This is a genomic window from Paenibacillus sp. FSL F4-0122 (assembly GCF_038002845.1).
Lineage (GTDB): Bacteria > Bacillota > Bacilli > Paenibacillales > Paenibacillaceae > Paenibacillus_AQ > Paenibacillus_AQ odorifer.
In genome coordinates this window covers 6,285,710-6,343,380 of sequence record NZ_JBBODI010000001.1, presented here as the reverse complement: position 1 = coordinate 6,343,380, position 57,671 = coordinate 6,285,710, and the positions used below count along the sequence as shown (strand labels likewise).

Annotated in this window: 59 protein-coding genes (1 of these 59 cut by a window edge); 41 read left to right on the top strand and 18 right to left on the bottom strand. The window is 45.0% G+C overall.

Annotated features, from left to right (window positions below; translation table 11 throughout):
* From MHH49_RS27835 to MHH49_RS27825, 3 genes are all read right to left on the bottom strand, one after another.
* Window positions 1–1,215, bottom strand: partial view of a sensor histidine kinase gene (locus tag MHH49_RS27835; protein ID WP_341138697.1) — the 5' portion only. 144 nt of this gene lie to the left of the window's left edge; only the first 1,215 of its 1,359 coding nucleotides appear in the window; it begins with the start codon at window positions 1,213–1,215; its stop codon lies beyond the left edge, outside the window.
* Between the two features lies 1 nt (window position 1,216).
* Complete coding sequence (locus MHH49_RS27830; RefSeq protein ID WP_341138696.1) at window positions 1,217–1,876, bottom strand: response regulator transcription factor; 660 nt, start codon at window positions 1,874–1,876, stop codon at window positions 1,217–1,219.
* A gap of 212 nt (window positions 1,877–2,088) precedes the next feature.
* On the bottom strand, window positions 2,089–3,579 hold the full coding sequence (locus MHH49_RS27825; RefSeq protein WP_076104282.1) for a 4-hydroxyphenylacetate 3-hydroxylase family protein: 1,491 nt from the start codon (window positions 3,577–3,579) through the stop codon (window positions 2,089–2,091).
* 202 nt (window positions 3,580–3,781) lie between these two features.
* On the opposite strand from MHH49_RS27825, the gene MHH49_RS27820 reads away from it, so the two are divergent.
* Together MHH49_RS27820 and MHH49_RS27815 are read left to right on the top strand one after the other, a co-directional pair.
* Complete coding sequence (locus tag MHH49_RS27820) at window positions 3,782–4,159, top strand: BlaI/MecI/CopY family transcriptional regulator (RefSeq protein ID WP_076213085.1); 378 nt, start codon at window positions 3,782–3,784, stop codon at window positions 4,157–4,159.
* Window positions 4,160–4,164: 5 nt separating this feature from the next.
* Window positions 4,165–6,405, top strand: a complete 2,241-nt coding sequence (locus tag MHH49_RS27815; protein ID WP_341138695.1) for a M56 family metallopeptidase — start codon at window positions 4,165–4,167, stop codon at window positions 6,403–6,405.
* A gap of 166 nt (window positions 6,406–6,571) precedes the next feature.
* Here the strand turns inward: MHH49_RS27815 and MHH49_RS27810 are convergent, their stop codons facing one another.
* Complete coding sequence (locus MHH49_RS27810; protein ID WP_036686418.1) at window positions 6,572–8,635, bottom strand: methyl-accepting chemotaxis protein; 2,064 nt, start codon at window positions 8,633–8,635, stop codon at window positions 6,572–6,574.
* Between the two features lie 375 nt (window positions 8,636–9,010).
* On the opposite strand from MHH49_RS27810, the gene MHH49_RS27805 reads away from it, so the two are divergent.
* From MHH49_RS27805 to MHH49_RS27795, 3 genes are all read left to right on the top strand, one after another.
* On the top strand, window positions 9,011–10,966 hold the full coding sequence (locus MHH49_RS27805; protein WP_341138694.1) for an AraC family transcriptional regulator: 1,956 nt from the start codon (window positions 9,011–9,013) through the stop codon (window positions 10,964–10,966).
* Between the two features lie 252 nt (window positions 10,967–11,218).
* Window positions 11,219–11,404 carry a hypothetical protein gene (locus tag MHH49_RS27800; RefSeq protein WP_339211838.1) on the top strand — a complete coding sequence of 62 codons (186 nt, stop codon included), beginning with the start codon at window positions 11,219–11,221 and terminating at the stop codon, window positions 11,402–11,404.
* 208 nt (window positions 11,405–11,612) lie between these two features.
* Complete coding sequence (locus MHH49_RS27795) at window positions 11,613–12,071, top strand: hypothetical protein (protein WP_076101754.1); 459 nt, start codon at window positions 11,613–11,615, stop codon at window positions 12,069–12,071.
* Here MHH49_RS27795 and MHH49_RS27790 read toward each other — a convergent pair whose 3' ends face one another.
* On the bottom strand, window positions 12,072–12,452 hold the full coding sequence (locus MHH49_RS27790) for a hypothetical protein (RefSeq protein ID WP_036686425.1): 381 nt from the start codon (window positions 12,450–12,452) through the stop codon (window positions 12,072–12,074).
* 84 nt (window positions 12,453–12,536) lie between these two features.
* Between MHH49_RS27790 and MHH49_RS27785 the strand changes: the two genes are divergently transcribed.
* Entirely contained in the window at window positions 12,537–13,004 is a 468-nt protein-coding gene (locus MHH49_RS27785; protein WP_341138693.1) for a hypothetical protein, read from the top strand.
* Window positions 13,005–13,379: 375 nt separating this feature from the next.
* Here the strand turns inward: MHH49_RS27785 and MHH49_RS27780 are convergent, their stop codons facing one another.
* The 3 genes from MHH49_RS27780 to MHH49_RS27770 are packed head-to-tail and all read right to left on the bottom strand — an operon-like array spanning window position 13,380 to window position 14,851.
* Entirely contained in the window at window positions 13,380–14,135 is a 756-nt protein-coding gene (locus MHH49_RS27780; RefSeq protein WP_036686429.1) for a class I SAM-dependent methyltransferase, read from the bottom strand.
* A gap of 13 nt (window positions 14,136–14,148) precedes the next feature.
* On the bottom strand, window positions 14,149–14,496 hold the full coding sequence (locus MHH49_RS27775) for a cupin domain-containing protein (RefSeq protein ID WP_036686430.1): 348 nt from the start codon (window positions 14,494–14,496) through the stop codon (window positions 14,149–14,151).
* Window positions 14,497–14,512: 16 nt separating this feature from the next.
* A complete protein-coding gene (locus MHH49_RS27770; RefSeq protein WP_076104275.1) occupies window positions 14,513–14,851 on the bottom strand; it encodes a cupin domain-containing protein in 339 nt (112 codons plus the stop codon).
* 172 nt (window positions 14,852–15,023) lie between these two features.
* On the opposite strand from MHH49_RS27770, the gene MHH49_RS27765 reads away from it, so the two are divergent.
* Window positions 15,024–15,719 (top strand): Crp/Fnr family transcriptional regulator, encoded by a 696-nt coding sequence (locus tag MHH49_RS27765; protein WP_341138692.1) that lies wholly within the window; start codon window positions 15,024–15,026, stop codon window positions 15,717–15,719.
* A 266-nt stretch (window positions 15,720–15,985) separates the two neighbouring features.
* Here MHH49_RS27765 and MHH49_RS27760 read toward each other — a convergent pair whose 3' ends face one another.
* The 3 genes from MHH49_RS27760 to MHH49_RS27750 all read right to left on the bottom strand — a co-directional run bounded on the left by MHH49_RS27760 (window position 15,986) and on the right by MHH49_RS27750 (window position 17,787).
* Window positions 15,986–16,312 carry a DoxX family protein gene (locus MHH49_RS27760; RefSeq protein ID WP_341138810.1) on the bottom strand — a complete coding sequence of 109 codons (327 nt, stop codon included), beginning with the start codon at window positions 16,310–16,312 and terminating at the stop codon, window positions 15,986–15,988.
* A 165-nt stretch (window positions 16,313–16,477) separates the two neighbouring features.
* The gene (locus MHH49_RS27755) at window positions 16,478–17,314 is read right to left on the bottom strand and encodes a sulfurtransferase (protein ID WP_341138691.1); all 837 of its coding nucleotides are present in this window, start codon (window positions 17,312–17,314) and stop codon (window positions 16,478–16,480) included.
* Window positions 17,315–17,415: 101 nt separating this feature from the next.
* Window positions 17,416–17,787, bottom strand: coding sequence for a hypothetical protein (locus MHH49_RS27750; protein ID WP_036686439.1), 372 nt, complete (start codon window positions 17,785–17,787; stop codon window positions 17,416–17,418).
* Between the two features lie 195 nt (window positions 17,788–17,982).
* On the opposite strand from MHH49_RS27750, the gene MHH49_RS27745 reads away from it, so the two are divergent.
* From MHH49_RS27745 to MHH49_RS27725, 5 genes are read left to right on the top strand one after another with little or no spacing between them, the layout of a single operon-like run.
* Window positions 17,983–18,939 (top strand): ABC transporter ATP-binding protein, encoded by a 957-nt coding sequence (locus MHH49_RS27745; protein WP_256717295.1) that lies wholly within the window; start codon window positions 17,983–17,985, stop codon window positions 18,937–18,939.
* Entirely contained in the window at window positions 18,932–19,678 is a 747-nt protein-coding gene (locus MHH49_RS27740) for an ABC transporter permease (RefSeq protein ID WP_341138690.1), read from the top strand. Before MHH49_RS27745 ends, MHH49_RS27740 begins: the two co-directional genes overlap by 8 nt.
* A gap of 2 nt (window positions 19,679–19,680) precedes the next feature.
* Window positions 19,681–20,055: a GntR family transcriptional regulator gene (locus MHH49_RS27735; protein ID WP_036686443.1), complete on the top strand. Its 375-nt coding sequence runs from the start codon at window positions 19,681–19,683 to the stop codon at window positions 20,053–20,055.
* 13 nt (window positions 20,056–20,068) lie between these two features.
* Entirely contained in the window at window positions 20,069–20,770 is a 702-nt protein-coding gene (locus MHH49_RS27730; RefSeq protein WP_170914223.1) for an ABC transporter ATP-binding protein, read from the top strand.
* On the top strand, window positions 20,764–21,492 hold the full coding sequence (locus MHH49_RS27725; RefSeq protein ID WP_339825956.1) for a hypothetical protein: 729 nt from the start codon (window positions 20,764–20,766) through the stop codon (window positions 21,490–21,492). Before MHH49_RS27730 ends, MHH49_RS27725 begins: the two co-directional genes overlap by 7 nt.
* 111 nt (window positions 21,493–21,603) lie before the next feature.
* Here MHH49_RS27725 and MHH49_RS27720 read toward each other — a convergent pair whose 3' ends face one another.
* Window positions 21,604–21,984 (bottom strand): PilZ domain-containing protein, encoded by a 381-nt coding sequence (locus MHH49_RS27720; RefSeq protein WP_036686449.1) that lies wholly within the window; start codon window positions 21,982–21,984, stop codon window positions 21,604–21,606.
* A 123-nt stretch (window positions 21,985–22,107) separates the two neighbouring features.
* Here MHH49_RS27720 and MHH49_RS27715 point away from each other — a divergent pair, with 123 nt between their 5' ends.
* Window positions 22,108–22,716, top strand: coding sequence for a pentapeptide repeat-containing protein (locus MHH49_RS27715; RefSeq protein ID WP_036686451.1), 609 nt, complete (start codon window positions 22,108–22,110; stop codon window positions 22,714–22,716).
* Between the two features lie 441 nt (window positions 22,717–23,157).
* Here MHH49_RS27715 and MHH49_RS27710 read toward each other — a convergent pair whose 3' ends face one another.
* Window positions 23,158–24,213, bottom strand: a complete 1,056-nt coding sequence (locus MHH49_RS27710) for an anthranilate phosphoribosyltransferase (protein ID WP_341138809.1) — start codon at window positions 24,211–24,213, stop codon at window positions 23,158–23,160.
* A 9-nt stretch (window positions 24,214–24,222) separates the two neighbouring features.
* On the bottom strand, window positions 24,223–24,819 hold the full coding sequence (locus tag MHH49_RS27705) for an ANTAR domain-containing response regulator (RefSeq protein ID WP_036686455.1): 597 nt from the start codon (window positions 24,817–24,819) through the stop codon (window positions 24,223–24,225).
* A 280-nt stretch (window positions 24,820–25,099) separates the two neighbouring features.
* Between MHH49_RS27705 and nirB the strand changes: the two genes are divergently transcribed.
* The 11 genes from nirB to coaD all read left to right on the top strand — a co-directional run bounded on the left by nirB (window position 25,100) and on the right by coaD (window position 34,493).
* Window positions 25,100–27,529, top strand: coding sequence for a nitrite reductase large subunit NirB (gene nirB / locus MHH49_RS27700; protein WP_036686458.1), 2,430 nt, complete (start codon window positions 25,100–25,102; stop codon window positions 27,527–27,529).
* A gap of 10 nt (window positions 27,530–27,539) precedes the next feature.
* Complete coding sequence (nirD, locus tag MHH49_RS27695) at window positions 27,540–27,860, top strand: nitrite reductase small subunit NirD (protein ID WP_036686460.1); 321 nt, start codon at window positions 27,540–27,542, stop codon at window positions 27,858–27,860.
* Between the two features lie 28 nt (window positions 27,861–27,888).
* On the top strand, window positions 27,889–28,764 hold the full coding sequence (locus MHH49_RS27690; protein WP_076143994.1) for a formate/nitrite transporter family protein: 876 nt from the start codon (window positions 27,889–27,891) through the stop codon (window positions 28,762–28,764).
* On the top strand, window positions 28,761–29,528 hold the full coding sequence (gene cobA, locus MHH49_RS27685; protein WP_076101773.1) for a uroporphyrinogen-III C-methyltransferase: 768 nt from the start codon (window positions 28,761–28,763) through the stop codon (window positions 29,526–29,528). Before MHH49_RS27690 ends, cobA begins: the two co-directional genes overlap by 4 nt.
* A gap of 436 nt (window positions 29,529–29,964) precedes the next feature.
* Window positions 29,965–30,774 (top strand): glycoside hydrolase family 73 protein, encoded by an 810-nt coding sequence (locus MHH49_RS27680; protein ID WP_341138689.1) that lies wholly within the window; start codon window positions 29,965–29,967, stop codon window positions 30,772–30,774.
* Between the two features lie 20 nt (window positions 30,775–30,794).
* Window positions 30,795–31,079, top strand: coding sequence for a holin (locus MHH49_RS27675; protein ID WP_076101776.1), 285 nt, complete (start codon window positions 30,795–30,797; stop codon window positions 31,077–31,079).
* A gap of 112 nt (window positions 31,080–31,191) precedes the next feature.
* A complete protein-coding gene (locus MHH49_RS27670) occupies window positions 31,192–31,614 on the top strand; it encodes a hypothetical protein (RefSeq protein ID WP_036686469.1) in 423 nt (140 codons plus the stop codon).
* A 122-nt stretch (window positions 31,615–31,736) separates the two neighbouring features.
* On the top strand, window positions 31,737–31,841 hold the full coding sequence (locus MHH49_RS27665) for a sporulation protein YjcZ (protein ID WP_080742482.1): 105 nt from the start codon (window positions 31,737–31,739) through the stop codon (window positions 31,839–31,841).
* A 227-nt stretch (window positions 31,842–32,068) separates the two neighbouring features.
* Window positions 32,069–33,025, top strand: a complete 957-nt coding sequence (locus MHH49_RS27660; protein WP_341138688.1) for an alpha/beta hydrolase — start codon at window positions 32,069–32,071, stop codon at window positions 33,023–33,025.
* A gap of 363 nt (window positions 33,026–33,388) precedes the next feature.
* Window positions 33,389–33,997, top strand: a complete 609-nt coding sequence (gene rsmD / locus MHH49_RS27655; RefSeq protein ID WP_036686473.1) for a 16S rRNA (guanine(966)-N(2))-methyltransferase RsmD — start codon at window positions 33,389–33,391, stop codon at window positions 33,995–33,997.
* On the top strand, window positions 33,981–34,493 hold the full coding sequence (gene coaD, locus MHH49_RS27650; RefSeq protein ID WP_036686476.1) for a pantetheine-phosphate adenylyltransferase: 513 nt from the start codon (window positions 33,981–33,983) through the stop codon (window positions 34,491–34,493). The genes rsmD and coaD overlap by 17 nt, the downstream gene beginning before the upstream one ends.
* Here coaD and MHH49_RS27645 read toward each other — a convergent pair.
* Window positions 34,471–35,697 carry a nucleoside recognition domain-containing protein gene (locus MHH49_RS27645; RefSeq protein ID WP_051491461.1) on the bottom strand — a complete coding sequence of 409 codons (1,227 nt, stop codon included), beginning with the start codon at window positions 35,695–35,697 and terminating at the stop codon, window positions 34,471–34,473. The two genes, coaD and MHH49_RS27645, sit on opposite strands and share 23 nt — an antisense overlap.
* A gap of 152 nt (window positions 35,698–35,849) precedes the next feature.
* Between MHH49_RS27645 and MHH49_RS27640 the strand changes: the two genes are divergently transcribed.
* Window positions 35,850–36,887 carry a SepM family pheromone-processing serine protease gene (locus MHH49_RS27640; protein WP_341138687.1) on the top strand — a complete coding sequence of 346 codons (1,038 nt, stop codon included), beginning with the start codon at window positions 35,850–35,852 and terminating at the stop codon, window positions 36,885–36,887.
* Here the strand turns inward: MHH49_RS27640 and MHH49_RS27635 are convergent.
* Window positions 36,877–38,115 carry a nucleotidyltransferase gene (locus MHH49_RS27635; RefSeq protein ID WP_341138686.1) on the bottom strand — a complete coding sequence of 413 codons (1,239 nt, stop codon included), beginning with the start codon at window positions 38,113–38,115 and terminating at the stop codon, window positions 36,877–36,879. The genes MHH49_RS27640 and MHH49_RS27635 overlap by 11 nt on opposite strands.
* Before the next feature lie 209 nt (window positions 38,116–38,324).
* Between MHH49_RS27635 and MHH49_RS27630 the strand changes: the two genes are divergently transcribed.
* From MHH49_RS27630 to ftsY, 12 genes are all read left to right on the top strand, one after another.
* A complete protein-coding gene (locus MHH49_RS27630; protein WP_036686482.1) occupies window positions 38,325–38,837 on the top strand; it encodes a YceD family protein in 513 nt (170 codons plus the stop codon).
* Between the two features lie 69 nt (window positions 38,838–38,906).
* Entirely contained in the window at window positions 38,907–39,080 is a 174-nt protein-coding gene (rpmF, locus tag MHH49_RS27625; RefSeq protein WP_019911234.1) for a 50S ribosomal protein L32, read from the top strand.
* 357 nt (window positions 39,081–39,437) lie between these two features.
* Complete coding sequence (gene fapR, locus MHH49_RS27620) at window positions 39,438–40,034, top strand: transcription factor FapR (protein ID WP_036686484.1); 597 nt, start codon at window positions 39,438–39,440, stop codon at window positions 40,032–40,034.
* Window positions 40,018–41,007 (top strand): phosphate acyltransferase PlsX, encoded by a 990-nt coding sequence (gene plsX, locus MHH49_RS27615; RefSeq protein WP_038570599.1) that lies wholly within the window; start codon window positions 40,018–40,020, stop codon window positions 41,005–41,007. Before fapR ends, plsX begins: the two co-directional genes overlap by 17 nt.
* 8 nt (window positions 41,008–41,015) lie before the next feature.
* The gene (locus tag MHH49_RS27610; protein ID WP_139329841.1) at window positions 41,016–42,005 is read left to right on the top strand and encodes a beta-ketoacyl-ACP synthase III; all 990 of its coding nucleotides are present in this window, start codon (window positions 41,016–41,018) and stop codon (window positions 42,003–42,005) included.
* Between the two features lie 21 nt (window positions 42,006–42,026).
* The gene (gene fabD, locus MHH49_RS27605) at window positions 42,027–42,950 is read left to right on the top strand and encodes an ACP S-malonyltransferase (protein WP_036686490.1); all 924 of its coding nucleotides are present in this window, start codon (window positions 42,027–42,029) and stop codon (window positions 42,948–42,950) included.
* Window positions 42,951–43,004: 54 nt separating this feature from the next.
* Window positions 43,005–43,754 (top strand): 3-oxoacyl-[acyl-carrier-protein] reductase, encoded by a 750-nt coding sequence (gene fabG / locus MHH49_RS27600; RefSeq protein WP_038570603.1) that lies wholly within the window; start codon window positions 43,005–43,007, stop codon window positions 43,752–43,754.
* 125 nt (window positions 43,755–43,879) lie between these two features.
* Window positions 43,880–44,113: an acyl carrier protein gene (locus MHH49_RS27595; protein WP_036686493.1), complete on the top strand. Its 234-nt coding sequence runs from the start codon at window positions 43,880–43,882 to the stop codon at window positions 44,111–44,113.
* Window positions 44,114–44,331: 218 nt separating this feature from the next.
* The gene (gene fabF / locus MHH49_RS27590) at window positions 44,332–45,567 is read left to right on the top strand and encodes a beta-ketoacyl-ACP synthase II (RefSeq protein ID WP_076101782.1); all 1,236 of its coding nucleotides are present in this window, start codon (window positions 44,332–44,334) and stop codon (window positions 45,565–45,567) included.
* A 15-nt stretch (window positions 45,568–45,582) separates the two neighbouring features.
* Window positions 45,583–46,287 carry a ribonuclease III gene (gene rnc / locus MHH49_RS27585; protein ID WP_038570606.1) on the top strand — a complete coding sequence of 235 codons (705 nt, stop codon included), beginning with the start codon at window positions 45,583–45,585 and terminating at the stop codon, window positions 46,285–46,287.
* Window positions 46,288–46,560: 273 nt separating this feature from the next.
* On the top strand, window positions 46,561–50,130 hold the full coding sequence (gene smc, locus MHH49_RS27580) for a chromosome segregation protein SMC (protein WP_036686496.1): 3,570 nt from the start codon (window positions 46,561–46,563) through the stop codon (window positions 50,128–50,130).
* Window positions 50,131–50,166: 36 nt separating this feature from the next.
* Window positions 50,167–51,174, top strand: coding sequence for a signal recognition particle-docking protein FtsY (gene ftsY, locus MHH49_RS27575; protein ID WP_036686498.1), 1,008 nt, complete (start codon window positions 50,167–50,169; stop codon window positions 51,172–51,174).
* Window positions 51,175–51,299: 125 nt separating this feature from the next.
* Here ftsY and MHH49_RS27570 read toward each other — a convergent pair whose 3' ends face one another.
* Window positions 51,300–52,178, bottom strand: coding sequence for a DUF1835 domain-containing protein (locus tag MHH49_RS27570; RefSeq protein ID WP_038570609.1), 879 nt, complete (start codon window positions 52,176–52,178; stop codon window positions 51,300–51,302).
* A gap of 354 nt (window positions 52,179–52,532) precedes the next feature.
* On the opposite strand from MHH49_RS27570, the gene MHH49_RS27565 reads away from it, so the two are divergent.
* From MHH49_RS27565 to MHH49_RS27550, 4 genes are all read left to right on the top strand, one after another.
* Window positions 52,533–53,996: a circularly permuted type 2 ATP-grasp protein gene (locus tag MHH49_RS27565; RefSeq protein WP_036686502.1), complete on the top strand. Its 1,464-nt coding sequence runs from the start codon at window positions 52,533–52,535 to the stop codon at window positions 53,994–53,996.
* A gap of 75 nt (window positions 53,997–54,071) precedes the next feature.
* Window positions 54,072–55,025: an alpha-E domain-containing protein gene (locus tag MHH49_RS27560; RefSeq protein ID WP_036686637.1), complete on the top strand. Its 954-nt coding sequence runs from the start codon at window positions 54,072–54,074 to the stop codon at window positions 55,023–55,025.
* On the top strand, window positions 55,022–55,888 hold the full coding sequence (locus MHH49_RS27555) for a transglutaminase family protein (protein ID WP_036686503.1): 867 nt from the start codon (window positions 55,022–55,024) through the stop codon (window positions 55,886–55,888). The genes MHH49_RS27560 and MHH49_RS27555 overlap by 4 nt, the downstream gene beginning before the upstream one ends.
* 219 nt (window positions 55,889–56,107) lie before the next feature.
* Complete coding sequence (locus tag MHH49_RS27550) at window positions 56,108–56,917, top strand: SDR family oxidoreductase (protein ID WP_036686506.1); 810 nt, start codon at window positions 56,108–56,110, stop codon at window positions 56,915–56,917.
* Here MHH49_RS27550 and MHH49_RS27545 read toward each other — a convergent pair.
* Window positions 56,909–57,385 carry an SRPBCC family protein gene (locus MHH49_RS27545; protein ID WP_076141472.1) on the bottom strand — a complete coding sequence of 159 codons (477 nt, stop codon included), beginning with the start codon at window positions 57,383–57,385 and terminating at the stop codon, window positions 56,909–56,911. The two genes, MHH49_RS27550 and MHH49_RS27545, sit on opposite strands and share 9 nt — an antisense overlap.
* Between the last annotated feature and the right edge of the window lie 286 nt (window positions 57,386–57,671).

The window sequence follows — 57,671 nt, the reverse complement described above, 5'->3', positions numbered from 1 at the left end:
CGATTTTTCACCTCGATAAAAGGGTTCAAAAACACGCGCGCTCTGTTCCGGTGTCATCCCAAATCCCGAATCGCATACTTCCAATATGGCTTCATTTTGCAATGCATAGGCAAGCAAGCGGATGGTGCTCCCTTGCGGAGATGCATGAATGGAGTTTTCGACAAGGTTAACCAAGAAGGAAGTTAGCAGATCATGATCACCCCAAACCGCAGGGATGGAATAAACCATTTCTAGTTTGATGCCTGCTTCGTCCAATTTAAGCTGCTCAATCTGTTTAACCGATTTGAACAAATCTGATATGTCTACTTGTTTCAGAGTCAGAGGATGATGCCGTAGGACGGACAAATCCAGCAGTTTGAAGGCTAAATTCTTCAGGCGTAAGGTTTCACTAAGGATATATTGACCAGCCATCTGCTGTTCTTCCTGGCCTATATTCGCGGAAGTCAGAAATTCAGCAAATCCCTGCATACTGGTTAAAGGTGTGCGTAGTTCGTGGGCGAGGTTATCGACCATTCTCTGCTTTTCATCGGCCATATTAGACAGTTCGATCACGTGCTGTTCCACTGCGTTTGCCATTCGGTTAAAGTTCAGGGCTAACTCACCAAATTCATCTTTACTGCGCAACTGCACGCGTTCGGTATATTTGCCTTCAGCGATCGTTTTTGTAGTCTTTGAAAGCTGTTTAAGTGGTTTGGTCAACTGCCGGATCAGCAAGTAGAGTAATAGGAGCAGAATTGGACCGATAATCCAGTTAATCATTACAAAAAAACGGTTCAGCTCATGCTGCTTAGCATACAGGTCACTGATATCACGTTGGTAAACGATCGTCAAAGCTTGATAGGGAGCAGGGAGCTCAGTAGAGAGTTGAATAGAATGTGATTCCGGTGTTGAGACTGATGGGACTCCGGCATTCGGATAAACCAGCTGGTCATTCTCCCAGAGCTGTAGTCCGATTCCCTGCTTATGATAAAATTCACCATAGGATTGAGCCACGCTGGAGATTAAAGTAGAGGTAAGTGTGGCCCCACGGGTCTGAATCGATTCAAGATTTTCATAAATGTTGTTTGCAATTAATAGCTGTTCGCTTGAAGCACGCTGCATTTCGCTGTCCATGTTCAGCTGCCAGCTTTTTTTCATAATCATTATTACACTTACATCTAGGGCGACGATGAAGAAGGCGAGGACTGACAGCAGAATTTTATGCCAGAATCTCATACTAGACCTGAACTTCCAAGCGGTAACCAAGCTTAAATACGGTTTTAATTCGTTCTTCCCAGCCTAGTTTTTTGCGCAGCTGCCTGATGTGAACATCTACGGTACGCGTATCTCCTTCAAAATCATAGCCCCAAGCTAATTCCAGCAACTTTTCCCTTGATAAAGCAATATTTCTGTTGCGGATAAGGACCTCAAGAAGCTCAAATTCCCTAGCGGTTAAATCTACGGGTAGTTGATCCACCATGACAAGCCTCTCAAGATAACGTACCTCAACGTTTTCACAAAGAAAATTGGAAATGCCTTTTTCGCTCCTGCGTAACACCACATTGATTCTTGCCAACAATTCAAGGATTTCAAAAGGTTTAATAATATAATCATCGGCGCCCAGCTCAAAGCCCTTGATGCGATCAGCCAGTGAATCTTTAGCGGTGATTAGAATCATCGGAATTTGTAAGTGAGCAATCCGCTGCATGATCTCAAAACCATCCAGTTCGGGCAGCATTATATCGAGCAGAATTAAATCGGCCTTTTCACGTTCCAGCAGTTCAATAACCTCCAGCCCGCGATAAGCCTTGCTATAGGTATGTCCGACTAATTTTAGATTCATAGTAATTAAGTCACTGATTGCACGTTCATCTTCTACGACTATGATATGGCCCATAGTTCATTGTTCCCTCCTAAGCTAGCAAATCACTTCCTAATGCTAATAAACTATAAACAACTTATTACAGAATTGTCCAGTGAAGGTATGAAAAAGCATCTAGTTCTTCATAATTTTGATTGTGAATAGAGCTCAAAAAGGACTGAAAGAGAACGAAAGCAGTCTCTTAATCAATCCTAAAACACATCATTATAAGCCTTTGCAACTCTTAATTAATTGGAAATTCCATCCGTTGTTGACTTAGGCAAGGGGGTATCGGGGGCAATAAAATCGTGAACGATTTGACGGAAATATTCGTGATTATCATAGCTGTTGTACATACGCCAGGCCACCGTTTGGGAGTTGCCGAAAAATAACCGCTCGAACTGGGTTTGACGACCTCCGAATGCACCCGCTCCTAGTTCCCACGCCAGCCGGAATAAGGCATTTCGATACCATGCATCCGAGACATTCCCCTTCAAATATTCATAAAGATAAGAACCAGCGCTTGATGTAAAGTCGGCTTCAGAGGGGATCATGATGAGACCGCTTGAACTGAGGTTTTGAACCATTTCAACCATTTCTGGATAAAACTCTGAAAAGTGAATGGTTGAAGCCAATAGTGGTCCCTTGTCTGGAACGAGATATCCAAATTTGTCGAGCGAAGCCCCTATTTCCGCTGCAAGTCTTAAGGCTTTGAATGTTTCTAAATAGGTTAATATTCTGGAAATAGGCAAAATCGTGTAGGACTCAAGGACAGCGTTTTGTTCTTCAGCCAAAGACTCTAGCATACCAAGAAAAAACTCGGTTTTTGCAATATAGCGGGTGACAATTTGGTGGGCCATATGCGTATGAAAATTACTCTCGCCGAATAATCGGGAACAGTACATCTCATCGCCATAATAAAATATACGATCATGAGGGATAAGTACACGGTCAAAGATAACAAGGGTATCCATTTCTTCATATCTTGAACTTAACGGATGGTCGTAAGTAGATGAGGCAGCGTAGCTTTCACGGCAAAAAAAAGTCATTCCAGGCAGATCATTAGGCACCGCAAAGGCAAACGCAAAGGGATTATCATCATCCACAAGTGAGGGTGAGGGAGTCGGGAATACAAGCATTTCATCGCAGGTAGCTCCCTGTGTTGCCATCATAAAAGCACCGGTAACAATCATCCCCTCATCATTGATTTCTACGACTTTAGCAGCGATAGAATCCTCTGTAGCATCAATCTGGCCGGATATTTTGCTGGCTTGAGGCTGGATGAAGGCATGGGATAAGGTAATGTCATAATCACGACAGTAGGCATAGTATTTTCTGAGGTTCTCAGCATATTTCGGATTAAGGTCCTCAAGGATATCAGCAGCTGTGAAGAGAGACATAATGGCTGTATTCATATAATCGGGGGAGCGTCCTAAAAATCCATGATGTCTATTGGACCAGAGTTCAATCATTTTTCTCCGGCGTTCTAAATCTTCAGCATTTTTTGGTGGAAGAAAAGATAAACCAACAGGATCTCCAGTATCAGGTGAAGGATAGGTCATCTGCGCCAAATAACGTTCATCACACTGCATGTTATACATTTCAGCTTGTGTTTGTATGAGACCCTGAAAGGCAGGGTGTTTGGATAAAGGACCTTCAATACGTGTTCCTCTGTACCAGATATTGATCTTTTGCCGGTCGATTCGTTCGATGTATTGATTACCTGTTTTTATAGGCATAGGTTCCACCTCATTGAAGTCATCTTTGACTAATAAGCCGTATTATTGCTATTAATGTACGTGACCATGAATCTACGTGTACATTGTCCATATACCGTGTGTGAACAGGGAGTTTGGGGTTGACATAAACGAAGCTGACTTGTATATTTTGGATATTGGATTACAAATGTAGTCATGCTAGGAAAGAATGGTGGATAGTATTATGTCTAAGGAAACTCCAAGGATTTCGGATGCCGAGTGGGAAGTGATGAAGGTGCTGTGGGCAAGTGCCCCGCGCACTGCAGGTGAGATTGTTGAAGCACTAGAAGGCAGCAGGGACTGGAACCCAAAGACGGTACGGACGTTGATTAAGCGTCTGACAGAGAAGCGGGCTATTGGTTATAACCAGACAGGTAGGTTGTATTCATATTATCCGCTGGTGAGGGAAGAGGAATGTGTCCAATCGGAGACACGATCCTTTCTGAAGCGGATCTACGGTGGAACTCTACGCCCGATGTTGGTCAATTTTTTGCAGGATGAAAAGTTGTCCCGGGAAGATATTGAAGAATTGAAGAGAATTTTGGATGAACGAAAGGACTGAGCCGCTTGCTGGAAGCTGCATACAATCTGTTCGTCAAGGTATTGTCGCTGTCTGCCATGGCGAGCGTGCTGGCTCTGCTGATCTTATTGACCCGGTTCCTGTTCAAGGATCGTCTAAAACCTACCTGGACGTATCTTCTGTGGATACCACTGATCCTGAGGCTGGCAATACCTTGGGCACCAGAAAGCACATTTAGTATTTTTAATCTGTTGCCGCTGGAGAAAGAAGCGGCGCAGAGTACCATTTTTCCGTCAGTACAGTCGGAAGTCGGCTTTACTTATATGTCCGGGTTGACCGGAGAGGAAGAGGAAGCAGCGTCAGTTACTGGAATTGCAGAAACTGGACCTTTGCCGGGAGCATCGGCATCGGATGATGTGGCACAAGTCAATCCGCAAATAGACAGTTCTTCCAGGGCGACCGATTCAGGGTGGGAGCCTCTATATTTTCTGGTTTTGGTGTGGCTTGGCGGAGCCGCGGTGGTACTGGGCTTGTCAGTTCGAGTACAACTTCGATTTACCGCACGGGTTCGAAGGGAACCAGAGATTCATTCCTTAGAAATCCAACGGTTGTTCCGAACCTGTCAGCAGGAGATGCAGGTACGGCGCCCAGTCAAGCTGATCGAGACAAAGCAGATTGCCGTACCGACACTACTTGGCGTTATACGGCCCATGTTGCTGCTGCCTACCTCTACCTTACACACTCTGGAGACGAACGGGCTCCGTCATATATTCCTTCATGAGCTGGCGCATGTGAAGCGCCGTGATATTTTGCTAAATCTGCTGACAGGTCTGCTGCTGGCCATGCATTGGTTTAATCCTCTGTTGTGGTATGCCGTACGCCAAATGAAAGAGGATCAAGAGGTTGCCTGTGATGCTCTGGCCTTGAAGCATCTTGAACCAGCGTGCCACAGAAGTTATGCCCTGACACTTCTCAAATTGTTAGAAACCTTACCCGACCCGATCCGGTTGGCAGGTACAGCTGGCATTTCGAGCAGTAAAAAGGAAATGGAAAGAAGGATTATCATGATTACCAGACACAAAAAATTTACGGCAAAAAACTCACTGCTGGGCCTAGCTGTAATTATGGTCTTAAGTGGCTGTACCCTGACAGGGGCAAAGCTGAATTCTGCATCAGCCCCGGCAAAGAGCGCTCCTGCTACTTTTCGGGCAGAAGCGCAGGATAAAGAGAGCACCGCTTCCAGCGTTAAAGGCACTCTATTGGCGGAAAAAAACGGAATCACGGTATCTGCTAATCCCACTGGGGAGAATGCACTTTTGCATAAAGTCACGGTAGATGTGCGTGGTGAAGTAAGCCGTACGTTCTTGTGGAATGCCGGGGAAGATGAAACTCGGCCTCCATTGATTGAAGAAGCAGATGTGAACGGGGATGGGACTAAAGAAATCTTCATACGCATTACGACCGGCACAGGTACCGGACTTTCTATGAGTGAGATTCATGTGCTCCAGCCTGTTACCTTGGAAGAGCTTGTGGTCGAAGATCCGATCGAAACGTTGAATCAGAGGCTGAAATCCTCCATTACACACCGAAATAACCATACCTATGTATCTGCTGAACTGGACGGAAAGCATTTGACCAAAGTATATGATTACACTGAGGGAGCTTGGGGAGAGAAGGTCGGATTTGGCTCAATAGTTTCATACGAGCTGATAGATGACCAAATTATAGCCCACTTGGCTGGTGCAGCCTCTATGTCTGAGTTTCCGCTCGAAGTTATTGCCGTTTACGGGAAGAATCTGACCATTGAGAGCGCACAGATGTACTATGGTTCGTTTATATCTCCACCGCTCAGTGAACAGGACATCAAGTCCATGATGGAAAAACAGCTTCCGGCAAGCGGTTGGACCTTTAGCAAAGACGGAGATCAATATAGGGTGGATATAGATCCACTGAATGGCGTAGGGGAAGGCAGCAGCTATAAAATTAATCCGCTTACCGGAACGGTTCATGACGTAACTTCTGGCAGTCCACTGAGAAGTCTTGTAAACCGAGAAGCGATAGATCTGTGGGATATCTCTAACGGTACAGAATACCAGAAGGAACTGTATAAGTTACTCCAACCTATCTTTGATACAGAGGGTTTCAAGCCAACAGGTACGGACTGGATTTCAGGCTTTATCGGGGATGGTTATTTGTTCAGTGATGTTAGGCAAGGAAGCAGGGAATTTACGATTAAAGTAGATATCTTTACTGGTCAGTGGGAGGAAATTCCTGACCCGTATAAATAGTTAATTATCAAAGGTCTGTACCGTACGATTGAAGAGACCATTACTAGCGAATTGAAACTAAAAGCAGCCAGTGCGCGCCGATGGATTATCGGCATGCACTGGCTGCTTAATTTTTCTGGAAGGGAGGATAGTCTCATGACTGCGTAACTTACGGATGACTAGAGGGCTATTCGACCTGGAACTGGTTTAATTCGTCCTGAAGCTTTTTGGACAACTGGTTGAGCTGCTGGGATAGCTCGGCAACCTGTTCAATGCTGTCCAATTGTTCCTGCGTGCTTGCGCTAACTTCTTCCGTCGAAGCGGAATTCTCTTCTGTAGTTGAAGAAATGATTTCGAGTGCCTGTAGGATTTCATCTTTGTGCTTATGGACTTTGGAGGTGTTGCTGCTGATTTGAATCATACGTAATCTCAAAGCCTCCAAATCGCTGTTGATGCTAAAGAATACCTGTTTCGTAGCCTCCACGGATTTTGCATTTTCTTCGGCAATTTCAAGTCCTTGGGCTGTGTATTCCACGGATGCTCTAGTTTTTTCCTCGATTTCATGAACCTTTCTGCCAATCTCCTGTGTGGCCTGTGCGGTCTGCTCCGCCAACTTGCGAACCTCTCCGGCAACAACGGCAAATCCGCGCCCCTGTTCTCCCGCACGTGCTGCTTCAATGGAAGCATTTAGCGCCAGCAGATTGGTTTGCGTAGCGATTTGATGTACCGTGTCCACGATACTTGAAATTTCATGACGGCTTTGATCAATATCATGAATGGCAGACGATATCGAATGAGTGGAGTTGTGATTTTCTTCTGCCCATTTCGATAACTGATTCAATACACCTAACCCCAGTTCGCTCTGGTCGGCAGAAGCCTGCACCATCGTCTCTATGGCTATGGCATCATTTGCGATTTCGTCAATTTGACCAGATAATGATCCGGTTTTTTGCAAAATCGTATCCGTTTCAATCGACTGGTAGTTGGTCGCATTCGCAATCTCATTAATGGCCGTTGCTGTATCGTTCATCGTTATAGCTGTACGGGAAGAAATGGATTGCAGATCTTTTGAGGACTGGTTTAATACCTGAGCGGAGGTACCCACTATTTGAAGCATCCCTTGAATTTTCTGGACCATGTTGAATATTCCGTTGGAGATCTGTCCAATTTCGTTGTTGGAATAGGCATCAAATTGAACAGTCAAATCCCCATTTTCCACCCGTTTGATTTTGGTGAGCAGCTTCGGTATGGATCTGAGCAGATAACGGAGTGTGATATACGAAAATAGAACGAGCAGAATCGCCGCTGCCACAAACCCGCCAATCGTTATCCAGGTGAACTTTTTTAATTCGGAGAGCACTTCACGCTCTGAAATAGTTAAACCTACGGACCAGCCGGTATCTTTACTTGTAGCATAGCCGATGTAACGGCGTTCTCCGTTGTCATTAATCAGATGTACGCCGGATTCACCAGCGATCATTTTCTTGCCGATCCCCCCAAGATCACCTGGCAGCTCATTAATCTTTTCCTTTGTGACCTTAGACTGGTCTGGGTGATACAGTATATCACCTGTTTTGGAGGCGAGAATGGAATAACCAGTGCTGCCTAGCTTATAGCTTTCCATTATCTCAGGGATATTTTTAGACGCTATATCAACCGCGACAAAACCGATTAATGTATTGTTGTCATTTTTTATCGGATAAAAAATACCCATCAGCATATCGCCTGTAGTGATGTCAATATAAGGATCGGAGTAGTACAGGCCGTCTGCTTCGATTGCTGGCTTATAATACGGCCGTTCTTTAATGTTAAAAGCAGCATCTGATGTCGTACCATTGTTGAGGATGTAAAAACCTTTGCCGGCAGTACTAGCAATCCATGCATCTGCAAAAGTGGGTTCCACCTTTACAATGGCAGCTAGTGTCTTTGCTACTTCAGCGGCATGCGGTGAAGTCTTGGCCATTTCTGGAGATTTGGTGGTTTCGATGTATTGTTTGAATAAGTTATTCGTTGACATTTGCTTGACCAGTGAACCCTTTTCCTTAAATAGTGCATCAAATTGACTGACAAGTGCCTGTGTTTTGGTCTGAAGCATAGATTCTTGTTGTTTCACAAGTATGCTGCGAGTGCTGGAAAACATAAAGGTTCCCAAGATTGAGAAGACGACAACAATAATAACTAAAAGTACAATGGACAAAGTATTTGCTATGCTTGATGAACCGAACCGCCTTTTTTTTAGTTGTTTTAACATGCTACCATCTCCCCCAAGTTGTCTCTGAGCAAATAGCTCATAAGAACATATCGGAAGATAGTGAGATTTTCGAAATAGTAATTTTGAGAATAAAAAAATTAAATTAAAATGGATAACGCACAGGATAAACCCTTGACTGGTGCGGGATTTCAAGATGGTGGGGGGCGAGGGAGATCTTAACAATTAGTCTGTTGACTTGGCACATTGAAGTTACCGATTAGAGGCGAATTGTTATTTTTTTAGATGATGCTTAACTGCTTTTTTCGGACTTCTTGTTTGTATATTGCTTCCAGCTCTTGCGGTTGATAATGATTATCAATTATACTTCCGATAGGAAGGAGGCGAGTAAAGATTTTAAATACTGATGATAATTTGATGCTCTGGGATTATGCACATATCCGGCTGGTTGATATTCGCCATATGTTGTTTAAGGCCGGCGACAAGCTGACCTCCTATAGGTTCCCGGCTGCAGGTTTTTTATATATGGTTCGCGGCAACGCAGGTTTTCGGCTCAATGGAAATAAACATGCTGCAGAACGTTTTCATATCCTACACAGCGGAAAGGGAGGGCAACTGGATATTGATTGGGTCAGGGAGGAAATGGAGTTTTATTTTATTTTCTATAAAGCTTCGCTTTCGCTAACGTCCGGATCAGGTGTACGTAGACTTTTTGAAAGAAACAGTCCTTTTCAAAAACAATATGAATTTGCTCCGGATGCTCCAGTGGTTTTACTGTCTCAAGTAAAGGTGATGCACCGAAAATGGCTGGACTCAAGTTCACTTGAACGGATTCAGATCAAAGCAATGCTTTATCAATTTGTCTACGAAGTTGAGCGGCAGAGACAGGCATATGGAGTCTATCCCGTCAAGCCGGATCTGGTGGAGCAAGCCGTTCGATACATACGGGAATATTACAGTCAGCCTATTACCTTATCCTCTATTGCAGAGCAGCTTAATTATAGTGTGACCTATGTGGCGAAGCAGTTCAAAAGCAAGACGGGTACCAGTCTGATTGATTTTCTTATTCGGACGCGAATAGATAAGGCGCAGGAACTGCTGCTAAATACCGATGCATCATTGCAGGAGGTTGCCGCCGGAGTGGGGTACACGGACCTGTCCTATTTCATCCGTATTTTCAAGAAAACAACCGGTGTGACTCCGGGTAATTTTAAGTCATTGGCCCTAGGCTCTGCCAAAGGATCAGATCGTCCTAAAATCAGGCTAAGATTGTCTAATGCAGGATGGGCTGAGCCAAGTTATATTGATAATGATCATGATAATCATTATCAATATAGAGGAAAAGGGGATTTACTGATGGTTAGAAATACAAAAATGTCAATGGGAGCAGCGATGCTGTTATGTCTTGTTTTAATGCTTAGTGCTTGCTCTTCAGGGAACAGTCCTGTTAATTCTGCGAATGCTGGCCCTAGTCCGGTATCCTCTGTGCAAACAGAGACAAGTCCACCGGACTCAGCCACCAATTCAAAATCTACAAGAGTATATAAAGACAGTCAGGGGCATGAGGTTGATATTCCAGAGCGTCCACAGCGGATTGTGCTGCAGGGTAATTCGATCGGAGACCTGCTGGCACTCGGGATTCAGCCGGTCGGTGTCGACCGCCGGTTTATTGAAGAATCAGTCTATTTGGACAAGGAGATAACCCCGGCACAGGATATCGGATTTCCTACAAATCTGGAACTTGTTTTGGATCTGGAACCGGATTTAACAATGCTAGGTTATGTGATGGACAAACAATATGAAGAAGTGTCCAAAATATCACCTACTGTTGTATTTGACCAGAGTAAACCCTTGTCTGAGCGTCTGCCTGTCATTGGTGAGATAGTGGGTAAAAAGGCTGAAGCAGAGCAACTGTTGTCCGAATATAATCGCAAGGCCGAGAATATGTGGAGCGGATTGCGTCAGGAAGGTAAACTTGCCGAAGGAGAAACAGCGGTAGTGCTGATTTATTATTGGAACAAGACAATGTATTTGATGAAAACTGGTGGCATTCCTGCACTGCTGTATCAGCCGCAGGGCTACAAAATGTCAGAAGCAGTGAAGGAAATTGAGCCGGCAGAAGGCGCGCCTTATATTGAGGTCTCCCCTGAGCTAATGCATAAGATGCTTATTGGTGACCATTTGTTTGTCATTTATCCGGCCAATGCTGATGCGGAAAATTCCTTTAATGAGTTAATGAAAACTGCATTGTGGAGCTCGCTACCTGCTGTTAAGAGCGGAAAAGTTACTTTTGTGGAGACCAAATGGAATTATGACGATATGTTGACCAGCAGCATGCTGCTGGATGAGTTCCCTAAACTGCTGGCTAAATAAATGAGATCAGGTTAACCCTTGACGTGAAGTTTAATGACCGTTTTGATTGAGGAAATAAGGGGCAACAAAGAAGCAGTGGAGTAACTCACTGCTTCTTTATTTTGTTTATAAAGTTAAGAGTGTTGAATATAGAAAAGTAATCGGTCATTGTTTTTTGTTGATTAGCTAGACTCCAAGAGTAGCATCGATTAATCTGAAGAAGTGGAATGCGGGTTATGCTTGAATCGTGGCACAGATAAACGGAGGCTGACTATGACTTACTCACAGATCTGGAACAACTCAGGAAATGAAGCTGATATTCTCTATTTGGAACAGCAGATTGAAACCGTAAAAAAAGAAATAAAACGAGTAGAAGCTGCAGAGCTTCAGGAAATATTGGATCAAGCGAATCGTAAGCTGGCTGAACTGGAAGCGAAGCTGGACGAGCTGGAGGATTAGGGGCAAGACGTCCATCGTACCACCCATAGAGTGGCTTTTCTGCGCTAGTTTAGGAACAAAACAGCTTGGGGGCTGACTTGACTTAAGTATTTCCTTCTGACCCCTGGCTCGTGTGCTATGTAGAAGTTAAAATAAGCAGATTTGCACCGATGTCTTTATAGTTTTATAATTGTAGCTTACAGAATCGTATTACTGGGAGGAATGGGAAATGGATAAAAATAGAAAATACATGCTTGTCGGTGCGCTTCTGACAGGGGTAGGTGTCTCTTTGATGGCCTATACAGCAAGCCGCTATACTTCGTTTAAACGAATCGTAGCCAATACCATCCGATTGGAAGAAATCGCCTCTCTAGAAATCTCGCGATTGTCTTCAGTTCCCGGTGAAAAGAAAGACATCATTATTACTGATCCTGCTGTTATTGAGCGGATCTTTACTGATTTCTCTCATGTTCAATTAATGAAATCGGCCCGAAATGTCAGTTCTGACAAAAATTTCAGCTATTATATTACGATAGTTCAGGCTGATCGCAAGCAACGATTTGATATTATTCTAAAAAGCAGACAGCATATGATCATCTATGACAATGATTTAAGCAATCCTCACTTGAATGCATATAAAATTATCAGTCCTTATAATCCGCAAGCACTGGAACAGGTTTTTGACTGATTATATAGAAGTGCGCAATGAAGTAATATCGTAGCCCATTTCCTGCATAGCATCCAATCCATATATGATCTCTATTGTCCGGGTGCCGTCCCAGCCTTTAGCCGTTCCATATTCGATCCATTCGCGGATACGCTGTGGATGGTTTAGATTATAGACAACATCAAACCCTTTTTTATGGTTTTGCAGCAGATAGCCTGTATTCAGCGGACATCCGGCAATCGGATCATCCCATGTTAGGATTTGGATGCGTAGCGGATGGAGCTTTACATTTTTATGATAAACCTTTAATTCAAGCAGACTCCGTTTGTCATGGATTCGCATGCCCAGTATGTAGCTGTATTCCAGTCCCCTGAGCGTGATAGAACGCAGCTTTTTTTTCATAATAATCGCCTCTCATCCCAATAATTTTGTTATCATAGCAAGCATAGGGATATTTTTCAAGCAATCAACAGGGAGGATGTTCATATGAAGTATGAATTTGGGATCATGGCATCCATTACAGAATTGGTGGAGTACCCGGATGAGCAGAATGATGCCTACATTGCGCACCCGAATTTTCAGATCATCATGGATCAATTGAGCATTACAGTACCCGTTGCGGAGATTTATGAACATTTTTTTGCCAACCCTGTTCACAACGGACATGTGCTTGTTTACAGCAATCCAGTGCAGCCAAACGCTTGTATTGTCCTCGACACTTACCGTGATCCGCTGGACCAGCTAGATATGATTTATTTCGGATGGCGCTGTTCGTCCGAGATAGACTTGATCCGCGAGCTGTCCCGGCGTTTTTATGATGAATGTGAATTTGCGGTCCGTTATGAAGAAGGTCAATCCGTACTTTACAAGTTGTTGAAGGAGGATACCTATCCGCGAAAATTTTACTACAATACCGTGTTTGAGCAGCAGTTGAAGCGATACCCGGCAAAATAGGCGATAGAAATACATAACCGAATAACTTAGCAAAAAAACGCGAGTTCAGGGCAGTGCTACCCGGACTCGCGTTTTCTATATATTTGATTTTAAAATGTTCTGCTTCATTCAGGCAATTACTGCGCCGTCAGCAGCTGCTCCAGAATTTCGGAGGGAGCAGCGGATTTGGGCGAACTTTCATTTTTTTGTTGCGAACAGGCACTTAACACAGCAAACTGAGGCACAAGGCATAAACAGATTTAGCTTTCATCGTGAGTTCCTTTCAAGCGGTTATTTTGACTTCCAGACGGTAATATTGATGAATTTTGTTGATAATCATTCTCAACGTCAGTGGAAATAAAAACCTATCATAAGACATGATAGGCCTGCGCACAACTATTGTTTGCTGCTGCAAACGGCAATATAATTCAGATCTTTACCCGTCGTATTAAAAAAGGTATACATCTTTTTGAACTGTTCCCGGTTCTCTTTCTTGAGCCCGTTTTTCACAATACGCAGCGCCCCGATAACCCCTTCATCACGAATGAGTCCATTGATACTCATCAAGGACATGGGACCGGTAGCATTGTCTACTTGCTTAAAGCCTGCGGAGTGGAACAATCCCGCCCAATGCCCAACAGACAGTGGCTCGACATTGATGTGAATGGTGCGGCGCAGCTCGGCCAGACGTTCTTCCATATTTTCCTTGGCAAAGGTAATATCATGGGTAAGCAGAATGCCGCCAGGTTTCAGTACCCGATAGTATTCGGCGACTGCCTTTTCCTTCGCAGGCTGGTTAAGCATCGTGAGCATGGCTTCATTAATGACAACGTCAAAGCTCTCATTCTCAAAAGGTAGCTTCAGTGCATTTCCTTGCCGGACACGGATATAGTTTTCCAAGTTGGCATTTTTGATATTTCGGTTTGCTTTTTCCAGCGCCCGCGGGTCCATATCAATGCCGGTAATTTGACAGTGGTATTTCCCGGCCAGTTGAATGGAGGTGGTGCACATATTGCAGGCTACCTCCAATACCTGGTTGTCCGTACTCAGATTGGCTTGCTGGATCAGCCAGTTGGTTGCTGCAACGCCGCCGGGCCGCAAACGTTTTTTTCCCAGCCGCGCCAAAAAATTATGGCCTACTTCCTTTTTCATCGCATTCACCCCATTACTTATCCGGCTTGACTACAACCAGAAGCATCTGAAACGCCTCTGTTGCGTGTAGGGCATGCGGAATATTGGCCGGCATAACGAGGGTCTCCCCGGCATGAACAGTGTACTTGTCTTCTCCAATTGTAATTTCCGCTTGCCCGGACAAAATGTTGACCATGGCATCACCCGGGGAAGAATGTCCCCCAATCGACGAGCCTTTGTCCAGCGAAAGAAGGGTCATTGCCAGATTTGGCCGCTGTACAAGGGTCAGACTGGAAACCTGCTGTTCCTCTATTGTGATGATGTCCTTCAAATCAATGACTGCGGATTGCGGCAGTTTTTTAATGAATAAACCTGTTTCCATTTTGAATACCTCCGTTTTATATACTAATTTGCAGAAATTTGCAGCTGCTGCGGGCGGAATAATCATGCCAAGTGCCCGCTGGGACGATAACGGATGCGCCGGCTGTCAATTGATAGGGCTCTTCCGCCACCAGCAGATGAAGCTCGCCTTCCAGCACATGGATGATTTTAGATTTGGGGGCGGTCTCTGAACTGATGGTCTCCTCCTGATCCATGGCATACAATACCCATTCCGGTTGTGCCGCTGTTTCGGCTGCAGATACGGGCAATGCCAGCACTCGGCTCGCAATCCGGTGTGGCTTAACGCTGATCATATCTGTTAAAAAAAATACCTTGCCTGCTGTAATTCCACTCATACGATCCCCCCTGTTCAAAGTACAGCATTTTGTTTATTTCCAAATTGCTTGATTGAATGATTCCTGCAATTTGATATAATGAGAATGACCAATGAGAATTATTCTCATTTATTTTATTGTAGCAGAGTATTTATCATGACTCTGTTGCCATGGCAACAGGAGGCTGAGAAAATTGCAGAAATATCTGAGCAGGATACAGAGCACTATTTTGTTTAAGGGGTTCGCGGAGCGGGAGGTGCAGCAAGCGCTGAGCTGTTTGCAGGGCACAATCAAGGATTTTGCGCGGAAGGAGGTTATTTTTAGAAAAGACGATATTCTGGATTCGGCGGGCATTATTATCCATGGCAATGTTCTGCTGTGCAAAGATAATATCTCAGGCATGAGATTTATTTTCTCGGAGCTCGGGGATGGGGAAATCTTTGGCGAAACGGCGCTTCGCCTTGTCCAAGAACACAGCGGCTATGAAGCGGTGGCGGGTTCGGAATGCCGGATTCTGTTTATCAAAATAAATAAAATTGTCCGGCCCGGCCAGGACACTTGCCATTTAAGGGGCCGGATCATTGAGAATATGCTGGCCCTGCTGCTTGAGAACAACCGGTCCATCTATCAAAAGCTGGATCTGGTCTCCCACAAATCGCTGCGGGACCGTATTCTGCATTATTTAGCCCTCCAGACCAAAAAAAACAATTCCGCCTGTTTTGAAATTCCATTTACCCGCAGCGACCTGGCTGATTATTTGACTGTTGACCGCAGCGCCTTGTCCAGAGAGCTGCAGCGGATGGCGAAGGACGGGCTGATCCGGTTTAATCGAAATCAATTTGAGCTGTTGGACGCGGAGAATCAGCTGCGGATCAGATTTTTAGAATAATTCCCCCAAAACTTGAAAAGGAGTACGCAGCTAGAAAATGCACTAGAAAAGTATTTGACCGATCTAAACAGCATAAAAGAGGTAGTTGAAGTTAGTTAACTGTTGACTTGAGTTTTGATTTGTTGATTTTAGCTATCTATCGGAGTTACTCATAAATACAAGAGCCCGCGTCGGACGCGGGCTTTTGTATTTTACTCTCCTCCAGTAGCCACCGGATTCTCCTCATATGAAATCCAATCACTCCGACTACCCGCATACAACTTCCTTTATAGTCTTCCAATTGCCACGATCAACGCCAGAACTACAAAAAAGATATTTACGCCGAGCTCCCGGTACTCTTTTCGCCCAATATGAAACAGCATCCCGAGCAGTGCAACCGCAGCCAAAGCGATCGCGGCGATCAGCGTTAGCAACGGAGCTATGTTCAGTGCCCACGGCAAAACAAGGCCCAGCGCTCTGAGTAGCTCCGCGATTCCGATCAGAACAACTAGTCTTTTCGGCACATCATTTACCCAGGCCCATGTCTTTTTTGACGACTCAATACGAACGGTTTTCATCCATCCCGAATATACGAAGCCTGCCGCCAATACGATATGTACGATGCTGTACGGTGAAGAAGACGAAGCAGAGGCAAACGTATCCGACCTTCGGAAAATCGATTTCTTGTCGTAAACGTTTCGGTATTAAGCGCAAGCTAAAAAAGCCCGCAAAGATTGCGGGCTTTTCCTTTTCTTAAATATACAAATAAAAACGAACGCTTAACCCTCTCCCGTAGCCACCGGATTCTCCTCATATGAAATCCAGTCACTCCAGCTTCCCGCATACAGCTTAACATTCTTGTACCCGGCTTTTCCTAGCGCCAGTACATTAGGGCAAGCACTTACGCCTGAACCGCAGTACACAATAATCTCTTGCTCAGGATCAATACCTTCATAATGCTCTTTCAGCACCTCAGTTGATTTCCAGCGCCCTTGCTCATCGAGAACATCCTTCCAGAACTTATTGATCGCACCAGGAATATGACCTGCCTTCGGATCAATCGGTTCTTCCAAACCTTCATAGCGACGGGACTCGCGGGAATCAATCAATAGTGCGCCACCGGCGTTAACTACATTTTGCACATCTTCCATGCTAGTAAGCATCTTCTTCTGAACATCTGCTTCATACTGGCTAGGAATCCGAACCGCTTGATGATCACTGACGGGGAAGGATGCTTTTTTCCAAGCAGAGTAGCCTTCATCCATTACAAACACACGTTCATGCCCCAAATATTTAAGCATCCACCACAGACGGGAAGCGTAGGCACCACCTTGATCATCATAAGCAACGATAATACTATCTCTGTTAATGCCAACCTTACTAAGTGCGGCAGTTAGCTTTGAAATTTCTGGCAGTGGGTGGCGTCCCCCGTGTGAGCTTACAGGAGCGGAGAGTTGTTCTTCCAGATGTAGATAAACTGCGCCGGGAATATGATCTTCTGTATAGGCTTTACGTCCAGCTTCCGGGTCAGTAAGTAAAAAACGGCAATCAACTATAACAAGTTCAGGCTCGTATAACCGAGCAAGCAGCCATCGAGTAGAAACGATCGGTTCCATAAAGTAGCCTTCTTTCCTGTTTAATATGTATGGAGTCATTATAGCGGAAAATAAAAGAGGGCGCACCTTAAGCTTATGGCTTAAACTGCGTCCTCTAAAAATTAGATCAAACGATATCCCGAAGGCAAGTTACCGCTGCTGCGGATATTACGGATTTGTTCGAGGGTTAAGCGTTGGTTAGTAGAAATAATGGACTCCACGTCATTACCTGAAATGAAATCATCCAGATCCCTAATGTTGCGGTTTCCGCGAAGTACACGGAAATTCCCTCTAAACCGTGTTCTAGTGAAAAGTACCAGTGTAGCATTGCTGCTAGTAGAGAAGAACCGAAGGCTCTCAATACCATCGAGGATGTTGTCCGTATTACGAATACCCAGGTTGCCAGTATATATTCTACGGCGTCCATTGAAGTTTTCTTCATCGTACACGGTCAAGCGAGGGTAAGTCTGCGATACATGAACTTCTTTTTTCATTTGTAATTCCTCCTTTGTTATCTAATCTATGTTCATATAAATTTTTTGCTTGGCTAATAGTCTAATAGAAAGCCCTTATTTGCATTAACTTATCATTTTGGGCTTTACTTCAATAACATATTAGTGTACTATTTAACTATGACACTGACACAATAAAACGAATGAACAATACATTAGTTGGCAGGGAGGATCCGCATGAAACAGGGGAGTGGTGTAGAGATGAAAGATTCAGTCGTTCTGCAAATGAATGAGGTAAGTAAGATTATCAAAGGAAGACCGATTGTGGATAAGCTGACATTTGATATCCGTAAGGGTGAAATTGTTGGGTTGTTAGGTCCAAACGGTGCAGGTAAGACCACAACGATTCGAATGATGACGGGTTTAATACGGATGAGTGAAGGCGATGTGATTATCCAAGGTCACAGTGTAAGGAATGATTTTAAGCAGGCGATTGGCCATATCGGTGCGATAATTGAGAATCCAGAGTTTTATCCGTATATGACTGGACTTGATAATCTGAAGCAGTACCAAAGAATGACGGATAATATTGAGGCTGGCAGAATAGATGAGGTTGTAGAACTGGTAGGACTTCAAGAAGCGATGAGTAAAAAAGTAAAGGCTTATTCGCTGGGCATGCGCCAACGTCTAGGGATTGCTCAAGCGCTACTCAATCGGCCAAAGTTATTGATTTTAGATGAGCCTACGAACGGACTTGATCCGGCTGGAATACGGGAAATGCGTGATTATATGCGTACCATCGCCGAAGTGGAAGGCATCTCTATTCTAATTTCCAGCCACTTGCTCACTGAAATTGAACAAATATGCCATCGGGCTATCGTAATCCAGAATGGTAAGCTGGTAACCGTAACTGCGATTGGTGAAGAGCAGGAAGCAACCGCACAAGTAAAGCTAACCATCCGTGTAGGATCGGTTGAAGCGGCGATAAACCTCTTGGAGCGTTTAGATTATGCGGAATTGGCCTCCATGGACAGCGCTCGTTCTGAAGTGATAGTAAGTCTGCTTGATAGCAGAGTACCGGAGCTTGTATCTGCTTTTAGTGATGAAGGTGTGGGAATTTTCCGGATTACGGAGAATAAACAGAGTCTTGAGGAAGATTTCTTGAAATGGACAGGAGGAAACCGCATTGCGTAACTTCAATAATCTTATTGTTAATGAATGGCTCAAGATCTCAAAGAAACGCACATTTATTGTGCCATATGTGATATTAATTCTATTATCCCTGCTATTAGGTTATATTGTTCATTCTGTTTCACCTGACATGTTTGAATCAGCTTATGATTTTTCAGCAATGATGCTGCTTTCCCAAGGGATTGGCCAAGTGATTACAATTCTTGCGATCATCGGAACAGCAGGTATTGTCTCAAAAGAGTATAGTCAAGGAACCATCAAGTTCTTGCTTATCCGCGCCAGAAGCCGTACAGCAATCCTCGCATCCAAATATGTGGTTGTACTGTTGTATACTTTGACTTTGACTGTCATTGGAGGTATAGCCGTTTTTGGAACAGGGGCTTTGTGGTTTGGACTAAGTGGTGGAGAAGCGGGTATGAGTGAGATGCTTACAAACCTATTGTATAATCTCGTTAGTACAGTTGTGTATGGAACACTTGCTTTTATGCTGGGGATATTGACCACTTCAACGGGAGTAACGATTGGGGCTACTATGTTTGCGTTAATGATAGACAAATTGATTATTTCCCGTGATTTTTACAAATATGTTCTGTTTCCAAACTTAAATTTATCTGCTTATGAAGGTGGAGGAGCACCTATGCCTGGAATGACACTGACCTTTTCCATCGTGATGCTTGTCTTATACACAGTTGTCTTTCTTCTCATAGGTTTCTCCGTCTTTAGACGAAGGGATGTTGCTTAATCATGACAATCGAATTCGATAACAACCTGCCGATTTATATACAGATCATGAATTACATCAAAGGTGAAATCGTCACAGGTAAGCTGAAACCAGGAGATAAAATCCTCTCGGTACGAGAACTTGCCAGTGAGCTGCAGATTAATCCGAATACGGTGCAAAGAACTTTTCAGGAACTGGAGCGTGAAGAAATCGTGGAAACCCGGCGTGGAATGGGAAGATACGTCACAAGTAATGAAGGTACTATCCTGACCATCAAAAAAGAAATGGCCAAAGATGTGCTAGATCGTTTCATTCGTGGTATGCAGGATCTTGGCTTTCAAGGCGAAGATATTTTAGCGGCGGTAGCGGAGAATATCCGCAATAAGGATGGAGAATAGGGGGATACGCAAGTTGGAAAATATACTTGAGGTTCATGAAGTTACAAAAAAATATAGTTCCAAGCATGCCCTCCGCGAGGTATCTTTTAATCTGAGTGCGGGTAAGATCACGGGACTGTTAGGCAGTAACGGCAGCGGCAAAAGTACACTTATGAAAATCATCGCCGGGCTGTCACAGCCTACGACCGGTCGTGTATCGGTCATTGGGGGTTCTGTAGGAACAGAGAGTAAAGCGGTGGTATCGTTTATGCCTGATAAGCCGCTTACAGAATCTTGGATGAGTGTTTCTGATGCTCTAAAGTTCCAAACTGACTTCTATCCTGATTTTGATCTGACTAAAGCCTCGCGAATGTTGGAGTTTATGAAGCTAAGTCCGCAAGATAAGGTAAAGGATCTGTCCAAAGGGATGAATGAACGTTTACAGCTTACACTTGCTCTATCACGCCGAGCTAGCCTTTATTTGTTGGATGAACCCATTGGTGGTGTAGATCCGGTAGCTAGAACAAAAATTCTTAATGCATTGGTAGAGTTTTATGAAGAGGATAGTACCATTCTCTTATCAACCCATTTAGTATCGGATATTGAGCGGATCTTTGATGATGTGATTTTTATAAAAGAGGGAGAAATTGTGATGCATACGGCGGTAGAGGATATCCGGCTTCGCCAAGGCAAAAGCATAGATGAACTGTTCAGAGAGGTGTACGCAGAATGCTAAAGCTAGTGAAGTACGATTTTAGACGAGATAGGGATAAGTTCCTTGCTGTTTTTGTAATCATAATTCTGGCGCAGATCGGGTTGGGGTTCACCAAATTGCATGACTATGAAAGGTTTATTTTAAACGGATTAATTTATGTCATCGCGGGGCTGATCTTTCTCGTCATGGCAGCACGAACCTTTTTTAACAATGTAAATTCCTATAATCGTCGCCTAGTGCCCGTAAGAACCCTGAACACTGTCCTTTCTCCGTTAGTGCTCTATTTAGCTCTACTGCTGGGTATTATTTTAATAGCTTTGATCCATTTTGGCGTGTATCTTTCAATGTATTCCTCATCATTTCTTCCGGAGAATTTCTGGAAAGTGGGATTATTAGTTCTCTTGCAGGCGTATTGGTTTGCCGGTTATATTATGCTTACCTTGATGGTCTCCATTACGGTTGCGCGAAGTATGAAATTTAAGGGGCGAGTATGGATTGGGCTGGCCACAGCGTATTTGTTACAGAATGGAATATTCTATTTGGAATATTTGATTTTCAAAAGTAACTTCACTGCTTGGGAAAGTGTATTCCAGTTCGAGGTCATAGCTGAGACGGATACCCGAAGTGGGATACAGCTTACACAGGGTCACTTGAATCTAGCTCCTCTTCTATTTGAAGCGGTGATAGCAGTTCTCCTTATAGCAGTCATCATCAAGCTCGTTAAAAAAAGAGTGGACGCCTAACCACATGGCGGAATAGTTTTTAGAACGGAGGCAGAGCGATTTAGCTTTGTCTTCGTTTTTGTGCAAAAAAAAGACGTCCTTCTAAGTGAAGGGCATCTGTTATGGTAAGTTCTACAGACCTTCAACCCGAAGGGTGGCGGTCCATGTCTCAAGCTCTCTTATTAGGCGGTCTTCCTCATTTTCGTCCAAGCGGAATTTAACTCCATATTGATATTGGCCAAGTCCAAACATCCAACCCCAACGGGCGCTGCATAAGAGCTGAAGCTTCTCTTCATTTAATCGAAGATGAATAATAAGCCTGGTATCTCTTGCCGTGAATCGAAGATTCAAAGGGGTGCGTACTTTACAACCCGAACGGCTAAGATCGAGTAATACAGCCTCTGTTAACTTTCCAGCACCTGGACCGGAATTGTTAAGCGGAACTTCAATCCAGCATTCAAGCGGATGGTTCATAACATAACGGAATGGTTCTTTCCTGCTGGACACATCCATAATTTACCTCCCCATTGTTTATTTGCTATTATATCGAAAGGGAATGTTGAGAACAATCTACTAAAGTGCTATTTTTAATTAAGAATTAATTTTTTTAATACTGATGAAGGTGATGAGACTTATATGTACCAATACCTTAATGAAACGTTCCGTAATCACAATTTTGACCAAGGAAGCTTGCAGGATGGTGAGTTAAATAACTGCACATTCGAGCAATGCTCCTTCAAAGGCACTTCTATGGAAGAGATGAACTCTATTGGCTGTCGATTTATTGATTGTGATTTTACAGGAGCCATGCTTAATGCGTCTCACCATAAAGGTTCAGCTTTTACCAATTGTAAATTTACGGGAGCGAACCTGTTTGTATCTAAATTTGAAGATTGCAAGATGGTAGGATCGGATTTCTCAAACGCTTATTTGGACGGAATCTCGCTGCTTGGAGGGGACTGGTCGTACACGAACCTTAGACATACCAATCTAAGCAGACAGGATCTGCGGGGGATTCGATTTACAGAAGCGGATTTAATGGGCTGTAATTTGCAAAAAAGTGACTTGCGTGGAGCGGATTTGAGCCGTGTACAATTGTCTCAATGCAAGCTTAAGGGAGCGGATATGCGGGAAGCGATTGTTGAAGGCATTGATTTAAAGAGTCTGGATCTACAGGGAGTGCGGATGGATATGGAACAGGCGGTACTCTTGGCACGTTCATTTGGGGCAAAAGTAGGGAATTAGTAAATAGGGGCATCAGTTGCTAGTACTTTAGCGATGGGTGCTCTTTTTAATTGAATTTGAAGGATTTCATCAGGAAAGATGCCTAAAGACCTCCGCTAGCAAACCAATGCTTAGAGCGGAGGTGGTGGCAAACGCAGATTATTATAATTAACTCACTGCTGAACCTATGTATTATTGCATATGAAATATTATGCGTTAACGTAACCGTTTTCTGGGTTTTGCCCACCATTTGATCCATAAGAATCCATCATCATCACGAAAAAACTTTATACCTACCCAGCGTAAGGGTGTCCATACTTCTTTAAAATAATATGAAGGCATAGTCTGTTAGACCCTCCTATATAGTAAATTATTACTATATATTACGCTAATTCTACGGGATTCACAAGCTAGATTTACTAATAATTACATATTGTCCGGGTAAAATGAGGTGAAAATGCATTATGCAGGACCTAAGGCACCGCTTGTGCTACCGAGAAGTGCACCCCTCCATTTCATATATACGCTCCAAGCTTCACCATTATCCAATAAGCTTTTGCAGGTATACAGCCCTTCCTCGATAGAGTTGACCTTTCCAGCTAGATGTAATCTTGCTGCACCGTTCAGCAGAGTTTGATTATAGAAAGCCATGTGACCGCCGCCCTGTAGAACTGCCTCAGCTGTCATTAGCTGTTGATGTGGTGTCCAATGGACTTCAGGAACAATTGTATCCAAACCAAATCCTTCCGGATCAATAATATCAAGAGCCGCCACACCGTTCTCGACAGTGTAAACGCGGGTAGGTCGGTCGATGAAAAGATCCTCGGAGCCTTCCACCCCTTGGACAATTAACGCCTTTTGATAACCAAGCTTTATGAGTAATCTAGATAATCGGTCAAAGACTGTATTATGGTATATCCCGAAGATAATAAAAGGAGAGCAGGCGTAGTCAATCAGCTTCTCGGCGGTGTTGAATAAGGTTCTCATACCAATTTCCTCACGGATGCTGCGAAGGTCGCCTAGAGGAGGGCACCATTCTTCAGCATCGGCAAATAGTACATTACTCTTGTTAGCAGCTGCAATGGCTTTTGTACGTTCTAGCGCAGTTTTCTCAATCCCAGATTGATAGATGATATCTTGTAAAGTGATTCCCCATTTAGGAGGCAGAGAAGCAGTACCGTGTAGTGTGACTGGCAGTCCGGCCGCGGACAATAGAAATGCAGTGGGAAAAGTTGCGATGAATGAGGATTTTCTACCATCATAGGGTCCGGCGCAATCAAGACCTTCCGCAAAAAGGGGTTCGCGATGCGCATATTTACGTAAAACGTAGACGAAAGCTTCAAGTTCTTCTACGCTTTCTAGCTTAATCCGCTCAGCAGCCAGAAAGGCTCCAATCTGAGCAGGAGATGCTGTTCGTCCGAGTATAGATTCTGCGGCATATGTAGACTCTTCATAATTTAAATCTCGGGCGCCTCTTTTGCCTCGGGCGACTTCTTTTAAAATGTTGATCATAGGTATATTCCCCCCTTAGGTTTGATCTTGCAGTAATTGATAGACTCTAACGATTGAAGTAGCTACATCAACCATACGTTTACGTTCATTCATTGCTTGTTTACGGAGAAGATCATAAGCTTCAGATTCGGAAATATTCTTGACCTTGGACAGGATACCTTTAGCCATATCAATCCATTTCCGTTCTTCGATTCGAGCATGCAGCTGTTCTCGCTCTTTACGCCATTGTTGTCTTTCGAAACATTGCTTGGCACTGAAATGAAGGATCCAATGGATCTCCTGTGAGAGCATGGAAGGCGATAATACACCATCCACCATGATATTATCTTCACATGCAGCAAGTGAAAGTGTGGCTGTTTCGTCAGTACACCACCAAAGGATTGGTGCAATCTTATGACTCATTAGTAAAGTACCCCAGCTATTGATCTCTGTGATGGGTAAATGGAGTATGGAAGCATCAGCGTCTTTGATCCGTGCCACAGCTTCTTCTTGTGTAACGGCTACTGTGACAATATATCCGGAGGAACGGAGAATGGCATCCGTTTTACTATTTGAGCGCTCGGCTGTGTCCTTCTCTGTCGTGCTATTCTGAATAATCAACAGGGAATGCATAGTTCGACGCCCTTTCTTAATCGTTATGTTATTTTATATAACACAGAAACGATGGGTTGTCGACGAATTTAAGATTTTTAAATTTTATATGTCATAATTGTTGACGTTCTCTGATTCCTGTTGTATAGTCGGTTTAACAAATTAATCATTCACGAATACAACGGTGTATTCGACTGAAGCGGCAATGGCGCCTGCTTTCACTTATCGCAATGGAAATGTAAGTTTCCGTGTGGAGTGGAGCGGGCTTTTTGGGTTTTCCAAACGGAGAGGAGAGATATAGATGATAGCTGCGCGCAAGAAACTGGTGTTAGTCGGCAATGGAATGGCGGGGGTTCGTACGATTGAACATTTGCTCAAATTAAATCCTGAGGGGTATGAGATTACCATCTTTGGCTCGGAACCTTATCCTAACTATAACCGGATCATGTTATCTTCCGTTCTTGCTGGTGGAGCGAATATGAGTGAGATCATCATCAATGATCTGGAGTGGTATCACAGCCAAGGTATTAAGTTGTATATGGGACATACGGTGACTTCAATAGACAGTGAGAGTCGAAAGGTATATTCCGATAAGGGGATCACTGCCGAATACGATGAGTTAATCCTAGCTACAGGATCGAATCCCTTTATGTTGCCGATACCGGGTGCGGATAAAGAAGGGGTCATTGCTTTTCGTGATATTAAGGATTGCCAGATCATGCAGGAGACTGCAGGATCTTATAAAAAGGCGATTGTCATCGGTGCAGGCCTGCTAGGGCTGGAAGCGGCTAGAGGTCTGTTACATCTGGGAATGGAAGTCACTGTAGTGCATATCCACGATTATATTATGGAGCGCCAGCTGGACGAAGCTGCATCAGTAATGCTCAGAAGAGAGCTGGAGGCTCAAGGAATGAGATTTCTGCTCCATAAGCAGTCCGAGGCGATTTTAGGTAAGAAGAGAGTAAGAGGTTTACTATTCACAGATGGTAGCACAGCCGATGCGGATCTTATTGTCATGGCAGTTGGGATTAAACCAAATGTTGAATTGGCAAAGAAAAGTGGTGTGCAGATCAACCGCGGAATTATCGTAAATGATTATATGGAGACGAATATCCCCGGTATCTTTGCTCTGGGGGAATGTGCCGAGCACCGAGGAATCGCTTATGGTCTGGTAGCTCCTTTATATGAACAAGGTGCCGTATTAGCAAAAAGGCTGGCTGGAGTTAAGGTTGAAGGATACATGGGTTCTGTAACTTCTACCAAGCTGAAAGTATCTGGTGTTGATGTATTCTCAGCAGGACAATTCACCGAGCCGGACGGGTCCAGGGCGCTGCGATATCAGGATGAAATAGAAGGAGTCTACAAAAAGCTAGTTATACAAGATGACATGTTAATCGGGGCAGTACTATTTGGTGATACCAGCGACGGTGCTCACTTGTTCTCGATAATTAAGAATAAAGAAAATATTAGTGGAAGAGAAAAGGAACTGTTATTAGGAATCTCAGCGGATGTGTTCTCATCGACGCAAGGGAATCGGTTGGAAGTTATGCCGGAAGATGAAATCATTTGTGGATGTAATGGTGTTTCGAAGGGGACTATTGCTGAAGCGATTGAGTCTGGAGGCTGTACCAGTGTAGGGCAAATTAAGGCGTGCACCAAAGCATCCGCTTCCTGTGGGGGCTGTAAACCACTTGTAGAAGGGTTATTGCAACTCTATGCAGGTGATGCGGTCACCGTAGTTAAAGAAGGAATATGTGGCTGTACAACGCTGAACCGTGATGAAATTGTTTCTGAGATAAAAAGAATGAAGCTAATGACAGTTAAAGAAGTGATGAATGTTCTGGAGTGGAGTCAGGAGGAAGGTTGTGCGAAATGCCGCCCGTCGCTGAACTATTATCTGGGCATGTTGTGGCCTGAGGAATATATAGACGAGAAAGAGTCTCGTTATACAAACGAGCGATATCACGCCAACATTCAGAAGGACGGGACTTACTCTGTGGTTCCGCGAATCTATGGGGGGGTAACTTCACCTGCAGAATTGAAGAAGATTGCAGAGGTTGCCGAGAAATTTGCTGTTCCTATGGTGAAGTTTACTGGAGGACAAAGACTAGATTTGCTTGGCGTTAAGAAGGAAGACTTGCCTAAGATGTGGGAGGAGCTGGATATGCCTTCCGGGCATGCTTATGGCAAAACGTTACGTACAGTGAAGACCTGTGTGGGGTCTACCTTCTGCCGATTTGGCACTCAGGATGCGATCAGTATGGGGATTACACTGGAAAAACAATTCGAACGCCTGAATGCGCCGGGTAAAGTGAAACTTGCGGTTTCCGGATGTCCTCGTAATTGTGCGGAAGCGACGATTAAAGATTTTGGTGTTGTGGCGATAGATGGTGGATGGGAACTGCATATTGGTGGGAATGGAGGGGTACATGTGCGGGCCACGGATCTTCTATGTGTGGTGAAGACTGAAGAAGAGGTAGTCGAATGGGCAAGTGCGTTCTTACAATATTACCGTGAGCAGGCCGGCTGGAATGAGAGAACTGCACACTGGGTTGAACGAGTAGGGGTAGACAATATAAAGAAAGCTCTTGAAAGTCAGGAGGAGCGCTTGGCGCTCAAAGAACGAATTGAGACAGTGCTGGGGCTCACTACTGATCCTTGGAAACAAATTGTGAATGAGCCAGAACTACGTAAGAATTTCGAAGCTATTGCACAAATAGAGAGTGTTTAAAGGGGGGCTAATGATGACTATAACCAAAATGCTCGTTGGTAAAGTAACTGATATTGATACAAGGGGTTCACGAACTTTTAGGGTCAATGACATGGAGATCGCGTTATTTCGACTTTCAGATGGTGAGGTTCTTGCGGTAGAGAATAAATGTCCTCATAAAGGTGGCGCATTATCCGAAGGGATGGTATGTGGTACGAAGGTTCACTGTCCTCTGCACGACTGGAAGATTGACCTGCATAGTGGAGTTGCTATGGAGCCAGATAAAGGCTGTGTTGTTACATTTGATGTAGAAATTGATCCTAATAGTGGTTCGATCTATGTAACCATTTAAAGAAAAGACCGTTGAAGGGGGATTAATCATGGATTATATCAAACCACGTGAAGTGCTGAACGCTATGATTGAAAGCGGCAAGAACAAAGCAGAGTTATCTATCCTGCAGTTATTGGTGAGAGGCAGTCTGGGTGGAGCGATTCTGGCTTGTGCTACTACACTTGCATTTACAGCTGCGGCGCAGACCGGGATTCCTATGGTAGGAGCTATTATTTTTCCGGTAGGGTTCGTAATGATTATTCTACTTGGTCTAGAGCTAGTGACAGGCAGTTTTGCGCTGATCCCTCTGGCGGTTCTGGAAAAGAAGACAACAACGAAGCGGATGTTGAACAACTATTTATGGGTTATATTCGGACATCTGCTCGGTTGTGCGGTATACGCTGTTCTTTATGGCCTTACGATTACAAAAATGGGCACAGATATGAGTCATCCAATGATTCAAACCCTCATTAATACAAGTGAGGCCAAGACCATTGCCTATAAAAATATGGGTGGAGACGGAATGCTGTTAGTTATTATTAAAGCCATGCTCTGTAACTGGATGGTTACCTTAGGGGCTGTTATGGCTATGACTTCGAGCTCTACCTCCGGTAAAATCATTGCCATGTGGCTGCCAATCCTAACATTTTTTGGACAGGGGTTTGAGCACACCGTCGTAAATATGTTCGTGATCCCTGCAGGGATGATGCTGGGAGCGAGTGTTAGCTTTGGTGACTGGTGGTTATGGAACGGCATTCCTGTTCTCCTTGGAAATTTTATTGGAGGTGTTCTGTTTACTGGAATTCTATTCTATCTCTCTCAAAAAAATTTCAAGGGCAGTCGCTTAACTCCTGCATCTGATGTATCGACGGGTCGCGGAGATTCTGTTGTGCTGGAACAGGTTGTGTTGGAGAAAACGATATGAAGCCGGGATGCGTAGCTATAGTTGGAGCGGGACCGGGAGATCCAGAACTTATAACGATAAAAGCAATGCGGCGAATCCAAGAAGCAGACGTTATTTTATATGATCGCTTGGTAAATGAAGAATTGCTTAACTATGCCAAAGCCGGAGTAGTAGTAATCTATTGTGGTAAATCTCCAGGCCAGCATTCAATGTCACAGGAGAAAATTAACGGGCTGCTCATTCAATATGCTAGCGAAGGCCATAGAGTGGTCCGACTCAAGGGTGGAGACCCCTTCGTATTCGGCAGAGGCGGGGAAGAAGCACTGGCTGTCGTGCAAGCTGGTATTCCTTATGAAGTCATTCCGGGTATAACTTCCGCAATCGGTATAGCCGCTTCCGCTGGAATTCCCCTGACACATCGTGGTATTGCAGCGTCTTTTGCCGTCGTCACGGGTAGTCGCTGCCCTGAGCATGTTGCCCCTATACAATGGAACCGGTTAGCACATAGTGTAGATACTCTTGTTATTTATATGGGAGTTAGTCAATTAAGCCATATTCGTGAACAACTCTTAATACATGGAAAAGATGCCCAAACACCGATTGCGTTGATTGAGAATGGTACATTTGCTTGCCAACGAACAGTGACAGGCACGCTGGAGAATATCGATAAGCTGGCAGTGGCCACAAAGATTAAAAATCCTGCTCTTATTATAGTAGGGGAAGTTGTGAAGGTGAGAGAGCAGCTGATACATTTACAAGGATTAGTGAGATCGGAAATTAGCTAAACACGGGAAAAGTGCTTGATCACAGTGGATAGCAGATGTCGATGTCATGAAAAGATAAAGGAGCAGCGGTTCTCCAATAATAGGAGAACCGCTGCTCCTTTTTCAGAGCGTTGTTTGGCTGCTTTTACACCGCCGAGTCATATTCAGTCTGCTTAAGCTTAAGGACCCGGATGACGTTATTAGCATGTTTTTAACCATTGAGCATGGTTTCGGACCCCAGTGACACTATTCCATATGAAGAGCTTGATATTGGGTGATTTTGGTGGCAATTGCGGCTATGGAGTCCGTTAACATTCCAAATGTGAGCTAATGCTGCGTATAAGGTCAGCTGAGTCCTATAGCGGAAACGAATCTAGTAAAAACACAATGTTAGTAGGGGATAAGCACAGTCATTTTATGATGCCTCGCATTTAATAAATGGAGAGGATGTGATGAGATGACAGAAGGCGAGTTTATAGCGAAGATTGCAAATTTTGCTGTAAAGGACATGCAGCTCACTAAGGTTCCCGCTTCGTTAACCATTGCTCAAGCGGCTCTGGAGTCAGGCTGGGGCAGCAGTGGATTGACTGTGAAAGCGAATAATTTGTTTGGGATCAAAGGAAGTGGACCTGCTGGCAGCATTACTGTACAAACTACTGAATATATTAACGGTAAAGCTGTTAAAGTTAATGCCCCTTTTCGAGCCTACAACAACTGGGGAGAATCTATCGCGGATCACTCCGAATTGATTGTGAATGGAGTCTCATGGAATCGCAACCTTTACAGCAAGGTTCTCGGTGCGAGTGGCAAGGCGGCCGCACAAGAGATTGCCGCAGCTGGCTACGCTACTGATCCGAACTATGCAGCTAAGCTGATTCAAATTATGAATACCTATAATCTGTATAAATATGATGACAAATCCATGGGAGGAGATGATGAGATGTCCGCAGAGGATAAGCAAAAGCTTGTTAGTCTAGAATCGGAAGTAAAGGAACTGCGTGCCCTTATTGCAGTTCTTACAGCTAGCAGGGATACGCTGAAAACAGGTGTGCAAGAACAGGGGCAGTCGATCACTAAGCTTACAGATCGGGTGGCATTAATTGAAAATCGAGCAGTCATGAATGTCCCTGCATGGGCTGAGGCGGCTGTGAAAACAGCGACTGCGGCAGGACTTCTCGATACTCCATCGGGTGGCAGTTACGATTTCTATCGCATATTAACGGTGCTGAACCGTGCAGGTTTACTTGTAACAGAAAGTAAAAAATGAAATAAGGAGGATTAAAAAACATGTATAATGATGCTCTCAACAGTGTGCTTGCCTTTGCTTCAGTCCTAGCAGTTTTTGTAATGGCACTAGTACAACTTGTGAAGAATAGCATTGAACTTCCGCGGAACATTGTGCCAGTTGTGGGGTTGGCTATTGGCTTGCTGGTTGGAGCAGTTGCCTATCCGTTCACTGATATGAATCTGATTCTGCGACTCTGGGCGGGGGGGCTTGCGGGACTATCAGCGACCGGGTTGTTTGAACTGGCGTTTAATAAAAGGGATGGGACGAAAAAAGATGATAAATAGATTTTGCCTATGAGTTTTATAAAACAATCGTTTTACACTGGTAATGTGGCTATGCATTCTATCGAGAACACTAATATATTATGGTATGCCAATATATAAAGGGGGTGCAACGATGGGAACTTACCTTGATGCAAGAACATCTCAAAATGCCAGCCTCGCCAACTCTATATCTATTCCTATTACGGTACTTAACACGCCGCAGCTCTTTGGACAGATTGGGTTGTTAACGGCTGGAGTGACTACCAATCCACGCGTTCTTCTTAAAGGAACGATATCTGTAACGCTTCCGTTAGCTTTAGTAGGCATCACAATTACGATTGTAAGAGGAACCTTGGCTACTGATCCAAAAGTGTATTCTGCTACTTCTACTTTTTCTCTTAGTCTTCTGGCTCCGCAAGTAATAACCTTTTCAGCAGCGGATTTCTTACCAGCCATTACACCTCAGCTCACTTATACAGCATTTGTATCTTCTAATCTTCTCGGTACAGTACGTGTGGGTCCGGAAAGCTTTGATGGTATTTTAGTTTCTGATTAGATGTTGAGCTCATAACCTCGCTGGTAGCCCAGTGGAGGTCTTTTTTTTAACCGTACGCCCAATCTTCTAGGGGGATAAATACATATTATATATTGTATTCTAAATACGGAGGAGGTCTTCTCATGGGTGCTGAATATGGTCAGGTTGGTGGCGCTTTTACTTCTACAGGCGCAATCTTAGTATTGTTCATCTTATTAGTAATTATTACAAGTGCATGTATGTTCTAAATTTCTAAAATAGCAGGGCTCCATGTTGGCATTTTGCCGACTTGGGGCTTTTTTTGTAAATGTTGTGTCCATTAAAGCAATATAAATTAATAAATTAAAAGAATACTAATCACGTAGTGAATAACATGAGTTTACAATACTGTGATTTTGAATATTCAAATATACATGGTATCTTAGTCTGATAACATAGATTAATACTGTTAAATTTTATTTAGGAGAGAGCTAGTTTGAAGAAAAAAATGATGATCGGAATTTCTTCTGTTATTGTACTTATAATCATTGTTGTGACTGTGGGAAGTTTTTATTTCTATCATGTTGCTATTGCACGTGCTTCAAAGGATTTCTTAAATGAAAGCCCTGACCTGCAGTCCAGTCCAGAGGTAGAACAATCTAAAGATACCTCGAAGGCAGACCAAGAGTGGTGGGATACCCAGAGCTTTGATAGATGGGAGATAGATTCTGATGACGGAATACAGCTTAAAGCGTACTATTTAGCTGCCCCTGAACATTCCGATAAGACAGTGATTGTTGCTCATGGGTATGCTGGAAATGCAACTCAAATGAGTGGATATGCCAGAATGTATTATGAGAGACTTGGATATAATATTTTGCTGCCGGATGCCAGAGGACATGGTGAAAGTGGCGGTGACTATATCGGATTTGGATGGCCTGAACGTAAGGATTACCTGAAGTGGATTCAGAGTGCCCTAAAAGCAAATGGTGAGGATACACAGATCATCCTGCACGGTGTTTCCATGGGGGGAGCTACCGTTATGATGACAAGCGGAGAGGATTTACCAGCTAATGTTAAAGCAATTGTGGAAGATTGCGGTTATACCTCAGTGAAGGACGAGCTTACCTTTCAATTAAAAAGAATATACCATCTCCCCGCCTTTCCAATTGTAGATACGACCAGTATGCTAACAAAGATTCGGGCGGGTTATTCCTTTGGTGAAGCCTCGGCTTTAGAACAGGTGAAGAAATCTAAAACGCCAACCCTGTTTATTCATGGCGATAATGATACTTTTGTTCCTACGGAAATGGTTCATACGGTATATGAGAATAGTCCGGTCGAGAAGGAGCTTTACATCGTTCCTAATGCGGGCCACGGAGAAGCTTTCCGCATGGACCCGGTTAAGTATGAGAGCGTAGTTACTGAGTTTATCGGAAGATTTGTGAAATAGTTGCTGCTGAAAAGGCTGCCGAAAGGGTAGTCTTTTTGTGTTTATAAAACCGTTAAACATAAATTCGGGGCCCTATCTCTAGGGCCCCTTTCATGGGAGAGGAGAAACCGGACGAAGAGCTTATGGGGAAACGTAAGCCTGCTCCGCGGTTGTCTACGACATTTGTGGTGTCGATAATTACATGATGTCCCTGGAAGTCCAATCTTATACATTAAGATGACTTATTTCTCTGAATAAGCTGTTTCGCCTTCTTATTTCATATCTAGACAAATTTTTTATTTCATCGCGCAAATGTGTTACGATAGGCGTGGACTTATGCCCTTTTGGGCATAACAAACAGAGATATAGAGCGGGTGAATAACAGTGAGAGTGGTATCGGGAAGTGCAAAAGGAAGGCCGCTGAAGAGTGTTCCAGGAAGTGGGACAAGGCCTACGACCGATAAGGTGAAGGAAGCTGTATTTAGCATGGTAGGCCCATATTTCGAAGGTGGAGCGGTGCTGGATTTGTTCGCCGGTACTGGTGGTTTGGGGATCGAAGCCTTAAGCAGAGGGATGGAAAGCGGTGTATTTGTTGATATGGATCCTAAAAGTATCGACACGATCCGCGCCAATCTGAAGGCTACCAAGCTGGAAGAACAAGCGCAGGTCTACCGTAATGAAGCTGGAAGGGCGCTAGGTGCGCTGGAGAAGCGGGGAAAAGTTTTTGATTTGGTCTTTTTGGACCCTCCCTATCGCTTGAAGCACGGGGATGAACTTATGCTTATGATGGTCGAAAAAGGAATGCTGCAAGAGGACGCGATTATTGTTCTGGAGCATGAATCAAGTTATGCCTATCCTGAAGATATTCCAGGATTTTATAGGCTGCGTCAGGCCGTATACGGAGAAACGACAATTTCTATTTACCAGTATGAAGCTAATCCTACAGAGGAAAGTGAAGCTGGTGAGGAGGTAGAGAATGAGTCAGCAAATTAGAAAAGAACGTGTTGCCATTTATCCAGGTACCTTTGATCCCGTGACTATGGGACATATGGATATTATTCGGCGCGCATCCAAGCAATTCGACCGTTTGATTGTAACGGTGCTTAATAATTTGAGTAAAAACCCGCTGTTTACTGTAGATGAACGGACAGAGCTATTAAGACAGGCGACCGCTGATATTCCCAATGTGGAAATTGACAGCTTCCGTGATCTGTTAGTGAATTATGTTCGTCAAAAAGATGCTCAGGTCATAGTTCGGGGTATCCGTACCGTTACTGACTTTGAATATGAGCTGCAAAACGCATCGATCAACCATAGCCTGGATCCCGATGCGGAAACGATTTTTATGATGACTAATCCGAAATATTCCTACTTAAGTTCCAGTGTTGTTAAAGAGATCGCCCATTTCGGCGGGAATGTGACTGATTTTGTGACGCCTGAGGTTGAACAAGCGATGAAGCGTAAATTTAACCGAGTCGATGGCGAATAGTACTTACCAGATAAGTTCCAGCAGATAATCCCAACAGTATGATGAGCAGAAGTGCTTGCAGACTTAGCAGCTGTGGAAAAGAGCTCCATATGTCCGTAACATTCATGGTGCCGGTTGGAGTCGGGCGTGAGTCTGCAAGTGCTGGTAAAGCAGCTTTACGGATAGCCAGCAATGGTTTCCAGAGCAATAAAGTTAACAGAAAAGCATAAAGTCCATGCATCAGACGAACCGTAGCGTAGGGTAGAAATCTGACTCTGGCTTGTTTGAGCATGGTCAGCACCTGTAGTTGTGCACATAGTCCGCTCCAGCCCAGTGCAGCAGACAGCAAAGCTATCCCGAGCATACTAGAGGGACCTGTTCCAATGCTTTCCAGCCCTTTGCTGATTGCGTCGGCGCCTAAATGAATTTCCAGTAGGCTTGCTGGCAGAGCAGCTGGCAATGCGGGAAGTACAGTAGTGATGATATTGATGACTACAGCGAACATAATCATGTAACCGCCCACGACCATCAGACTTTGCACGGCATTAGCTACGGACTCACCGAGAAGCTTGCCGAAGCTGCGACCGTCTTTTGCTCTGGCATCTGTTGCTGCAAGCTGAACACGACTATATAAAGAAGGACGTTTGGTGTCCGCAGAAATCTTATCAACTGGTTTCGTGTTCGCTGACCGTCCCTTTAACAGAGCATCGGTATAGCTGGCTAGAAGTCCAGAGATCCAATGGATGGCCAGCAGGAAATAACCTGCTGAATTACTGTGTAGAAAAGCTATGCCAATTACTATAAGCATGGTTACTGGGCTGGCGAAGTGTGTAAGTGCTGCAAGTCGAGCGGCTTCCTTGTCAGAGATGCTGTTCTGCTTGTGTAGCTGCATGACCCCTCCAGCTCCACCGGGGAATCCGGCTGTGATTCCGAGTGCCAAGGTCCAGCCGCTGGCACCGGGCAGACGAAAGACCTTTTTCATCAATGGCTCCAGAAGCACTCCAAAACCATGCACGAAACCCGAAGCGGTAAGCATCTCTGACAGCATCAGGAAGGGGAGCAGGGCAGGGAATACGAGTGTCCACCAAAGCTTCAATCCTTGGAGTGAAGCCTCAAAGGAGCTCTCCGGTGAGATAATAATTGCAATGGCTATCAGGATTGCCATAATCCCGGGTATAAATGGTGTGGAGCGTGTAGCTAGTCGGCGTATTTGAATATTTTTCATTTCTCAGATCACCTCTTCATAACTTAAGGCATGGACGATGTGTTATCAATTTATGCAGAGTAGACAACCATCATGCCAAACCACTAGTCGAAGCGGTAATGAAGTTCAATCATTCATATCCTAAATGTGCCGCGGGAAAGAAGGGAAGAGCAGTGAAGCAACTGAAGCATCGGCCGGGTTTCCGCGCCACAGCTTATCTGTTTACGTTTGTAGTTATCGTGTATGTATTTGTCTTTATGAACACCCCGTACATCGTATATCAGCCAGGCAGTGCATCTGAAGTTGCCCCTATGATTAAGGTGGAGAATGCCGATCCGGCTGAAGAAGGAACGTTTATGATGACTACGGTGTCTGCTAGTTATGCTAATGTGGCCTTATTGGTCGCCTCTGCTTTTAATTCCAATTCAGAGGTTGTGCGAAAAGAAACCCGGCTAGGGGATAAGTCAGAAGACGAATATGCTGCGGAGCAGGTTTTTTACATGAATAGCTCACAGTCTTATTCTGTTCAGGCCGCTTATCATGCAGCGGGAATTCCATATGAGGATGTAGTGGATTATCTCTACGTCTTTTCGGTTCCTGTAGAAAGTAATAAGGGACAATTTCTGCCGGGTGATAAAATCATTAGCGTAGAAGGACAAAAAGTGCCCGATCCTGAAGCACTGTCTAAACTGCTCTCCACTAAAAAAATCGGAGATCAAGTCGCTGTTGTTTTGCAAAGAAATGGCAAGGAAGTTAAAGAACGAGTGACGCTGGTTGAAATAAAGGATAAAGAGAGCGCGGCCGTTCGACCTGGTTTTGGAGTCACTATTGCCGCCGTTCAAAAAGTAAAACCAAAAGAAGCAGGGAAAGCTGTCAGTTTTGTAGATACAAATGTTGGCGGACCTTCGGCAGGGCTAATGTTCACTATGGAAATTTACAATCGCCTTACTTCTGGTGATTTAACTAAAGGCCATAGGGTTGCAGGGACGGGTACGATTAACGCTGAGGGTGTGGTAGGTGCTATCGGTGGAGTGAAACACAAGATCGTGGCTGCGGACCGAGAAGGGGCGGAGATTTTTTTCGTGCCTGTTAAGAATTATGACGAAGCCAAAGCAAAAGCTGATAAAATCGGCACATCTATGAAGCTGGTGCCTGTATCTACGCTGGATGAGGCGCTGAAGTATATGGAGGAACTGCCGGTCAAACCATGACCGGAGGTTCCAAATAATCGCGGTACATATCAATTCTGCGGGGTTCCTTAAAAGCTCCCGCGAAAGCGGAAGCGGCTTGAAGATCTCGCTCAAGCTGCGGATGGGAACAAAGGGACGGGCGCATGACGATGGGCAACGTAGCTTTTTGTTTCATCTCTTTAAGCAGTGCTCGTCCGCTTTCTCTAAAACCAAGAATGCGAATATATCCGGGCCCCTCTGCTAGTATGGAAGGGGTCAGTTCTTTTTTAGAATGATTTAACAGAACATGTAGCAGCAGCCGTTGGAGCCGTGTATGCGTGTAGCGCTTACTCTTAAGGGTGTGAAGCAGGCCTGAAACAGAGAATTGCTCCAACTCAGGTAAAAGCCGCAGTATCCGGTTTTCCAAGCCTTCATTCATATCGTGGATTGCTTGTAACTCGGCAACGGTATGGGTAGACAGCAGATGGCGGAGAGGGATATTGAAGCTCTCTAAGCTCAGAGGACCCCTTCCGGCTGCATGCTCTCTTTCCAAAATGGACACGCTATAATCCGGCATATAAGCAGCAGGAGAGCCACCTTCTTGCAGCAGCTTGCGGATGGCCGTCGCACTTGCAATAGAAGAGTCGGCTTGTAATGGATCATGGAAGCCTGCTGCCGTGCGCGGAACGGTTAGTGGCATTATCTTGCTGTGCAGCCGCTGCAAGGCGATAAGATAATGCAGGCCAAGGCTGTTATTCGGCTGGCGTAGCAGCTCGCCTGCATCTCCGGGACTCTCCGTTTCCGGGAGAGTCCCTTCAAAGGCCACCGCCGCCGCTGCGCTGTAGGCGGCGGGAAAGCTTGCTCCGAGCGCCATGCGGCGGCGGATCTCGCTCTGAAGCTCGCTACTTTCCTCAGCCAGATATCTGGCCAGCGGGAGCAGCGAGCCCAAAGTGCCGGCTTCGGAGCCGAAGCACAAGCTGTCCACGACCCCGGTCGCTTCCAGCAGTGCAACTGCTCCGAACGCGAACCACTCGGCTGGCTGGACGGCATAGGCCACCGGCAGCTCAATGACGAGGTCGGCGCCCATATGCAGCGCCATCTCTGTCCGGGCCTGCTTGCTAACCGCCGCCGGCTCGCCGCGCTGGGTAAAGGGACCACTCATGACGACGATGGTGCGCTCTGCGCCGGAGAGTCTTTTGGCTTCCGTGAAGTGATGCACGTGTCCGTTATGTAAGGGATTGTATTCTGCGATGATTCCAACCGTTGTCACTGTGGCTTCCCTCCGATAAGTAAGGTATATTTATTGAGTTTAGTAGGGTAGATTTCTAGAGATACTGTTAGCACAAGCTGATCTTTTGATTTACACTAATAGTTATATCATAATTCACCGCATTTTCTGAAACAATATAAAGGGAAAATGGTTGACAAAGGTATAGAATACTAGGTATAATAAATTTTGTTTGTTTGGGAGTGATAAGTATGCAGATTCACTTTCGCAAATTAGCGAATGCCGACGAACCGTTACATATTCACGATGTTGTGGATGTCAGCGAGGTAGTCAAAGGGCGCAAGGATATTCTAACTGTTGCTCCGCTCTCAGTAGACCTTAAAGCGCTGCCCGCGGGAACCGATTGTGTGAACGTGGTGGGGAAACTGAGTGGAGATGTGGACATGTTATGTTCACGTTGTCTCACGGAGGTCAAAAGTGATTTGAACATTCCTTTTGCTGAGACTTTCAAGTGGCTTAAGCAGCCAGTTCTTCCAGATGATGACGAAGATGAGGATCTCATTTACGTCAAGGATGAGGTTGTGGATCTTATCCCGTATGTGGAAGAAAATTTCGTACTGCACTTACCGGATTCGGTATTGTGCAAGGCAGACTGTCTTGGTCTTTGTCAGAAATGCGGACAGAACTTGAACGAAGGCACCTGCAGTTGCGACAACACAGTGATCGATCCTCGACTCGCTGGGTTGAAAGACTTTTTCAAATGAAACATTACAACAAAACACATCCTGCTCTGAGGAGCAGGCTGACAGAAATATCACGAGGAGGTGGAACACATGGCAGTACCACAACGTAGAACGTCTAAAACACGCCGTGACAAACGTCGCACCCACTTTAAGTTGGTTGTGCCGGGCATGGTGAAATGTGAACAATGCGGAGAGTTGAAACTAGCTCACCACGTATGCAAAGTTTGCGGAACTTACAAAGCAAGAGAAATCATCAAACAATAGTTTCAGAATAAGTAGTACTTCACTTCGGTGAGGTACTATTTTTTTGCTTAAATATAATAAAGATAGGGTTTGCACCTGTACTTTATGTTCCGCTCAGAAGTCAATGCTTTATTTTTGGTGCGGCATGCTTTATACTACATATTAGTACCTGGTTCTAAATAATATTTATGATTGTTTGACCTAATATAACAGCGGCCATTCAAGAGGCCGGATGCTTTCTTTAAAATATAAGGAAGTATAAGTTATGCACCTATACTTTATGTCTTATATTTCTCGCTTAAACGCTTACCGTCCTTATTAGGACGCCGAAGGCGTTTACGCTTGGCATGTGCCAGGAGGTGAGCCGCTATCGAGCGGATGTCCAAGAAAGAACGTCAGCAACAGCTGCTACATATAATTGCAGGCAATCCTTTTGTGACTGATCGGGAGTTGACTCGTCAGCTGAAGGTGAGCATTCAGACGATTCGGTTAGACCGGATGGAGCTGGGAATACCAGAACTGCGTGAAAGAATGAAACAAATGGCAGAGCATTCCTATGATCAGGTGCGCTCTTTGCCTGCGGATGAAGTGATCGGAGATATTGTGGATTTACAGCTCGATAAGAGCGGGATTTCGATCTTTGAAATTCGTGAGGATCATGTCTTTTCCAGAAATGGGATCGCCCGTGGCCACTACGTGTTTGCTCAAGCCAACTCGCTTGCGGTTGCTGTGATTAACGATGAAATTGCCTTGACTGCTTCAGCCGACATACGCTTTGTTCGTATGGTTCTGCTTGGTGAGAAGTGCATTGCTAAAGCTCAAGTGCGGTCACTTGCAGGCAGAGGCGGCAAAGCAGAGGTGGACGTATTCACCTATGTCGGAGAAGAATTGGTATTTCAAGGCCACTTTATAGTGTATCGTTCCGCTAATGAAGAGTATAGTGAAGGGGGTAACCGTAGTGCTGATCGCCATTGATGCCATGGGCGGGGACAACGCTCCTGAATGTAATGTCGAGGGGGCGTTGTCCGCGGCCGCGGAATGGAAAGATACGCAGATTGTGCTCGTAGGTGACGAAGCCAGACTAGAGCCGCTGCTGAAGGACAAGCCGTCCAACCTTAGTGTGCGGCATGCAGGAGATGTTATTGGTTCTGATGAAGAGCCGGTTAAGGCGGTTCGCCGCAAAAAAGATTCATCCATGGTTGTAGCTGGACGTATGGTGCGTGAGGGCGAAGCAGATGCTATGATTTCATCAGGTAACACAGGGGCGCTTATGACTACAGGGTTACTCGTAGTGGGCCGTATGCAGGGGATTGAACGTCCTGCGCTGGCACCTATGATTCCGACACTTGATGATGTTGGCGTGCTTGCGCTTGATCTTGGTGCTAACATGGATGCGAAACCTGAACATCTGGTGCAATATGCGCTGATGGGCAGCATTTATCGGAATAAAGTGCACGGTATTGCTAAGCCGCGGGTTGGACTTCTAAATGTAGGAACGGAGCCTGGAAAAGGCAACGAGCTGACCAAAGAAGCCTATCCACTGCTGGAGAACTTGCCAGGCATTCATTTTATCGGTAATGTTGAGGCACGCGACGTACTGACAGGAAACTGCGATGTGCTTGTCTGCGATGGATTTGCTGGTAATATCCTATTGAAGTCGCTTGAGGGTACAGCAGGTGCATTGTTCTCTTTGCTGAAGGAGCAATTCAGTCGTTCTCTGAAAACTAAGCTTGGAGCGGCTATGCTGATGCCGGAGCTTAGAGCCCTGAAGGGCAAGATGGATTACAAAGAGCATGGTGGTGCACCGCTGCTTGGTCTTAGCGGATTGGTAGTTAAGGGGCACGGATCTTCAGACGGAAATGCGGTTAAAAATGCGGTAAGACAAGCGCGGATTGCTCTGCAAGCCGATCTTGTGCCAAGTATATCCAAGGAAATTAGCGGGAAGTGAGTGACGAAATGAAACAGTTGCGGCCGGTTGGGATTATCGGTACGGGTAAATATGTACCTGAGAAAATTTTAACAAACAGTGATCTAGAAAAAATAGTGGAGACTAACGATGAATGGATCGTCAGTCGGACAGGGATCCGTGAAAGACATATCGCTGCACCACATGAGGCAACTTCTGATTTAGCCTATGAAGCTGCACTTAAAGCTTTGGATTCTGCAGGCATGAAAGCTGAAGATCTGGATCTTATTATTATTGCAACGGTAACCCCTGATAGCTCCTTTCCTTCCACAGCCTGCATTTTGCAGGATAAACTTGGAGCTAAAGGTGCTGCGGCATTTGACTTGTCAGCAGCCTGCTCTGGTTTTGTATACAGCCTAGCTACTGCGGTTGGCTTTATTCAGAACGGAATGTACAATAATGCACTCATAATTGGTGCGGACACTTTATCCCGCATCACTGATTATACGGATCGTAACACCTGTGTACTGTTTGGCGATGGTGCAGGAGCAGTAATCATCGGTGAGGTTCCAGAGGGACGCGGTTTCCAATCCTTCGATCTGGGTGCTGAAGGTTCTGGAGGAAACTTGCTTAAGCTGGAAGCTGGGGGCTCGCGCTTGCCTGCATCTCAGCAGACGGTTGAAGACAAGAAACATTTCATTTATATGAATGGCCGTGAAGTGTTTAAGTTTGCCGTTCGTGTTATGGGCTCAGCTACAGAACGTGTGCTAACTAAAGCCGGATTAGGTAAAGAAGATATTGATTTGTTCGTGCCGCATCAAGCGAATATTCGTATCATTCAATCCGCTATGCAGCGGCTTGACCTGCCACCGGAGAAATGTGTAATCAATGTTGATAAATATGCTAATACATCAGCAGCTTCTATTCCTCTAGCTCTAGTGGAAGCGGCGGAAGAAGGACGCATGAAGGAAGGCGACACGGTTCTGATGGTTGGATTCGGCGGTGGCTTGACTTGGGGCGCGTCCGTATTGATCTGGTAATAGAGGAAGGAGTTCTTACTTATGAGTAAAATCGCATTTGTCTTTCCCGGTCAGGGTGCACAGGCAGTTGGAATGGGTAGAGATGTATATGAAGCTCTTCCGCACAGCCGCGCGGTATTCGAAAAAGGTGATGAGGTCCTCGGATTTTCACTGAGCCAGCTGATTTTTGAAGGACCTGACAGTGATTTGAAACAGACCGTAAATACGCAACCAGCTCTGCTAACAGCAAGTGTGGCTTATCTGGAAGCATTACGTGATCAAGGGATGAAGCCGGATTATGTAGCTGGTCATAGCCTAGGAGAATACAGCGCACTGGTTGCGGCAGGCGTATTGTCCTATGAAGATGCTGTAAGACTTGTGCGTTTACGCGGTCGTTTTATGGAGGAAGCTGTTCCAGGTGGACAGGGAGCTATGGCTGCAGTGCTTGGTGCGGAGCGGGATGCTCTGGCAGAATTATGCCGGAGCGTATCCGAGGAGAGCGGCGTGGTAGAACTGGCGAATGTGAACTGCCCGGGACAGATTGTTGTTTCTGGTTCACAAGCCGGGGTTAACGGTGTTGTGCAGCGTGTTAAGGAAGCAGGCGGAAAGCGGGCTATTCCGCTGGAAGTAAGTGGACCTTTTCACTCTTCGATGATGAAGGCTGCGGCAGACCGCTTGGCAGACGAGCTGAAGAGTGTTACTTTTAATGCTCCGGCTGTACCTGTTATTGTCAATGTTACCGCAGCACCTGTAACGGATCCTGAAGAAATCCGTGAACTGCTTGTCCGCCAGGTGTACTCCCCTGTGCTCTGGCAAGACAGTATTGAATGGCTGATTGCTGATGGTGTGGATACTTTTGTGGAAATTGGTTCTGGCAGTGTTCTGGCAGGTCTGATCCGCAAAATAGACAAAACGGTCAAAGTAATCAACATTAACACGCTAGAAAGTGTGCAAGCTGTCTTGTAAGATACGTTCAAACATTGTTTATCAATAGCAATATGATCGAAGGGGGAATAAATGATGTTCTCAGTATTGCGGGGTCAAACGGCCCTTGTAACTGGTGGCTCTCGCGGCATCGGCCGCAGTATTGCACTTGCTCTCGCGGAACATGGCGTGAAGGTGGCCGTGAACTATGCGGGCAGTGAAGCAGCCGCACAAGAGACCGTAGCTCGGATTGTCGAGCTTGGCTCGGAGGGTATTGCCCTTCGTGGCGATGTCGGCAATAGTGAACAGGCCGAGAACCTTGTCAAAGAGGTTCTGAATACCTGGGGACGTATTGACATTGTTGTCAATAATGCCGGCATTACCAGAGACAACCTGATTATGCGCATGAAAGAAGAAGAGTTCGATCAAGTGATCGAAACGAATCTAAAAGGGGTGTTTAACTGCCTAAAGGCAGCTACACGCCCTATGATGAAGCAACGCTACGGGCGAATTATCAATATTTCTTCCGTAGTAGGTGTAACAGGAAATCCTGGACAAGCTAATTACTCCGCAGCTAAGGCAGGTGTCATCGGTTTAACGAAGGCATCGGCTCGTGAGCTTTCCTCACGGGGGATCACGGTGAACTGTATCGCTCCTGGCTTCATTGATACAGATATGACGCGTGAGCTCTCTGAGGAAGTGCGCAGTGAGCTTGAGAAGGGCATTCCACTTGCTCGTCTGGGGCGCCCTGAAGAGATTGCTATGGCTGTAGTCTTCCTGGCCTCTGAAGGCGCTGCGTATATGACCGGCCAGACACTACACGTGGATGGCGGGATGTATATGTAACTCTCCGTCAAGGAGAAATTACACTGTTTTAATGCTGAAATGTGAGGGATAAAGAAAGCGTTTTTGACGCTCTATGGTATTTTGAACTCATATCTCGTATAATACCAAAAGAGGAGGTGAACCGGATGTCCGATGTATTAGAGCGTGTAAAACGCATTGTCATCGACCGCTTAGGTGCCGATGAAGCTGAGGTAACATTAGAAGCGTCTTTCAAAGATGATTTAGGTGCTGATTCTCTTGATGTAGTAGAATTGGTTATGGAATTGGAAGATGAATTCGATATGGAAATCTCTGATGAAGATGCAGAGACGATTACGACCGTGGGTGAAGTTGTGAAGTACATACAATCTCATACCTAGAGTCATATGATTGAGAGTCCCGTTCCTGCTAGGGCGGGACTTCTCCTCATTTATAGAGCATTAAAGAGGAATCAAAGGTTGCCTTGAGCAACTATATAAGGGATATAACAGAACCGCAGGATGGTTATTGATGCGGTTATCGCTGTTCATATAGTAGCAACAGAAAGTATATAAGTTCTGAATATAATGTATACAACCTATAGATGGGGTGATTGTGTTTGAGTCATAGAGTGGTTGTTACCGGGATGGGCGTAGTTACATCATTGGGCAAAGATTTGGAGACGTTCTGGGATAATCTTATGAGCGGCAAATCCGGTGTATCACAGGTTGAGACCTTTGATGTCAGTGAGTATACTACGCAAATAGCATCCTCTGTTAAAGATTTTGATCCAGAGGCACTTTTTGGTCGTAAGGAAGCCCGCAAAATGGACCGTTTTGTACAATTTGCAGTGGCTGCCGGTGAGGACGCGTTGCGAGATAGCGGACTTAAGATCGGTGAAGATATTGATGCCGAAAGAATAGGTGTATCTGTAGGATCAGGTATTGGTGGTCTTGGAACTTGGGAAGACAATCATAACTTGTTGCTTGAAAAAGGACCGAAGCGGGTTAGTCCGTTCTTCATTCCGATGATGATCGCTAACATGGGTTCTGGACAGTTGTCCATTAACCTTGGAGCAAAGGGTCCTAATACGACGACAGTAACTGCTTGTGCTACAGGAAGTCACTCCATTGGGGAATCCTTCCGCTTGATTCAACGTGGAGACGCAGATGCAATGATCTGCGGTGGTTCCGAAGCGACCATTCGTCCAACAGGTATGGCTGGTTTTTGTGCAATGAGAGCAATGTCCACTCGCAATGATGAGCCTGAGAAGGCAAGTCGTCCGTTTGATGTGGATCGCGATGGTTTTGTTATGGGTGAAGGCGCCGGGATTCTTATTCTGGAATCACTCGAACATGCTGAAAAGCGCGGAGCGAAGATCTATGCTGAGGTTATCGGTTATGGTCTAAGCGCAGATGCTCATCATATGACTGAGCCTGATCCAGATGGTGCAGCTCGCTGCATGAAGATGGCAATCCGGGATGCTGGTATCTCTCCTGAAGATATTGATTATATCAATGCTCATGGTACTTCAACGCCTGTAGGAGATAGATCAGAAACTGCTGCTGTTAAGAAAGCATTGGGTGATCATGCATATAAAGTGGCAATCAGTTCAACGAAATCCATGACAGGTCACCTTCTGGGTGCCGCTGGTGGAGTAGAAGCTATTATTTGTGGCCTTTCCTTGCAAAAAGGGATGATTGCGCCAACGATTAATTTGGACAACCAAGACCCGGAATGTGATCTGGATTATGTACCAAATGTGCCACGTAAAGCTGATCTTGATATTGTAATGTCGAATTCGTTCGGCTTCGGGGGACATAACGCAACAGTTATTCTAAAAAAATATAATTAGTAAGGGGACAGTGCGGTGAAAGGAGAACTGAAGCAGTTACAACAGCAACTTCAAATCCAATTTCACGATTCTGTGCTTCTGAAGCAGGCCTTTACCCATGCATCCTATGTGAATGAACACCGTTTCAATCAGCATCAGGACAATGAGCGTCTCGAATTTCTTGGGGATGCAGTTCTGGAGTTAACGGTTTCTGAATATTTGTACAATCTATTGCCAGACCGACCTGAGGGAGAGTTGACCAAGCTGCGGGCCGCTATTGTATGCGAGCCTTCACTGGTCAAATTTGCGGAGAGTTTAGGTTTTGGCCGTTATGTACTGTTGGGCAAAGGGGAAGAACTTACGGGCGGACGTACTCGCCCGGCCCTGCTGGCTGATGTATTCGAATCCTTCGTGGGAGCGCTTTATCTCGACCAAGGACTGGAAACGGTGCGAAGTTTTCTTGATAATCACGTATTTCCTCTGGTGGAAACGGATGGGAAATTGCAAATGCAGATGACCGATTATAAGACGGAACTGCAAGAGCTAATTCAGCAGCACAATATGGGTACATTGGAATATCGAATTATAGAAGAACGGGGACCCGCACATGAGCGTGAATTCGTCTCAGAGGTGTATATGGCTAACCGTTCACTTGGTAAAGGAAGCGGCCGGTCCAAGAAGGAAGCAGAGCAGCAGGCAGCGGCAGCTGCACTCTTGCATCTGAAAGAGGACGGTGCCTGAGTTTTGCATCAAGGGGACAAGCGGAGGAGAGCAGCAAAGGTCTGAATACCGGCGTTTAGGCGGAGCTCAGACCGTTGCTGCTCTTTTTCGACAATATAAGAACTTATATGTCCACGTTATAAAGTAGCCTTCTATTTCTCGCTTAGACACTTGCCGTCCTTATAGGGAAGTTAAGCGAAAGCGTTTATGCTTGAAGGATAGAATAAGCTGCATCTTAATGGTTTTTTAGGGTACAAACGCTATGGTATAATGGGTCAGAGGTGATTGGCAAGTATGTTTTTGAAACGGATAGAATTAGCTGGTTTTAAATCATTTGCCGACAAAACAGAAATGGAGTTTGTGCGCGGTATAACGGCTGTAGTTGGCCCGAACGGAAGCGGCAAAAGCAATATTTCTGACGGCATACGCTGGGTACTCGGCGAACAGAGTGCTAAATCACTGCGTGGCGGCAAGATGGAGGATATCATTTTTGCTGGAAGTGATGCGCGTAAAGCCGTGAATTATGGCGAAGTATCACTTACGCTTGATAATGAAGATCACACACTTCCGCTGGATTTTAGCGAAGTTACAGTGACTCGGAGAGTTCATCGCAGTGGAGATAGTGAATATTTAATTAATAAGCAATCCTGTCGTCTGAAGGATATCACAGAGCTGTTTATGGATACCGGTATCGGACGTGAAGCCTATTCGATTATCGGGCAGGGTAGGATTGAAGAAATTCTAAGTACTCGTTCCGAAGATCGGCGAGGCATCTTTGAAGAAGCATCAGGTATTGTAAAATATAAATCGCGCAAGAAAGACGCAAGTCGAAAGCTGGATGATACCGAGCAGAACCTGCTTCGTATTCATGATTTGATCAGTGAGCTTGAGGATCAGATTGGGCCACTTAAGGATCAGTCCGAGAAAGCTATCCGCTTTAAGGAACTTCGCGAACAATTAAAACATCAGGAAATTTCAGTATACGTACACCAGATTGAAGGCATTCATACCGCTTGGCAGGAAGGTAACGCAAAGCTTGAAACGTTGAAGGACGAGCAGCTGGAGCTGTCTACCGTTGTTTCGGCTCATGATGCCAAGCTGGAGAGCGGACGCTCTGAACTGCGCACACTCGAAGCACAGATCGAGAAGCAGCAAGAGCAATTGCTGCGTTATAGCGAAGCATTTGAGAAGAGCGAAGGTTACGGTGAAGTGCTGAGGGAACGCAAGCGAAATCTGGAAAGCAATCGTGAGCAGTTAATGCTCACGTTAGGTTCGGTTGGCGAGCGTTCTGCAGATCGTCAGCGTGAAGTCGTGGATCTGGAGCTTAAGCTTGAACAATCGCGGCTTAAGCTTGTGGATCTTCGGAAACAGATCGAAGATGAAGAGACAAGGCTTGAAGGTGTGGCAGACGGGATTAGCCAGAGCCAGGAAGAAAAGCTCAAAAGTGCTCTTTTGGAGTTAATGAACCTTATGGCGAATGCACGTAACGAAATTCGTTACGCGGATCAACAGAAGGAGAATCTGGAACGTCGTATGAGCCGCAGTGAAGAAGAAAGCGGCAAATGGACAGCCCGGCATGAAGAGTTGTCTGCCAACCAGAAAGGGCTGAAGGACAAGATTGCCCAGCTAGGGAAGGAACTTAGCAATCTTCGCGGGGCTTACATCACTGAAAGTGAACAGCTCAGTAAACGTCAGAAGCTGATTGAAGAAACACAGTCCGGTCTTCGGAAGTGGGAACAGAAGCGGGAAGCGCAAGTCTCTCGTCATGAGACCATGAAAGAGATGCAGGATGATTTCGATGGCTTCATGCTTGGGGTTAAAGAAGTGCTCAAGGGCGCCCGGAAAGGACAGCTCAACGGAGTGCATGGTGCGGTTGCAGAGCTGATCTCCGTTCCGGAGAAGCTGGAAATGGCGATTGAGACTGCTCTAGGTGCATCACTTCAGCATGTGGTCATGGATAATGAGACTGTGTCCCGCCAAGCGATATCATTTCTAAAGCAACGTCAGCTGGGACGAGCTACCTTTCTTCCGCTAGATGTTATCCGGCCGCGCCAGATTTCTGGCAGTGACCGTGGTATGGTGGGTGATGCTGACGGATTTGTTGGAATTGGTTCCGAACTCGTTGGTTACGATGATAAATATACTAGCATTATCGGCAGTTTGCTCGGCAATGTGGTTATTGCGGAGAGCTTGGAGCAAGCGAACCGCATTGCCGCTAGATGCCAATATCGTTATCGGGTAGTTACACTGGAAGGCGATGTAGTTAATGCCGGCGGTTCGATGACCGGGGGTAGCCAGCATAAGAAGAACAATAGCTTGCTTAGCCGCAAACGTCAGCTGGATCAATTAAGCAGTGAAATTGAAGAAAGCGAACGTCAAATAGTGAAGCTGAAGCAAGGCATTGCCAGACTTCGTGAGGAGCAGGAGAACGCTAGCGTGAAGCTGGAGGACCTGCGCCGTGATGGTGACGAGAAGAGACTGGAAGAGCAAAGAGTCTCCGGTGATTTGAAGCAGCTCGAGCATGAGCTTCGGCATGTGCAGGAGCAAGTGGAGAGCACAGGTGCGGAACGCAGCGGCTTTGAGAGTGAAGTACGTGCGCTTGAAGAGACGCGGAAACAAGCCACTGCTGAGCTTGAACGCCTTGAAAAGGAAGAAAAGGAAGCCCATGAGGGTATCCGTAACGCTGAATCTGCGCGTAAAGCGAATGAATCAGCTAAGGAAGAGCTGCAAGGCAAGTTGACCAGTATGAAAGTCTCGGAAGGCAAGCTTGATCAGGAGATATTCTCCCTGGAGGAGCAGTTACGTCGCCTTAGACAAGATGTGGGTTCACAGGACAAGGAGCTGCGCCAGAATCGAAATCTGTTACATACGATAGAACAAGATCTGGCTAACAATGCTTTGGAAGCTGTGAAGCAGAAGGAAGATTTGAACAGTTACCGGTTGAAGAAGGAAGAGACGACTGGAACTTTGGATTTTGCCCGGGCTGAGCGTACAGCGTTAACCCGTAAGCTGGAACTTGAGGAAGGCAAGACTAAAGATCAACGTCAGGCCCTTAAAGTAGTCGAGGACAAGCTGCGTGCCACTGAAGTTTCTGTTGGTCGACTCGATGTGGAGCTGGATAATATTCTACGCAAGCTGAGTGATGACTACGAGCTAAGTTATGAATTAGCGAAACAGAGATATCCGGTGCCTGAAGATGTACCTGCCGCACAAGCCGATGTACAACGTTTGAAACGCAGTATTTCTGCGCTAGGTGAGGTTAACTTAGGGGCGATCGAAGAATATCAGCGGGTCCATGAACGGTATACGTTCCTCAGTGGACAAAAAGATGATCTAGTCGAAGCTAAGACTACTCTGTATCAGGTAATCCGTGAGATGGAAGATGAAATGTCCAAGCGTTTCAAACAGACCTTTGATGCGATCCGTAAACAGTTCGGGACCGTGTTCTCAAAGCTGTTCGGAGGCGGGCGAGCTGATCTTATGCTGCTGGATCCGGAACATATGCTGGAAACAGGTATAGATATCGTAGCCCAACCACCGGGTAAAAAATTGCAAAATCTGCAGCTCTTATCCGGCGGCGAACGCGCTCTAACTGCGATGGCGTTATTGTTTGCTATCCTGCAAGTGAAGCCAGTTCCGTTCTGCGTATTGGATGAGGTTGAGGCTGCACTCGACGAAGCAAACGTTGTTCGTTTTGCACAGTACTTACGCGAGTTCTCTGAACAAACTCAGTTCATCGTCGTTACCCACCGCAAAGGAACGATGGAAGAGGCGGACGTGTTATACGGAGTAACGATGGAAGAGGGCGGCGTCTCCAAGCTCGTCTCAGTACGTTTAGAGGATGAAGAAGCTGAGATTGCTTAAATTCATCAAAGAAGAGAAACTTTTAGGAGGAACCAAATGAGCTTTTTTAGAAAATTAAAAGAAAGCATTTCCGGCAAAACGGAGAGTGTAACGAAACAATTCCGCGACGGATTAGAGAAAACCCGTAAAGGTTTTGTAGAGAAGGTCTCCGACCTTATCATCCGCCGCAAAAAGATAGATGAAGAGTTCTACGAAGAGCTGGAAGAGATTTTAATTGGTGCAGACGTGGGTGTAAACACTGTTATGACCCTTGTCGAGGATTTGCGTGCCGAAGTGAAGCAAAATCGGATTGAAGATGCTGCCGAGCTGAAGCCGATTTTGTCCCGTAAGCTTATGGAGCTGCTGCGCGGAGATGATGATAACAGCCTGAAGGAAAATCCGAATGGAATTACAGTTATTTTGTTCGTTGGGGTTAATGGCGTGGGCAAGACGACTACCATCGGCAAGCTGGCTCATCGTTACAAACAAGAAGGTAAAAAAGTTCTTTTGGCTGCAGGGGATACGTTCCGTGCCGGAGCGATTGAGCAGCTTGAGGTTTGGGGCCAACGCGCAGGCGTAGATGTCATTAAACAACAAGCAGGCTCTGACCCGGCGGCTGTAATGTACGATGCGGTGCAAGCGGCTAAACAGCGCAATGTGGATATCTTAATCTGCGATACTGCTGGCAGACTGCAGAATAAAAGCAATCTGATGGAAGAGCTCAACAAAATCTTCCGCGTTATTCAAAGAGAAATCCCAAGTGCTCCACATGAGGTACTGATGGTGCTAGATGCTACGACAGGTCAAAATGCACTTACACAAGCCAAGTTATTTGGTGAAAAGAGTGGCGTCACTGGCTTGGTCTTGACGAAGCTGGACGGTACGGCTAAAGGCGGAATCGTTGTAGCGATTCGTCAGGAAATGAATTTGCCGGTGAAGTTTGTAGGTCTTGGAGAAAAAATGGAAGACCTGCAGCCATTTGATTCGCAGCAGTTCGTACATGCTCTTTTTGCTGGATTAATTGCCGAGGAAGAAGAGTCAGAAGAATCGGAAGAGCAAGTGTAATCAACAGCACAATATAATCATAAAGAAGTCATATTTACAAGGAATGCCCTCGAAGCTATATTTAGTTTAGGAGGGCATTCCTTTTCTTTTTTATAAAGGGTTTGTCCGTCATTTTGTAGCAACTGCTAAGCGACTCTTAGAAAGTATAAATGCATCGCGTAAGGGATCCCTTTAAATAACAGCTTTCCCTCACTAACTAGCCTCCAGAAGCGATATTCTATGAATGAGGTACTGATATACAAATTCCATTGCCCTATAATTGTGCCTACAATCAGACCTGCATTTACGTAGCCATCTCGATCCTCATACTGTTGAAGTTGCAGAATTAAAGAAAGAATTTCTTCGTCATAGTAACTCTCGGGAACATTCATAAGCTGGCCATCAACCCAAACTCTAAGCATATCCTCGGTGTTGCTGATTTTTTGCCACTCTAGTTCATACTGTTTTCTTTGAGCGGAGGTGACAGGGGATGTGTTTTCGGTGATTTTTATAATTTTATGCACAGCTTCGTTTGGGAGCTGACTAAGTGCTCTGGGATATAATCCGATTTCAAATGGAGCGGCAATCTCCCTATAAGCCTTGACGGGATCAATAACATGAATAGGTTGCGTCCTCTCATTAAGAATAGAAAGCGCAAATCGTAAACCTGTCTGATCATGGGAGTTGTCTCCGCACCAAATAGTGATTTTTTTGTCCTCGGGAATTTCTTTTAAGGTCTGTATCACGGCTTCCAGTTTGTGCTGGGGATTGAGATGATAACCATGATCCGGAAATCGTTCCTGAAACCATAACTCACGGGTATGATAGCCTTCATTATTATGTAATTCACGCAACGGTCCAGCAGAGAATGTCTCATTAAATGAAAGTACTCGTATTAAATGGCGATAACCCAAATGACTAAGGGCTACCTTCATTGACCCCGCTTCCGATAGACCAAATAACAGATAAATGTGATTCCGCCTAAGCTCTTCCTGCTCAATTGACATAGTATATTTGTGCTCCATAGGTCACTCTCCCATCGCAACAAATTATACCATACTCAATGAATCCACATCCGCAGGCAACTATATAAAAAATACATTATATGAAAAATTCATAATAGTAATGCTTGTCACACTTCCTGCATACAATTCAATGATGAATGTACATTTCATCTCCGGCAACCTATATAAGAGAGAAAGGAAGCGATTCCAAAAAATACAAATACCTCTGGAATCACATTTCTCTGTTATATATGTTGACATGAACAAGTAGATTTACGTATTATGAGAATATAAACCAATATTTTCATGGATGTTTTCTGAAATGAAAGTATAAGTTGTTAACAAAGATTACATCTATCGAAAGGAGTCGGGCTCATGTCCAAATTAGATCCTCTGCCAGGTCTGTCTCCGTATCCATTACAGCATTTTTTCGATGAAATGTATGCTGATAAGAGGAATGTCCGGCCGCACTACAGACATGTGAACCGCATGTTTTCCGGAATGAGCTCCGAAGAGCTGCAAGGGAAGCAAAATTTAATGCAGCGTAGGATGATGGAAGAAGGAATTACCTTTACGCTTTACAATCCGGCTCAAGATCATCCTATGGAGCGAACGATCCCCTTCGATATGATTCCACGTATAATCCCTAAGAATGAGTGGGAGAGGCTAGAAGCTGGAATAATTCAGCGTATCACAGCTTTGAATTTGTTCATTCATGACATCTACCATGAGCAATACATTGTTAAAGATGGCATCGTCCCTAGGCGTATGATTATTTCCAACTGTTACTTCCGGCCAGAAATGTCAGGTCTGCGCGTGCCCGGTGGAGCTTACATCACCACCTCAGGAATCGATCTGATCCGCCATCACGATGGGCATTATTATGTACTTGAAGACAACCTGCGAACACCCTCCGGCTTTTCCTATCTTTTTAAAGGCAGAACACTTATGAATCAATTGTTTCCTGAATTGTCCTTTGCCAGCTCCATCCGAGATGTAGATCATAGCTTAAATCGCTTCTTATCCGTGCTTCGTAGTCTATCTCCATCAAGGAGGTCAGATCCGGTTATAGCACTCCTAACGCCTGGAGAATACAATTCTGCATATTATGAACATGCTTTTTTGGCACAGCAGATGGGTATACATTTGGTCGAAGGACGAGATTTGGTAACAAAGGATCACAAAATATATCTGAAAGAAATGAACGGACTACGTAGAGTGGATGTGCTGTATCGTCGGTTGGACGATGATTACATTGACCCGCTAGCCTTTCAACCTGATTCTTTACTGGGTGTAGCAGGACTTATGAATGCTTATAGGGCAGGCAACATAGCGATTGCTAATGCTCCGGGAACCGGTGTTGCAGATGATAAAGCGATGTATGTCTATGTACCGGATATGATTCGTTATTATCTGAATGAAGAGCCGATCCTTGGCAATGTGCCGACGTATTTGTTGTCCAGACCCGATGAACGCCTGTATGTTCTTGAGAACCTATCCGAAATGGTTGTTAAGGAAACCTCATTATCCGGTGGATATGGGATGTTGATCGGAAGCGAGGCAACCAAAGAAGAATTAGCCGAGTTCCGAATGAAAATTATTGCTGATCCAGATCGTTATGTGGCACAGCCAATTATGTCCTTGTCTAGAGCACCTGTATTGTCGGGAGGCACTATGGCACCCCGGCATATCGACCTTCGGGCTTTTGTATTAATGGGTGCAGACCGGAAGCCGCATGTCATACCTGGCGGATTAACCCGAGTGGCTATGAAAGAAGGTTCATTGGTTGTGAATTCCTCGCAAGGTGGTGGCGTAAAGGATACTTGGGTTATGGCGTGATCTATTATCTTGTAAGCCTTGATTGTGAATCAAAAATATGCAGCATCAATTTGGAGGATAAAGGAGTGGCTAAAGATGCTGAATCGAAATGCGGAGGCTTTATTCTGGATCGGCCGATATATTGAAAGGGCAGAGAATCATGCGCGGCTAATCAATGTACATTATCATATCCAGCAGGAAGAGGATTTTCAGGAAGAAGGACATAAATGGTCGAGGCTTATCGATGCATTAGGGGTTCGAAGTGAATATTTACAGCAGTTCGAAACCTTTTCTGAACAGGACGTGTTATCCTTTATTACACTTGATTTAGGCAATTCGAATTCATTATTCTCTTGCGTACATCATGCCAGAAATAATCTTCGCACACTGCGTCAGCATCTTCCAAGTGAGCTATGGGATGTCGTCAACAGCTTTAATCTATGGCTTGGTGAGCGGTCAGTTGCTGATATTATGAGTGGTCCACATCATTTCTACCAGCAGGTGAAGGAACGTGCAGCTATGTTTCTAGGAGCAGAACAATCCGTAATGCTTAGAGGGAATGAATGGCACTTTATAGAGAGCGGCCGTTTTTTGGAACGGGCCGAGAATACGACGCGTATTTTGCAGGCAGTTATAGCCTCTTGCCGTTTCAAAGAGCTTAATGCAATCTATATTCAGTTACAGGCTGTGCTGAAATCCGTAAGTGGGTATCAGGCGTTTCGCCGTTATTATGCAGATGCCATGTCACCGGAGAGCATTTTAGATTTTTTGATCGCGAATCCCAAATTTCCACGTTCGATCCGCTTTTCTTTTCACCAGCTGGAAGAACATTTAGCTAGACTTGAACTGGATTCCTCAGAAAAAGGCTCAGGTCATGAGAAGGTCATCCGTCAAGCAGGAAAGCTGAAGGCAGAGCTGGATTATATGGAAAAAGAAGAAATGTCCGGTGAGCTGGTGGAAGATGTACTGCAATCACTCGTAATATCTTGCCAGAGACTGGGCAAAACGATGGAGGGCGCCTTTTTTCGGCGAGAAGGAGTATCTGTATGAAGATTCAAATCAATCACACCACCACATACAGTTATCCAGAGCCAGTTACGGACAGTGTCAATGAAATCAGACTCACCCCTCGCACCAACTATCGGCAATCCTGTTATCACCACGAGGTTGAAGTATATCCGGCAGCTAATCTATTAACGTATGAGGATTTCTTTGGTAATCGGGTGCATGCCTATTCAGTTAATAAGCCACATACGGAAATGGTAATCCATACGAAAGCTACTGTAGTAACATTGGATAAATCTCAAGGTACCGATCTTCCGCGAACCAGCCTTGAAGAGCAAGTTAAACTGCTAAATGATGAGAAGTTTCAGAACCGGTACATTGAGTTTATTTTGCCGACCCGTTATACCGAGGTGACTCCTGAATTGGTAGAGTTCGCCTCACAGTACCCTTTTAGTGAAGCTGAAGATATGTATCAATGGATTCTGAGGTTATCTTCGACGATTTATGAACAGTTCACCTATGATCCTGAGGCAACAAGCGTAAATACAACGGTAAAAAAAGCCCTGAAGCTCAAGCGGGGTGTCTGTCAGGATTATGCTCATCTTATGATCGCTGTCTGCCGCAGTGTGGGTCTGCCTTCCAGATATGTTAGTGGATATCATTTTGTCGGTGATCTACAGAGCAGCAATGCCAATTTCGAGCAGGCTTCACATGCTTGGGTGGAGACCCATATTCCGGGTACGGGCTGGCTTGGTTTTGATCCGACGAATAATGTTGAAGTGAACTGGCGTTATATCAAGCTGGGTCATGGACGGGATTATAAAGATATAGTACCTGTAAAAGGGGTATATCGCGGCGGAGCAGGCACACTGACTGTAAAAGTGGACGTACGCAAGCTGGACAATTGAATTGAAATAATCGAAACATCGAACATCGAACATCGAAACAATCAAAAAAATCAAAATATTCGAAACAAACTCTCCGCTCATCTTATTGAATGGGGAGATTTTTTTGTGCGGCGTGCTTAAATTATGAAGATTTATGAACGAGATGATTCCATTACAGGTTTATTTGGGTAATCTTGATCCATAGTACTTATCTTACAGACATTAGAGGAGAGATTACATATGAGCCCAAACATATCTAAGAAACAAAGATTTATTGGAAAAACAGCGATTATAACCGGAGCGGGCTCGGGAATTGGCCGTGCTACCGCTATTAAGCTGGCGCGGGAAGGTGCAAATGTAGCATTGTTTGATTTAAATCTTGAAAGAACCTCTTCCTTGGCAGAAAAGCTTAATAAGCTTCGAAAAGATTGCGCGCTGGCCATAGAGGTAGATACTTCCGATGAGAAAAAGATGGAGGAAGCCGTACGTTGTACGGTGGAACAATTCGGAGGCGTGGATGTAGTATTCGCTAACGCGGGAATTAATGGCGCTGTGGGTCCGATAGAAGAACTGAGCTTGAGCGACTGGGAGCGTACGATGTCGGTGAATTTGACGGGGACTTTTTTGACCCTGAAATATACCATTCCTCATCTGAAAGATAAAGGGAAGGGCAGTATTATTATTACTAGTTCCATTAATGGGAACACTAGATTTGCCAGCTTTGGGTGGTCTACTTATAGCACTACCAAAGCTGGACAGGTGGCTTTTGCCAAAATGGCAGCTCTCGAGCTTGCTAAGTTTAAGATTCGTGTAAATGTGATCTGCCCTGGGGCTATTGCTACGAATATAGATGAAACCACTGAAATGAGCGAAGATGTGGAAGCAATCGTCATTCCAATTGAATTCCCTGATGGAGCGCAACCCTTGGCTGATGGACCGGGCAAGCCGGATAATGTCGCTGATCTCGTTGCTTTTCTGGCTTCGGATGAATCTATCCATATTACAGGTGCGCAAATCGTGATTGACGGCGCGGAGTCCTTGTTATCCTAATTTCGAGATGGCTTCACGGTAATGCTCGTACCATTTGTTCCATTCGTCTTTCCGTGACTCCAGCGTCGTGCCTTCCAAAAGATGCTGGATCACTTCTAGACAAACATGCCAGCCAGCGAGATCTCGTGGTGTATGCGGGGTGAGCGTCTGTAGTGTTTCATTCAAGATGAGTAAACAGCCTTCTGAATTAGGGTATAACTCAAAACGAACAAGATCCTCAGCCCATGTAAACTCAAAAGTAGATTGATGCTGTAGCTCAGTAATTTTCATATCCACAAACGTTCCGTTTTGCATATCAAACTTTATAAGTCCGCCTTCACGTAAGTCTTCGATTCTTAATTCAGAGAACCATAAGGCAAGCTTCTCATTCTCCGTCAGGTAGGACCAAATCTCAGATGCAGAATGCTTTAACTGGCGTTCGAAACGAGCAGCATAATGTTGATCTTCTTTTTGGATGTTAGCTAACATGAATATTCTCCTTTGGACTACTGTGGTAGTCCTTTTTTTATTGAGTTGAGTCTTGTTAGAAAGAGTATAGCAATCGCCTGTGTTAATTGCACGATGCGGCTGTGAGTTAGAAGACTATCTTATAGGGAATAGAGGGCAATAAAATAGCGGGAGAGATAAGGTCACAAGCAAGTCCACGAGCTCGATTTGCGTACGGCGCGGAGTTAGTGTTGGCGGAGATAAGGGAGTGATGAAGGTGATAAGTGTGCAAGACGGGGGAAAGGGAGTGAAGACAGGGATAAGTGAG

Bases quoted from the DNA above. Each gene is read 5' to 3' on its own strand.
- MHH49_RS27690 (WP_076143994.1), top strand. From the start codon at position 27,889: ATGGATTATATCAAACCACGTGAAGTGCTGAACGCTATGATTGAAAGC.
- MHH49_RS27705 (WP_036686455.1), bottom strand. From the start codon at position 24,819: ATGCATTCCCTGTTGATTATTCAGAATAGCACGACAGAGAAGGACACA.
- MHH49_RS27555 (WP_036686503.1), top strand. From the start codon at position 55,022: ATGAAGATTCAAATCAATCACACCACCACATACAGTTATCCAGAGCCA.
- MHH49_RS27750 (WP_036686439.1), bottom strand. From the start codon at position 17,787: ATGAAAAAAGAAGTTCATGTATCGCAGACTTACCCTCGCTTGACCGTG.
- cobA (WP_076101773.1), top strand. From the start codon at position 28,761: ATGAAGCCGGGATGCGTAGCTATAGTTGGAGCGGGACCGGGAGATCCA.
- MHH49_RS27545 (WP_076141472.1), bottom strand. From the start codon at position 57,385: ATGTTAGCTAACATCCAAAAAGAAGATCAACATTATGCTGCTCGTTTC.
- MHH49_RS27560 (WP_036686637.1), top strand. From the start codon at position 54,072: ATGCTGAATCGAAATGCGGAGGCTTTATTCTGGATCGGCCGATATATT.
- MHH49_RS27810 (WP_036686418.1), bottom strand. From the start codon at position 8,635: ATGTTAAAACAACTAAAAAAAAGGCGGTTCGGTTCATCAAGCATAGCA.
- MHH49_RS27595 (WP_036686493.1), top strand. From the start codon at position 43,880: ATGTCCGATGTATTAGAGCGTGTAAAACGCATTGTCATCGACCGCTTA.
- fabD (WP_036686490.1), top strand. From the start codon at position 42,027: ATGAGTAAAATCGCATTTGTCTTTCCCGGTCAGGGTGCACAGGCAGTT.
- MHH49_RS27800 (WP_339211838.1), top strand. From the start codon at position 11,219: ATGACTTACTCACAGATCTGGAACAACTCAGGAAATGAAGCTGATATT.
- MHH49_RS27570 (WP_038570609.1), bottom strand. From the start codon at position 52,178: ATGGAGCACAAATATACTATGTCAATTGAGCAGGAAGAGCTTAGGCGG.
- smc (WP_036686496.1), top strand. From the start codon at position 46,561: ATGTTTTTGAAACGGATAGAATTAGCTGGTTTTAAATCATTTGCCGAC.
- MHH49_RS27830 (WP_341138696.1), bottom strand. From the start codon at position 1,876: ATGGGCCATATCATAGTCGTAGAAGATGAACGTGCAATCAGTGACTTA.
- MHH49_RS27565 (WP_036686502.1), top strand. From the start codon at position 52,533: ATGTCCAAATTAGATCCTCTGCCAGGTCTGTCTCCGTATCCATTACAG.
- MHH49_RS27790 (WP_036686425.1), bottom strand. From the start codon at position 12,452: ATGAAAAAAAAGCTGCGTTCTATCACGCTCAGGGGACTGGAATACAGC.
- MHH49_RS27680 (WP_341138689.1), top strand. From the start codon at position 29,965: ATGACAGAAGGCGAGTTTATAGCGAAGATTGCAAATTTTGCTGTAAAG.
- MHH49_RS27770 (WP_076104275.1), bottom strand. From the start codon at position 14,851: ATGAGTGGAATTACAGCAGGCAAGGTATTTTTTTTAACAGATATGATC.
- rpmF (WP_019911234.1), top strand. From the start codon at position 38,907: ATGGCAGTACCACAACGTAGAACGTCTAAAACACGCCGTGACAAACGT.
- fabG (WP_038570603.1), top strand. From the start codon at position 43,005: ATGTTCTCAGTATTGCGGGGTCAAACGGCCCTTGTAACTGGTGGCTCT.
- MHH49_RS27745 (WP_256717295.1), top strand. From the start codon at position 17,983: ATGAAACAGGGGAGTGGTGTAGAGATGAAAGATTCAGTCGTTCTGCAA.
- fapR (WP_036686484.1), top strand. From the start codon at position 39,438: ATGTCCAAGAAAGAACGTCAGCAACAGCTGCTACATATAATTGCAGGC.
- coaD (WP_036686476.1), top strand. From the start codon at position 33,981: ATGAGTCAGCAAATTAGAAAAGAACGTGTTGCCATTTATCCAGGTACC.
- nirB (WP_036686458.1), top strand. From the start codon at position 25,100: ATGATAGCTGCGCGCAAGAAACTGGTGTTAGTCGGCAATGGAATGGCG.
- MHH49_RS27665 (WP_080742482.1), top strand. From the start codon at position 31,737: ATGGGTGCTGAATATGGTCAGGTTGGTGGCGCTTTTACTTCTACAGGC.
- MHH49_RS27550 (WP_036686506.1), top strand. From the start codon at position 56,108: ATGAGCCCAAACATATCTAAGAAACAAAGATTTATTGGAAAAACAGCG.
- MHH49_RS27825 (WP_076104282.1), bottom strand. From the start codon at position 3,579: ATGCCTATAAAAACAGGTAATCAATACATCGAACGAATCGACCGGCAA.
- MHH49_RS27720 (WP_036686449.1), bottom strand. From the start codon at position 21,984: ATGGATGTGTCCAGCAGGAAAGAACCATTCCGTTATGTTATGAACCAT.
- MHH49_RS27775 (WP_036686430.1), bottom strand. From the start codon at position 14,496: ATGGAAACAGGTTTATTCATTAAAAAACTGCCGCAATCCGCAGTCATT.
- MHH49_RS27645 (WP_051491461.1), bottom strand. From the start codon at position 35,697: ATGAAAAATATTCAAATACGCCGACTAGCTACACGCTCCACACCATTT.
- MHH49_RS27755 (WP_341138691.1), bottom strand. From the start codon at position 17,314: ATGGAACCGATCGTTTCTACTCGATGGCTGCTTGCTCGGTTATACGAG.
- MHH49_RS27670 (WP_036686469.1), top strand. From the start codon at position 31,192: ATGGGAACTTACCTTGATGCAAGAACATCTCAAAATGCCAGCCTCGCC.
- MHH49_RS27675 (WP_076101776.1), top strand. From the start codon at position 30,795: ATGTATAATGATGCTCTCAACAGTGTGCTTGCCTTTGCTTCAGTCCTA.
- MHH49_RS27630 (WP_036686482.1), top strand. From the start codon at position 38,325: ATGCAGATTCACTTTCGCAAATTAGCGAATGCCGACGAACCGTTACAT.
- MHH49_RS27795 (WP_076101754.1), top strand. From the start codon at position 11,613: ATGGATAAAAATAGAAAATACATGCTTGTCGGTGCGCTTCTGACAGGG.
- MHH49_RS27780 (WP_036686429.1), bottom strand. From the start codon at position 14,135: ATGAAAAAGGAAGTAGGCCATAATTTTTTGGCGCGGCTGGGAAAAAAA.
- MHH49_RS27805 (WP_341138694.1), top strand. From the start codon at position 9,011: ATGCTCTGGGATTATGCACATATCCGGCTGGTTGATATTCGCCATATG.
- MHH49_RS27725 (WP_339825956.1), top strand. From the start codon at position 20,764: ATGCTAAAGCTAGTGAAGTACGATTTTAGACGAGATAGGGATAAGTTC.
- MHH49_RS27735 (WP_036686443.1), top strand. From the start codon at position 19,681: ATGACAATCGAATTCGATAACAACCTGCCGATTTATATACAGATCATG.
- nirD (WP_036686460.1), top strand. From the start codon at position 27,540: ATGATGACTATAACCAAAATGCTCGTTGGTAAAGTAACTGATATTGAT.
- ftsY (WP_036686498.1), top strand. From the start codon at position 50,167: ATGAGCTTTTTTAGAAAATTAAAAGAAAGCATTTCCGGCAAAACGGAG.
- MHH49_RS27820 (WP_076213085.1), top strand. From the start codon at position 3,782: ATGTCTAAGGAAACTCCAAGGATTTCGGATGCCGAGTGGGAAGTGATG.
- MHH49_RS27610 (WP_139329841.1), top strand. From the start codon at position 41,016: ATGAAACAGTTGCGGCCGGTTGGGATTATCGGTACGGGTAAATATGTA.
- MHH49_RS27715 (WP_036686451.1), top strand. From the start codon at position 22,108: ATGTACCAATACCTTAATGAAACGTTCCGTAATCACAATTTTGACCAA.
- MHH49_RS27785 (WP_341138693.1), top strand. From the start codon at position 12,537: ATGAAGTATGAATTTGGGATCATGGCATCCATTACAGAATTGGTGGAG.